General features: G+C 72.6%; 52 protein-coding genes and 1 other RNA gene (1 of these 53 only partly in view). 22 read left to right on the plus strand and 31 right to left on the minus strand.

Annotation, left to right across the window (positions count from 1 at the left end; genetic code table 11):
* Window positions 1–161: 161 nt before the first annotated feature.
* Window positions 162–650, plus strand: a complete 489-nt coding sequence (gene smpB / locus FJ658_RS10755) for an SsrA-binding protein SmpB (RefSeq protein WP_141145396.1) — start codon at window positions 162–164, stop codon at window positions 648–650.
* Window positions 651–709: 59 nt separating this feature from the next.
* On the opposite strand, the gene FJ658_RS10760 is transcribed toward smpB, so the two are convergent.
* Window positions 710–1,762: an LLM class F420-dependent oxidoreductase gene (locus FJ658_RS10760; RefSeq protein WP_141145397.1), complete on the minus strand. Its 1,053-nt coding sequence runs from the start codon at window positions 1,760–1,762 to the stop codon at window positions 710–712.
* Between the two features lie 88 nt (window positions 1,763–1,850).
* On the opposite strand from FJ658_RS10760, the gene FJ658_RS10765 reads away from it, so the two are divergent.
* Together FJ658_RS10765 and FJ658_RS10770 are read left to right on the plus strand one after the other, a co-directional pair.
* Complete coding sequence (locus FJ658_RS10765) at window positions 1,851–3,398, plus strand: MFS transporter (protein ID WP_141145398.1); 1,548 nt, start codon at window positions 1,851–1,853, stop codon at window positions 3,396–3,398.
* A 2-nt stretch (window positions 3,399–3,400) separates the two neighbouring features.
* Window positions 3,401–4,237: a sulfurtransferase gene (locus tag FJ658_RS10770; RefSeq protein ID WP_141145399.1), complete on the plus strand. Its 837-nt coding sequence runs from the start codon at window positions 3,401–3,403 to the stop codon at window positions 4,235–4,237.
* A 41-nt stretch (window positions 4,238–4,278) separates the two neighbouring features.
* Here the strand turns inward: FJ658_RS10770 and FJ658_RS10775 are convergent, their stop codons facing one another.
* Window positions 4,279–4,968, minus strand: a complete 690-nt coding sequence (locus tag FJ658_RS10775) for an SIMPL domain-containing protein (protein ID WP_141145400.1) — start codon at window positions 4,966–4,968, stop codon at window positions 4,279–4,281.
* 142 nt (window positions 4,969–5,110) lie between these two features.
* On the opposite strand from FJ658_RS10775, the gene ssrA reads away from it, so the two are divergent.
* Window positions 5,111–5,480, plus strand: a transfer-messenger RNA (tmRNA) gene (ssrA, locus tag FJ658_RS10780).
* 68 nt (window positions 5,481–5,548) lie between these two features.
* Window positions 5,549–6,550: an aldo/keto reductase gene (locus FJ658_RS10785; protein WP_141145401.1), complete on the plus strand. Its 1,002-nt coding sequence runs from the start codon at window positions 5,549–5,551 to the stop codon at window positions 6,548–6,550.
* Between the two features lie 26 nt (window positions 6,551–6,576).
* Here FJ658_RS10785 and FJ658_RS10790 read toward each other — a convergent pair whose 3' ends face one another.
* The 4 genes from FJ658_RS10790 to aroA form a co-directional block, all read right to left on the minus strand.
* Window positions 6,577–7,602, minus strand: coding sequence for an isopenicillin N synthase family oxygenase (locus FJ658_RS10790; protein WP_141145402.1), 1,026 nt, complete (start codon window positions 7,600–7,602; stop codon window positions 6,577–6,579).
* A 112-nt stretch (window positions 7,603–7,714) separates the two neighbouring features.
* A complete protein-coding gene (locus FJ658_RS10795; RefSeq protein ID WP_141145403.1) occupies window positions 7,715–8,503 on the minus strand; it encodes an inositol monophosphatase family protein in 789 nt (262 codons plus the stop codon).
* Window positions 8,504–8,555: 52 nt separating this feature from the next.
* Window positions 8,556–9,623 (minus strand): ribosome small subunit-dependent GTPase A, encoded by a 1,068-nt coding sequence (gene rsgA, locus FJ658_RS10800; protein ID WP_141145404.1) that lies wholly within the window; start codon window positions 9,621–9,623, stop codon window positions 8,556–8,558.
* 43 nt (window positions 9,624–9,666) lie between these two features.
* Window positions 9,667–11,100, minus strand: a complete 1,434-nt coding sequence (gene aroA, locus FJ658_RS10805) for a 3-phosphoshikimate 1-carboxyvinyltransferase (protein ID WP_141145405.1) — start codon at window positions 11,098–11,100, stop codon at window positions 9,667–9,669.
* 113 nt (window positions 11,101–11,213) lie between these two features.
* Here aroA and FJ658_RS10810 point away from each other — a divergent pair, with 113 nt between their 5' ends.
* Together FJ658_RS10810 and FJ658_RS10815 are read left to right on the plus strand one after the other, a co-directional pair.
* Window positions 11,214–11,966, plus strand: a complete 753-nt coding sequence (locus FJ658_RS10810; RefSeq protein ID WP_141145406.1) for a sigma-70 family RNA polymerase sigma factor — start codon at window positions 11,214–11,216, stop codon at window positions 11,964–11,966.
* Window positions 11,963–12,196, plus strand: coding sequence for an alpha-ketoglutarate decarboxylase (locus tag FJ658_RS10815; protein ID WP_141145407.1), 234 nt, complete (start codon window positions 11,963–11,965; stop codon window positions 12,194–12,196). Before FJ658_RS10810 ends, FJ658_RS10815 begins: the two co-directional genes overlap by 4 nt.
* Window positions 12,197–12,345: 149 nt before the next feature.
* Here FJ658_RS10815 and FJ658_RS10820 read toward each other — a convergent pair whose 3' ends face one another.
* From FJ658_RS10820 to FJ658_RS10830, 3 genes are read right to left on the minus strand one after another with little or no spacing between them, the layout of a single operon-like run.
* The gene (locus tag FJ658_RS10820) at window positions 12,346–13,398 is read right to left on the minus strand and encodes a lipopolysaccharide assembly protein LapB (RefSeq protein ID WP_141145408.1); all 1,053 of its coding nucleotides are present in this window, start codon (window positions 13,396–13,398) and stop codon (window positions 12,346–12,348) included.
* Window positions 13,395–14,747, minus strand: coding sequence for an AAA family ATPase (locus FJ658_RS10825; RefSeq protein ID WP_141145409.1), 1,353 nt, complete (start codon window positions 14,745–14,747; stop codon window positions 13,395–13,397). Before FJ658_RS10825 ends, FJ658_RS10820 begins: the two co-directional genes overlap by 4 nt.
* 43 nt (window positions 14,748–14,790) lie before the next feature.
* Window positions 14,791–18,570, minus strand: coding sequence for a multifunctional oxoglutarate decarboxylase/oxoglutarate dehydrogenase thiamine pyrophosphate-binding subunit/dihydrolipoyllysine-residue succinyltransferase subunit (locus FJ658_RS10830; RefSeq protein ID WP_141145410.1), 3,780 nt, complete (start codon window positions 18,568–18,570; stop codon window positions 14,791–14,793).
* A 177-nt stretch (window positions 18,571–18,747) separates the two neighbouring features.
* Between FJ658_RS10830 and FJ658_RS10835 the strand changes: the two genes are divergently transcribed.
* A complete protein-coding gene (locus tag FJ658_RS10835) occupies window positions 18,748–20,187 on the plus strand; it encodes a GuaB1 family IMP dehydrogenase-related protein (RefSeq protein WP_141145411.1) in 1,440 nt (479 codons plus the stop codon).
* 119 nt (window positions 20,188–20,306) lie between these two features.
* Here FJ658_RS10835 and FJ658_RS16180 read toward each other — a convergent pair whose 3' ends face one another.
* Window positions 20,307–20,444, minus strand: a complete 138-nt coding sequence (locus FJ658_RS16180) for a hypothetical protein (RefSeq protein WP_181408425.1) — start codon at window positions 20,442–20,444, stop codon at window positions 20,307–20,309.
* 48 nt (window positions 20,445–20,492) lie between these two features.
* Here FJ658_RS16180 and FJ658_RS10845 point away from each other — a divergent pair, with 48 nt between their 5' ends.
* Complete coding sequence (locus tag FJ658_RS10845) at window positions 20,493–21,869, plus strand: hemolysin family protein (protein WP_141145412.1); 1,377 nt, start codon at window positions 20,493–20,495, stop codon at window positions 21,867–21,869.
* A complete protein-coding gene (locus tag FJ658_RS10850) occupies window positions 21,866–22,903 on the plus strand; it encodes a hemolysin family protein (protein ID WP_141145413.1) in 1,038 nt (345 codons plus the stop codon). The genes FJ658_RS10845 and FJ658_RS10850 overlap by 4 nt, the downstream gene beginning before the upstream one ends.
* Before the next feature lie 67 nt (window positions 22,904–22,970).
* Here the strand turns inward: FJ658_RS10850 and FJ658_RS10855 are convergent, their stop codons facing one another.
* Together FJ658_RS10855 and FJ658_RS10860 are read right to left on the minus strand one after the other, a co-directional pair.
* Window positions 22,971–24,056 carry an NADH:flavin oxidoreductase/NADH oxidase gene (locus tag FJ658_RS10855; protein ID WP_141145414.1) on the minus strand — a complete coding sequence of 362 codons (1,086 nt, stop codon included), beginning with the start codon at window positions 24,054–24,056 and terminating at the stop codon, window positions 22,971–22,973.
* 93 nt (window positions 24,057–24,149) lie between these two features.
* Complete coding sequence (locus tag FJ658_RS10860; protein WP_141145415.1) at window positions 24,150–24,761, minus strand: HAD-IA family hydrolase; 612 nt, start codon at window positions 24,759–24,761, stop codon at window positions 24,150–24,152.
* A 50-nt stretch (window positions 24,762–24,811) separates the two neighbouring features.
* Here FJ658_RS10860 and FJ658_RS10865 point away from each other — a divergent pair, with 50 nt between their 5' ends.
* The 3 genes from FJ658_RS10865 to FJ658_RS10875 all read left to right on the plus strand — a co-directional run bounded on the left by FJ658_RS10865 (window position 24,812) and on the right by FJ658_RS10875 (window position 28,281).
* Complete coding sequence (locus tag FJ658_RS10865; RefSeq protein WP_181408426.1) at window positions 24,812–25,630, plus strand: ADP/ATP-dependent (S)-NAD(P)H-hydrate dehydratase; 819 nt, start codon at window positions 24,812–24,814, stop codon at window positions 25,628–25,630.
* 88 nt (window positions 25,631–25,718) lie between these two features.
* Window positions 25,719–26,975: a glycosyltransferase 87 family protein gene (locus FJ658_RS10870; RefSeq protein WP_141145854.1), complete on the plus strand. Its 1,257-nt coding sequence runs from the start codon at window positions 25,719–25,721 to the stop codon at window positions 26,973–26,975.
* Window positions 26,976–27,036: 61 nt separating this feature from the next.
* Window positions 27,037–28,281: an MFS transporter gene (locus FJ658_RS10875; protein ID WP_219995767.1), complete on the plus strand. Its 1,245-nt coding sequence runs from the start codon at window positions 27,037–27,039 to the stop codon at window positions 28,279–28,281.
* Here FJ658_RS10875 and FJ658_RS10880 read toward each other — a convergent pair whose 3' ends face one another.
* The 6 genes from FJ658_RS10880 to FJ658_RS10905 all read right to left on the minus strand — a co-directional run bounded on the left by FJ658_RS10880 (window position 28,282) and on the right by FJ658_RS10905 (window position 35,827).
* Window positions 28,282–28,953, minus strand: a complete 672-nt coding sequence (locus FJ658_RS10880; protein WP_141145418.1) for a response regulator transcription factor — start codon at window positions 28,951–28,953, stop codon at window positions 28,282–28,284.
* A 41-nt stretch (window positions 28,954–28,994) separates the two neighbouring features.
* Window positions 28,995–30,281 carry a hypothetical protein gene (locus FJ658_RS10885; protein WP_141145419.1) on the minus strand — a complete coding sequence of 429 codons (1,287 nt, stop codon included), beginning with the start codon at window positions 30,279–30,281 and terminating at the stop codon, window positions 28,995–28,997.
* An 8-nt stretch (window positions 30,282–30,289) separates the two neighbouring features.
* On the minus strand, window positions 30,290–31,450 hold the full coding sequence (locus FJ658_RS10890; RefSeq protein WP_255447725.1) for a sensor histidine kinase: 1,161 nt from the start codon (window positions 31,448–31,450) through the stop codon (window positions 30,290–30,292).
* 382 nt (window positions 31,451–31,832) lie between these two features.
* Entirely contained in the window at window positions 31,833–33,038 is a 1,206-nt protein-coding gene (locus FJ658_RS10895; RefSeq protein WP_141145421.1) for a homoserine O-acetyltransferase, read from the minus strand.
* A gap of 164 nt (window positions 33,039–33,202) precedes the next feature.
* The gene (locus FJ658_RS10900) at window positions 33,203–34,522 is read right to left on the minus strand and encodes a bifunctional o-acetylhomoserine/o-acetylserine sulfhydrylase (RefSeq protein ID WP_141145422.1); all 1,320 of its coding nucleotides are present in this window, start codon (window positions 34,520–34,522) and stop codon (window positions 33,203–33,205) included.
* A gap of 183 nt (window positions 34,523–34,705) precedes the next feature.
* On the minus strand, window positions 34,706–35,827 hold the full coding sequence (locus FJ658_RS10905) for an acyltransferase family protein (protein WP_141145423.1): 1,122 nt from the start codon (window positions 35,825–35,827) through the stop codon (window positions 34,706–34,708).
* 66 nt (window positions 35,828–35,893) lie between these two features.
* Between FJ658_RS10905 and FJ658_RS10910 the strand changes: the two genes are divergently transcribed.
* Window positions 35,894–36,664: an SDR family oxidoreductase gene (locus FJ658_RS10910; RefSeq protein ID WP_181408427.1), complete on the plus strand. Its 771-nt coding sequence runs from the start codon at window positions 35,894–35,896 to the stop codon at window positions 36,662–36,664.
* A 49-nt stretch (window positions 36,665–36,713) separates the two neighbouring features.
* Here the strand turns inward: FJ658_RS10910 and FJ658_RS10915 are convergent, their stop codons facing one another.
* Window positions 36,714–38,294 carry an AMP-binding protein gene (locus tag FJ658_RS10915; RefSeq protein ID WP_141145424.1) on the minus strand — a complete coding sequence of 527 codons (1,581 nt, stop codon included), beginning with the start codon at window positions 38,292–38,294 and terminating at the stop codon, window positions 36,714–36,716.
* A 71-nt stretch (window positions 38,295–38,365) separates the two neighbouring features.
* Window positions 38,366–39,847, minus strand: a complete 1,482-nt coding sequence (locus FJ658_RS10920; protein ID WP_141145425.1) for an MFS transporter — start codon at window positions 39,845–39,847, stop codon at window positions 38,366–38,368.
* A 76-nt stretch (window positions 39,848–39,923) separates the two neighbouring features.
* Here FJ658_RS10920 and FJ658_RS10925 point away from each other — a divergent pair, with 76 nt between their 5' ends.
* The 5 genes from FJ658_RS10925 to FJ658_RS10945 all read left to right on the plus strand — a co-directional run bounded on the left by FJ658_RS10925 (window position 39,924) and on the right by FJ658_RS10945 (window position 43,798).
* Window positions 39,924–40,652, plus strand: a complete 729-nt coding sequence (locus FJ658_RS10925; RefSeq protein WP_255447684.1) for a Type 1 glutamine amidotransferase-like domain-containing protein — start codon at window positions 39,924–39,926, stop codon at window positions 40,650–40,652.
* Entirely contained in the window at window positions 40,649–41,329 is a 681-nt protein-coding gene (locus tag FJ658_RS10930; protein ID WP_141145426.1) for a uracil-DNA glycosylase, read from the plus strand. Before FJ658_RS10925 ends, FJ658_RS10930 begins: the two co-directional genes overlap by 4 nt.
* Window positions 41,330–41,399: 70 nt before the next feature.
* On the plus strand, window positions 41,400–42,359 hold the full coding sequence (locus FJ658_RS10935) for an ATP-binding cassette domain-containing protein (RefSeq protein WP_141145427.1): 960 nt from the start codon (window positions 41,400–41,402) through the stop codon (window positions 42,357–42,359).
* Window positions 42,356–43,165, plus strand: coding sequence for an ABC transporter permease (locus FJ658_RS10940; protein WP_141145428.1), 810 nt, complete (start codon window positions 42,356–42,358; stop codon window positions 43,163–43,165). Before FJ658_RS10935 ends, FJ658_RS10940 begins: the two co-directional genes overlap by 4 nt.
* A 54-nt stretch (window positions 43,166–43,219) precedes the next feature.
* A complete protein-coding gene (locus FJ658_RS10945) occupies window positions 43,220–43,798 on the plus strand; it encodes a GNAT family N-acetyltransferase (RefSeq protein WP_141145429.1) in 579 nt (192 codons plus the stop codon).
* Between the two features lie 65 nt (window positions 43,799–43,863).
* On the opposite strand, the gene FJ658_RS10950 is transcribed toward FJ658_RS10945, so the two are convergent.
* The 3 genes from FJ658_RS10950 to FJ658_RS10960 are packed head-to-tail and all read right to left on the minus strand — an operon-like array spanning window position 43,864 to window position 45,922.
* Window positions 43,864–44,628 (minus strand): ABC transporter permease, encoded by a 765-nt coding sequence (locus FJ658_RS10950; RefSeq protein WP_141145430.1) that lies wholly within the window; start codon window positions 44,626–44,628, stop codon window positions 43,864–43,866.
* Window positions 44,625–45,515, minus strand: coding sequence for an ABC transporter ATP-binding protein (locus FJ658_RS10955; protein WP_141145431.1), 891 nt, complete (start codon window positions 45,513–45,515; stop codon window positions 44,625–44,627). Before FJ658_RS10955 ends, FJ658_RS10950 begins: the two co-directional genes overlap by 4 nt.
* Window positions 45,512–45,922, minus strand: coding sequence for a GntR family transcriptional regulator (locus FJ658_RS10960; RefSeq protein WP_141145432.1), 411 nt, complete (start codon window positions 45,920–45,922; stop codon window positions 45,512–45,514). The genes FJ658_RS10955 and FJ658_RS10960 overlap by 4 nt, the downstream gene beginning before the upstream one ends.
* A gap of 64 nt (window positions 45,923–45,986) precedes the next feature.
* On the opposite strand from FJ658_RS10960, the gene FJ658_RS10965 reads away from it, so the two are divergent.
* Together FJ658_RS10965 and FJ658_RS10970 are read left to right on the plus strand one after the other, a co-directional pair.
* Window positions 45,987–47,402, plus strand: a complete 1,416-nt coding sequence (locus tag FJ658_RS10965; RefSeq protein ID WP_141145433.1) for an amidase — start codon at window positions 45,987–45,989, stop codon at window positions 47,400–47,402.
* Between the two features lie 104 nt (window positions 47,403–47,506).
* Entirely contained in the window at window positions 47,507–47,863 is a 357-nt protein-coding gene (locus FJ658_RS10970; RefSeq protein ID WP_141145434.1) for an SIP domain-containing protein, read from the plus strand.
* 46 nt (window positions 47,864–47,909) lie between these two features.
* Here FJ658_RS10970 and FJ658_RS10975 read toward each other — a convergent pair whose 3' ends face one another.
* From FJ658_RS10975 to FJ658_RS11010, 8 genes are all read right to left on the minus strand, one after another.
* Window positions 47,910–48,668, minus strand: coding sequence for an alpha/beta fold hydrolase (locus FJ658_RS10975; protein WP_141145857.1), 759 nt, complete (start codon window positions 48,666–48,668; stop codon window positions 47,910–47,912).
* Between the two features lie 146 nt (window positions 48,669–48,814).
* On the minus strand, window positions 48,815–49,624 hold the full coding sequence (locus FJ658_RS10980) for an SDR family NAD(P)-dependent oxidoreductase (RefSeq protein WP_141145435.1): 810 nt from the start codon (window positions 49,622–49,624) through the stop codon (window positions 48,815–48,817).
* On the minus strand, window positions 49,621–50,103 hold the full coding sequence (locus FJ658_RS10985; protein WP_255447685.1) for a hypothetical protein: 483 nt from the start codon (window positions 50,101–50,103) through the stop codon (window positions 49,621–49,623). Before FJ658_RS10985 ends, FJ658_RS10980 begins: the two co-directional genes overlap by 4 nt.
* Window positions 50,070–51,494: an NAD(P)/FAD-dependent oxidoreductase gene (locus FJ658_RS10990; RefSeq protein WP_141145436.1), complete on the minus strand. Its 1,425-nt coding sequence runs from the start codon at window positions 51,492–51,494 to the stop codon at window positions 50,070–50,072. Before FJ658_RS10990 ends, FJ658_RS10985 begins: the two co-directional genes overlap by 34 nt.
* A 54-nt stretch (window positions 51,495–51,548) precedes the next feature.
* A complete protein-coding gene (locus tag FJ658_RS10995; protein ID WP_141145437.1) occupies window positions 51,549–52,385 on the minus strand; it encodes an arginase family protein in 837 nt (278 codons plus the stop codon).
* A 48-nt stretch (window positions 52,386–52,433) separates the two neighbouring features.
* Window positions 52,434–53,192 carry a hypothetical protein gene (locus FJ658_RS11000; protein ID WP_141145438.1) on the minus strand — a complete coding sequence of 253 codons (759 nt, stop codon included), beginning with the start codon at window positions 53,190–53,192 and terminating at the stop codon, window positions 52,434–52,436.
* Window positions 53,179–53,757: a sigma-70 family RNA polymerase sigma factor gene (locus FJ658_RS11005; protein WP_141145439.1), complete on the minus strand. Its 579-nt coding sequence runs from the start codon at window positions 53,755–53,757 to the stop codon at window positions 53,179–53,181. Before FJ658_RS11005 ends, FJ658_RS11000 begins: the two co-directional genes overlap by 14 nt.
* A 187-nt stretch (window positions 53,758–53,944) precedes the next feature.
* A complete protein-coding gene (locus FJ658_RS11010; protein ID WP_141145859.1) occupies window positions 53,945–55,798 on the minus strand; it encodes a phosphoenolpyruvate carboxykinase (GTP) in 1,854 nt (617 codons plus the stop codon).
* A 215-nt stretch (window positions 55,799–56,013) separates the two neighbouring features.
* Here FJ658_RS11010 and FJ658_RS11015 point away from each other — a divergent pair, with 215 nt between their 5' ends.
* A protein-coding gene (locus FJ658_RS11015; RefSeq protein WP_141145440.1) for a helix-turn-helix transcriptional regulator crosses the window boundary here: on the plus strand, window positions 56,014–56,181 show its 5' end (the start). Its footprint extends 1,266 nt past the window's final position; only the first 168 of its 1,434 coding nucleotides appear in the window; the start codon lies at window positions 56,014–56,016; its stop codon lies off the right edge, out of view.

The following is a 56,181-nucleotide window of genomic DNA, read 5'->3' on the forward strand; positions in this document are numbered from 1 at the left end:
CCTACCGCACCGTCACCAACCTGCTGACCGAGTACATCTAGCCGCCGGCGGGTGGACCGGGCCGAGCTCGAGCTAGACTGACGGGCTGCGCGCTCGCCCGACGCTCCGACGTCGACCGGCGAGGCGCGCGTCCGCAGTCGGCACGAGCTCAGGAGGCGATCATGGCCAAGAAGGACGAGGGCACCCGCAACAAGGTGGTCGCCTCGAACCGCCGTGCGCGCCACGACTACCTCATCGAGGACACCTACGAGGCGGGTCTCGTGCTCACGGGCACCGAGGTGAAGTCGCTGCGCGAGGGCCGCGCCTCCCTCGTCGACGGCTACGCCTTCGTCGACGACCGCGGCGAGGCCTGGCTCGACGCCGTGCACATCCCCGAGTACCTCGAGGGGACCTGGAACAATCACGCCCCGCGCCGCAAGCGCAAGCTGCTTCTGCACCGGGCGCAGATCATCAAGATCACGCACAAGACGAAGGAGGGCGGCTACACGCTGGTGCCGCTCTCGATCTACTTCACCGAGGGGCGCGCGAAGGTCGAGCTCGCGGTCGCGAAGGGCAAGCGGGAGTACGACAAGCGCCAGACCCTGCGCGAGCGGCAGGACCGCCGCGAGGCGGAGCGGGCGATCTCGAGCCGCCGGCACCTGGGCGAGTAGTCGCGGGCCGCGTCGCGATCCGCGTCCGGGTCGCGGCTCGCGACCTCGCGGGACCCGGGTCAGAGCGCGTCGATGAGCCCGCGCAGCCCCTCGAGCTGCTGGATGCGCGCTCCCCGCGTCGGCGCGAGCGGCTGCGCCGTCAGCGTCGTCACGCCCGAGTCGACGAGCGCCTGCAGCCGCTCGCGCACGTGCGTCTCGCTGCCGATCAGCGAGGTGCCGACGAGCAGCTCCTCGGGCACGGCCTCGGCGGCGGCCTTCTTCTCGCCGGCCAGGTAGAGCTCCTGGATGCGCGCCGCCGCATCCTCGAAGCCATAGCGCACCGCGAGGTCGTTGTAGAAGTTCGCGCCCTTGGCGCCCATGCCGCCGACGTAGAGCGCGACGCGGTCGCGATAGACCTCGAGCGCCTGGTCGGTGTCGTCGGCGATGAGCAGCGGCGCCTGCGCCTGCACGTCGAGCTCGCTGAGCGACGGGTCGCGGCGCTCGAATCCCGCGTCGAGCGCGTCGCCCCAGGCGAGGTGCGCGCGACCAGGGAAGTAGAACAGCGGGATCCAGCTCTCCGCGATCTCGGCCGCCTGCGCGACGGCCTTGGGCGTCAGCGCGGCGATCGCGATCGGGATGCGCTCGCGGCGCGGGTGGTTGATGAGCTTGAGAGGCTTGCCGAGCCCGGTGCCGCGGTCGGCGGGCAGCGGGATCGGGTGGTCGCGGCTCTCGGAGACGACCGGCTCACGGCGCCACAGCATCCGGCACACGTCGACGGTCTCGCGCAGGCGCGCGAGCGGGCGGTGGAATGGCACGCCGTGGAAGCCCTCGATGACCTGCGGACCCGAGGAGCCGAGCCCGAGCTCGAACCGGCCGCCGCTGACGTCGTCGAGGCCGGCCGCGGTCATGGCGATCATCGTGGGTGTGCGCGAGAACAGGGGCATGATGCCGCTCGCGAGGGTGATCCGCTCCGTCACCGCGGCGAGGTAGCCGAGCCGGCTGACGGCGTCGAAGCTGTAGGCCTCGGCGGCGGCGACCACGTCGACGCCGACGCGCTCCGCCTCCACCACCTCCTCAGCGATCTCGCGGAAGTCGTCGGAGTAGTCGGCCACGATGCCGAGACGAAGGGTCATGGGGCCACGCTACGACAGCTTCGGGCCAGCTGAGCGTGAGCCCGGCGCGCTCGGCGCGGTGTCGCCGCCCGGTTCTAGGCTGGATCCGATGAGCGAACCCGACGCCGCGCCGCCCGCCCCGCCGAGCGAGGAGCCCGCATCGCCCTGGCGCGCGTTCGCCGTCTGCGTGTCGGTCGCCGCCCTCACGATCCTCGATCTCTCCAAGGTCAACGTCGGCCTGCCGTCAATCGAGAGCGCGCTCGATGCCGGCCCGACGTCGCTGCAGCTGATCGTCGCCGGCTACGCCCTCGCCTTCGGCCTGGTGCTCGTGCCGTCGGGCCGGCTCGGCGACCTGAAGTCGCGGCGCACCATGTTCCTGGTCGGGCTGACCGTGTTCGCGCTCGCGAGCCTCGCCTGCGCGCTCGTGCCGACGGTCGAGCTGCTCGTGGTCGCGCGCATCGTGCAGGGTGTGGCGGCGGGCATCCAGATGCCGCAGGTGCTGGGCATGGTGCAGCAGCTCTTCGTCGGCCCCGAGCGCGGCCGCGCCTTCGGGCTGTTCGGCGCGATCATCGGTCTCTCGACCGCCCTGGGGCCGACGCTCGGCGGCCTGCTCATCCTGCTCGGCGGCGAGCAGAGCGGCTGGCGACTGCTGTTCTGGATGAACGTGCCGCTCGCCGCGATCCTCTTCGTACTGGCGTGGCGGCTCCTGCCGCGACGTCAGCGCACGGCCGCGGCCGACGCCTCGCTCGATCCCGTCGGCATCGTGCTGCTCGGGGTCAGCGTGCTCGCGCTCATGCTCCCCTTCGTGCTGACGACCGGGAAGGACGACCCGCCGGCGCGCTGGCTCATCCTCCTCATGTTCGGGGCCGCATTCGCGGGCTTCGTGCTCTGGGAGCGCCGCTACCGGGCCCGCGGACGCACGCCGATCGTCGACTTCACGCTGTTCCGGCGGGCGAGCTTCCGCAACGGCACGCTGATCGCGGCGGCGTACTTCGCGGCCATGCCGGCCACCTTCCTCACGGTCACGCTCTTCCTGCAGCAGGGCCTCGAGCTCGCCCCCGTCTTCGCGGGCATGATCACGATCCCCTTCGCCGTGGCGTCGGCGATCAGCGCCTGGATCTCGGGGCGTCTGGTCGGCCGGATCGGCCGGCCGCTCGTGCTGGGCGGGCTCGCGATCGTCGTGATCGGGTTCACGGCGCAGATCGCGCTGGCGGTCATCCTGCCTCCCGAGGTCGCGCCGTACGGCATGGCGGCGGCCATGCTGGTGGCGGGCATCGGCGGCGGCGCCGTCATCTCGCCCAACCAGACGCTCACGCTCGCCGAGGTGCCGGTCGAGGAGGGCGGCGTCGCGGGGTCGATCGGGCAGCTGGGGCAGCGCATCGGCACGGCGATCGGCCTCGCCGCCGGAACCGCCCTCTTCTATGCGGTGATCGCCGGGGAGAGCGGTGGCAGGATCGAGGTGTACCACGACGCCTACCGCTCGGTGGGCTTCGTGACCATCGGATTCGTGGTGCTGGCGCTCGTGTTCGCGATCGCCGATCAGTGGAGCCGGGCGCGCGGGCGCGTCGGCGTCACCGGCACCGGGACCGCACCGGGCGACGCCGCCCGGAACGGGGCCCGCGGGGATGCGATCCCGGCGGGGGAGGGGAAGGAGTGACGATGACGTCACCGCTGATCGAGGTCGACGAGCTGGCCGAGCGGCTGCAGGCGGGCCGGGTGACGGTCGTGCTGGATGCGCGCTGGCAGCTGGGCGCGAGCGACGGACACGAGCGCTACGTCAGCGGGCACATCCCGGGCGCGCTGTTCGTCGACCTGGAGACCGATCTGGCCGACCCGCCCTCGCCCGAGCGCGGCCGGCATCCGCTGCCCTCACGCGAGCGCTTCCAGGCTCTGCTGCGTCGCCTCGGCATCGACGCCGGCGATCACGTCGTGGTCTACGACCAGGCGCACGGCGTCTCGGCGGCACGGTTCTGGTGGATGCTGCGCAACGCCGGCATCACGACTGTGCGCGTGCTCAACGGCGGCCTGCGGGCCTGGGGCGAGGCCGGCGGACGGCTCGAAGGCGGCGAGGGCGTGCTGCCCGACGACGGCACGATCGAGATCGGCTGGGATCGGATGCCGCAGCTCGACATCGACGAGGCCGCGGCGTTCCCGGATCGCGGCGTGCTGCTCGACGCGCGGGCCCCGGAGCGCTTCCGCGGCGAGGTCGAGCCGGTCGACCCGCGCGCCGGGCATATCCCCGGGGCGACCTCGGCTCCGACGGCGGGCAATCTCGACGAGAACGCCCGCTTCCTCGCCCCCGAGGTGCTCGCGGCCCGGTTCGACGCCCTCGGTGCGGCCGAGGACGCGCAGATCGGCGCCTACTGCGGCTCCGGCGTGACGGCGGCCCACGTCGTGCTGGCGCTCGAGCTGGCCGGGCGCCGCGCCGCGCTGTTCCCCGGTTCGTGGTCGCAGTGGTCGAACGACCCGGAGCGGCCCGTGGCGACCGGCGCCTGAGGCCCCGCCGCGCCGCGTTGCACCGCGCTGCGCTGTACCGCTCAGCTCGCGTGCAGCCGCACGTCCACCTGCGCCGCCACCCGGATGCGCTCGGGCGTGAGGTCGAGCTGCGGCGGCTCGCCGCCGCCGGCCGCGCCGCGCGAGCGCGCCATCAGGGGCGCCGCGGCGCCGGCGAAGACCCCGCCGCCACCCGACGACGGGCTGGCGTCGCCGAGCATCCCGGGGTCGGCGATCGCGAGCGGGGCGACGTTCTCGAGGCCGACGGCGCGGGCGTAGACCTTGCCCTTCTCGAGCGCGGCCCGCACGGCCGCACCGCGCACGGTCGCGAGGGCGGCGCGGCGGGTCTCCTCCGAGAGGTCCCAGCGGATGCCGGCGATCGTGACGCCGTCGGCGTCGGAGAGCCGGGCGATGACGTCGGCGAGCGCATCCCGGTCGCGGAACCGCGCGCGCACGCCGACTGAGGTCGAGTGCACGAGGGGGAGTCGCTTGCCCTGGTTGTTCCAGGGGCGCTGCGCCGTGACGCGCACCCGGTCGGCCGACCACCGGGTCACGGCGCCGCTCGCGTGCAGCGGCTCGATCAGCGCCGTGAGGGCCGCGGCCGTCTCGGTCGCGCGGCGGAACACCGGCTCGCGCTCGGGCCCGTCGACCGCGACGACGAGCTCGAGCGTCGCGCGCTCCGCCTCGTGCCAGCTCTCGTGCTCGCCCTGCACCGTGATCGTGATCGCATCCATGGGCTCATCCTGCCCCACCGGTGCGCAGGTCGGCGGTTGTCGCTTAGTATGGAAGGCCGCCCGGATCCCGGGCGGACTTGGCAACTCCACAGCGCGCGACACGGCCCGCACCTGGCTCTCCTCGAGAGCGGATGCGCAGCACGGGGATGATCGGTTTCGACATTGCCTGTGACCCTGCGAGAAGCGGGCCGAGGATGCAGGGTTATCTCGTTAACGCTCTCTGCAACCTATAGGTGCCAATTCCAAGCGCACCGACTTCGCCCTCGCTGCCTAAGCAGGGTTGAAAGTCCGTCAGACCGGGTTCGCCTTCGCCCCGGACCCTGGCGTCAGCTAGAAGGCTCGCTGCGGTGTCGTGTCTCAGGGCACCGCGGGACTTGCACTGAGACTGGGCCCGTCGATCTAGGCGTTCGTGACAAAGATCGGGGCCGAGCAGAACGTCTCCACGGACTACGCCCGTAGAAGGCGCAGCCTTGCAGCAGTGGACGGGGGTTCGATTCCCCCCATCTCCACCACAGGATGCTCCGGCATCGGTCGTGTCGCGCGCTGGGAGTCGCCGCACCCGTCTCACGTCTGGATGCGCATGCCCGAGGCCGATTCCGACCGGTCGATCGCGGCCGCGCCCGGCGGCGCCCCGGGCGTCACCGGCGGTGATGCCGTCGCGCGCCTCGGCCTCGGTCTGGCCGCGCTCGGCCGCCCGGCCTACATCACGACGCACCGCGACGCCGACCTCGGCGATCCCGCGCACCGCACGGTCGAGTGGATGCGCGCCCACGCGCACGAGCTGCTCGATGCGGCGTGGGCCGCGGGGATCCGCTACCTCGACGCGGCCCGGTCGTACGGGCTCGCGGAGGAGTTCCTCGGATCGTGGCTGGCCGCGCATCCGGAGCGCCGCGCCGAGCTGACGGTCGGCTCGAAGTGGGGCTACGCCTACGTGGGCGACTGGCAGATGGATGCGGCGGTGCACGAGCGCAAGGAGCACAGTCGCGCGCAGCTCGACCGGCAGTGGCCCGAGACCCTCGACGCCCTGGGCGGAGCACCCGACGTCTATCTCGTGCACTCGGTCACGCCCGACAGCCCGGCGCTCGACGACGCGGCCCTGCTCGACGGACTGCGCGCGATCGCGGCCGACGGAGTGCGCGTGGGCTTCTCGACCAGCGGGCCGGAGCAGGCCGCCGTGATCGATCGCGCGCTGACGCTCGCCGACTCGCCGTTCTCGGTCGTGCAGTCGACCTGGAACCTGCTCGAGCCGAGCGCCGGCGGCGCCCTCGCCGCGGCTCACGACGCCGGCTGGCTCGTGGTCGTCAAGGAGTCGCTCGCCAACGGACGCCTGGCGCCCGGGTCGGCGCCCGCTCCGCTCGATCGCGCGGCCGGCGAGCTCGGGATGAGCGCTGACGCGCTGGCGATCGGCGCCGTGCTGGCGCAGCCCTGGGCCGACGTCGTGCTGCTCGGCGCCGTCACCGCAGAGCAGCTCGCCGCCAACACCGCGGCGCGGGCCGTGCCGGAAGCCCCGGCCGACCTGGCCGCTCTCGCGCAGCCGGCCGCCGAGTACTGGGCCGACCGCTCCGCCCTCGCCTGGCGTTAGGTACACCGGGCGAGGGCGTCCGCGCGTCAGGCCCGGCGGGCCGCCAGCAGGTCCTGGTGGTGCGCCTCGGCCACGTTCGGGTGCGCACGCAGGCGGTAGCGCAGCGCGTTCTCGCCGTAGACCTCGAGGATCTTCGAGTTCTCGGGGTCGACGGTCAGCCCGCGCACCTCGGCGGCGAGCTCGGGAGGCAGCGTGAGCTGCGGCATCCGCGCATCCAGGGCCGGGTTGTAGAAGAACGGCACCGAGATGCGGTCGGTGCCCTCGGCGGGCGAGAACACGCGGTGCAGGGTCGCCTGCAGGTAGCCCTCGCTCGCAAGCTCGAACATCTCGCCGATGTTCACGACGAAGGCGCCGGACAGGGCCGGGGCGTCGATCCACTCGCCCTGGTGCTCGACCTGCAGGCCCTCCTTGCCGGGCTCGACCAGCAGCAGGGTCAGCACGCCGCCGTCACGGTGCTCGCCGACGCCCTGACCCTCGCGGCCCTCGGGGCTGCCGGGGTAGCGCACGATCTTGAGCATGGGGAACGCGGCGTCGCCGAAGGCGGCGTCGAAGCTGTCCTCGGGGGCGCCGAGCGAGACGGCCCAGGTGCGCAGCAGGCGCAGCGAGAGGTCGCTCAGCTCGCTCACCCAGCGCTCGACGACCGGCTGCAGCTCGGGCAGCGCCTCGGGCCACAGGTTCGGGCCCTCGAGGCGCCAGTAGTCGGCGGCGTCCTCGCCGTCGGCGGCCTCGTGCACCGGGCGCTCGGCGCCGATGTCGATCTGCTCGCGCCAGTCGACGCGGCCGACCGTGAGCTCCTTGCCGACGCGGGTGTAGCCGCGGAACTGCGGGCTGCGCGTGTTCTCGATCGCGAGCTTCGCCTCTTCGGGCAGCTCGAAGAACCGGCGCGAGAGGGCCAGGATGTCGTCGATCAGCTCCTGCTCGATGCCGTGGCCGACGAGGTAGAAGAACCCGACATCGCGGGTGACGCGGCGCAGGTCGGCGCGGAAGGCATCCGCCTCCTCGGGGGAGGCGTCGAGGCGGGAGAGGTCGAGCACGGGCAGCGATTCGAGCATGGTCATATCGTGCCCTGTCCGGACAGCACCGGATGACCACGTTACGTCGGGCCGGATCCGGCGGCGCGGCGCGGCCCCGGACGTCACATCCGCGCCGGGGTCTTGCGCTTGGTCAGCGCGCTGTGATCGCCAGGACCTCGTCGTGGATGTGGCCGTTGGTCGCGAGCGCGCTGCCCGTCTCGAGCGAGTCGTCGCCGTCGAGCGAGCTGAAGCGGCCGCCGGCCTCGCGCACGATCGGCGCGATCGGGGCGAGGTCCCAGGGCTTGAGGTCGTATTCGCCGGCCATGTCGAGGGCGCCCTCGGCGACGAGCATGTACGACCAGATGTCGCCGATGGCCCGGGTGCGCCAGGCGGCGCGGTTCAGCGCGGTGAGCTGCTCGAGGCGGCCTTCGTCATCCCAGCCGACGAAGGAGTTGTAGCTGATGTTCGCCTCGCCGAGCGTCGCGACGTCGCTGACGTGCAGCGCACGCGGCTCCTCGCCGTGCTGCTGCACGAAGGCGCCGTGCCCGGTCGCACCCCACCAGCGGCGGCCGAGGGCGGGGGAGCTGACGACGCCCAGCTGCGGCTCGCCGTCGACGACGAGCGCGATCAGGGTGCCCCAGATCGGCACGCCGCGCAGGAAGTTGGCGGTGCCGTCGATGGGGTCGATGACCCAGACGCGGCCGGCGCCGAGGGTGCCGCCGTACTCCTCGCCGAACACCGTGTCGCCCGGGCGCGCGGCGTCGAGCTGCTCGCGGATGACCTTCTCGACGCGGGTGTCGGCGTCGGTGACGTGCGTGCGGTCGGCCTTGAGCGACACGTCGAGGTCGGCGGCGCGGTAGCGGTCGAGCGAGACGAGATCCGCCTCGGCGGCGAGCGAGAGGGCGACGGCGAGGTCGTCGGCGAGGCTGTACGCGGTCATGGGTCGAGCCTATTCCGCGCCGGTGAGTGTCCGGCGGCCGTGGACGCCGGCGTCAGTCCGCCCTGCTGATACCGGGGCGCAGGGTCGCGAGCAGCCGTCGCATCGAGTCGACCCGCTCTGCCGTGAGGCGCCCGTCGGCGACGGCCTCGTCGAGGGCGCAGTCCGGGGCGTCGGCTAGATGCGTGCATCCTCGGGGGCAGTCTTCGGCGACCGCCGCGAGGTCGGTGAAGCCGCGGATGACGTTGTCGGGATCGACGTGGCCCAGGCCGAAGGAGCGCACGCCGGGGGTGTCGATGATCCAGCCGCCGCCCGGCAGCTTCAGCGACACGGTCGACGACGAGGTGTGGCGGCCGCGGCCCGTGACGGCGTTGACGACGCCCGTGGCGCGGGCGGCGCCGGGCACGAGGGCGTTCACGAGCGTCGACTTGCCGACGCCCGAGTGGCCCACGGCGACCGTGCTGCGGTCACGCAGCACCGGCTCGAGCTCGGCGAGCGGCGCGGCGCCCTTCGCGCTCGTGAAGACGGGGATGTCGAGTCCCTCGAAGTTCGCCAGGAACGGCGCCGGGTCGGCCAGGTCGGTCTTGGTGACGACCAGCAACGGGTGGATGCCGGCGTCGTAGGCGGCGACGAGGTAGCGGTCGACGAGGCGGGCGCGCGGCTCGGGATTCGCGGCCGCGACGACGATGAGCAGCTGCTCGGCGTTCGCCACGACGACGCGCTCGACGGCATCGCTGTCGTCGGCGCTGCGGCGCAGCAGCGTGCGGCGCGGGCGGATGCGCACGATGCGCGCGAGGGAGCCCTCGTCGCCGGAGGTGTCTCCCACCACATCCACCTCGTCGCCGTTGACGATCGCCTCCTTGCGCAGCTCGCGCGCCCGGGTGCAGGTGATCTCGCGCTGCTCGCCGTCGCCGGGACCGGAGTCGCCCGTCGCCCCCGCGCCGACCAGCACGCCATAGCGCCCGCGATCGACCGTGACGACGCGGCCGACGACCGAGTCGGCGTGCTCGGGGCGGCGCTTCGTGCGCGGTCGGTTCGCCTTCGGGTTCGGGCGCGCGCGGTACGACGAGTCGTCCCAGGCGTCGAGCGCGTCGTCCTCGTCGTCGGGCGGCAGCCAGCTCATGCGACCGCGTCCTCGCGCAGAGCGCGACGCGCGCGCCGGGAGCTCAGAGCAGCCCCGCCGGGTCGAGGCTCACGCCGCCGGCGCCCGCAGCGCCCGCGACCGGGCCGTGGCCGAGCATCCGCTGCCACAGCTCCGGGAACTGGGGGAGCGTCTTCGCCGTCGCGCCGATGTCGTCGACCGTGACGCCCGGCACGGCGAGTCCGACGATCGCACCCGCCGTGGCGATGCGGTGGTCGTCGAAGGCGCGCCAGGGGCCGGCGTGCAGCGGATGCGGCTGGAAGGCGAGTCCGTCATCCACCTCGGTCACCTGGCCGCCGAGGTCGGCGAAGAGCGCCGCGAGCGCGGCGAGGCGGTCGGTCTCGTGTCCGCGCAGGTGCGCGATGCCGGTGATCGACGACGCGCCCTCGGCGAAGGCGACCAGCGCCGCGATCGAGGGGGCGAGCTCGCCGCCCTCGCTGAGGTCGAGATCGAGTGCCGGGATGCGCGTCCCGCCGATCACGCCCGCGCCGCCGTCGATCGTGAGAGCGCCGCCCTCGCGCCGCACGGCGGCGCCGTAGCGCGGCAGGATCTCGCCGAGCGAGTCGCCCACCTGGGTCGTGGCGGCGGGCCAGCCGTCGATCGTGACGGTGCCGCCCGCGATCAGCGCCGCGACCAGGAACGGCGCCGCGTTCGACAGGTCGGGCTCGATGTCGACGTCGAGCGCGCGGATCGGCGCGTTCGGCACGACCCAGACGCCCGGCTCGGGCGAGGTCACCTCGACGCCGCGGGCCGCGAGGGTCGCGATCGTCATCTCGATGTGCGGCATGCTCGGCAGTCGCTCACCCGTGTGACGCAGCGTGAGGCCGTTCTCGAAGCGCGGGGCCGCGAGCAGCAGACCCGAGACGAACTGGCTGGAGGCCGAGGCGTCGATCTCGAGCTCGCCGCCGGCGATGCGGCCCGTGCCGTGAACGGTGAAGGGGAGCGCGCCACGCCCCTCGTCGGCGACGTCGACGCCGAGCGCGCGCAGCGACTCGATCGTCGTGCGCATGGGGCGCTTGCGGGCGTGCGGGTCGCCGTCGAACACGACAGGACCGAGCGCGAGTGCCGCGAGCGGCGGCACGAAGCGCATGACCGTGCCGGCGAGACCGCAGTCGATCGAGCTCGAGCCGCTCAGCTCCTCGGGCGGGGTGATGCGCAGGTCGGGGCCGAAGTCGCCGTCACCCGGCACCTCCTCGATCTCGACGCCGAGCTCGCGCAGCGCCTCGATCATGAGCGCCGAGTCACGCGAGTGCAGGGGACGCCGCAGCAGCGACGGGCCGTCGGCGAGAGCGGCGAGCACGAGCTCGCGGTTCGTGAGGCTCTTCGATCCGGGGAGCGTGAGGCGCGCATCCAGCGGACCGGTCGCGGTCGGCGCCGACCACGGACCCGGTTCGGGCGTCTCGGGGGCGCGATCGCCGTAGGGATCGAAGTCGGGCGCGGAATACGTGGAGAGCTGCATCGGTTCACCAGGATATCGCCCGTCATCCCGGGCGAGGAGGAGCGCTGGTGGCTGTACTCGAAGCACCCGTCGTCCGCCGTCGATCCGACCGGGCGCAACTAGACTCGTCGCCGATGAACAGGGAAGACGAGGAGACCGTCGACCTCGACGGCGATCGCGAGCTCGACAGCCACGACGACGCGTCCGGTCAGGATGCCGCCGTCGACGCCGAGCGCGATGACGACGCCGATCTGGCCGGCGCCGACGAGGACCTCAACGGCCGCCTGCGCAGCGCGCTGCCGCCGGAGGAGCTGCGCCGCCTCTTCGAGGAGCAGGCGCTGCCGTACATGGACCAGCTCTACGCGGCCGCCCTGCGCATGACGCGCAACGCCGCCGATGCCGGCGACCTGGTGCAGGAGACCTTCGTGAAGGCCTTCAGCGCCTTCGCGCAGTTCCGCCAGGGCACCAACCTGAAGGCCTGGCTCTACCGCATCCTGACCAACACCTTCATCAACAGCTACCGCAAGAGCCAGCGGCAGCCGTACCAGAACGCGATCGACGAGCTCGAGGACTGGCAGCTCGGGTCGGCCGAATCGCTCACGCAGGGTCGCACCACCCGCTCCGCCGAGGCGGAGGCGATCGACCACCTGCCCGACAGCGACGTCAAAGAGGCGCTGCAGTCGATCCCGGAGGACTTCCGGATGGCCGTCTACCTCGCCGATGTCGAGGGATTCGCCTACCAGGAGATCGCCGACATCATGAAGACCCCCGTCGGCACCGTGATGAGCCGACTCCACCGAGGGCGCCGCCTGCTGCGCGAGCGCCTCGCCGACTACGCACGCGACCGCGGATACGTCGTCGCGGACACCCCGAGGAGAGGACGATGACCGACTGCGGTTGCGACAAAGCGAAGGCGGAGCTCGAGGAGTTCCTGCACCGTGAGCTGAGCGACGACGACTTCCGGGATGTGTCCGAGCACCTGGAGAGCTGCGTCGACTGCGAGACCGAGGCCACGGTCGGCCTCACGCTCATGCAGAAGGTGCGCAGCGCCTGCCAGGAGAAGGCTCCCGAGGAGCTGCGCGAGGCGATCCTCGCGCGACTCAGCGCCCACGCCTGAGCGCCGCCCCCCGGAGGCCCCGATCCCGAGCGCGCACGATCGGATCGGCGCGGACCGTCAGAGTCGACGGCTCCGCGCCCGTCCGACCCGTCTCGTGCTGAATGGATGCGCGGCGAGCGTCGTGCCGGGGGGATCCGCGCGGCCGGCGCTCACGCGCCGAGCGCCTCGCGCTGCCGGCGCAGGCGACGACGCCGCACGAGCACCAGGATGACGCCCGTGATCACGAGCGCACCGCCGGCGCCGATGAGCACCGGCCAGGCCGCCACGGGCGTCGCCCCGACGACGAGCAGCAGCACCAGAGCGAGACCCATCACGGCGACCCAGGCCACGAGCAGCCGGTCGCTGTGCAGCGCGAGCTGGGCGAGCGGACGCAGACGCGCTCCGAGGCGCCGACGCGCCCGCACGTAGAGCACGGCCACGCCACCGAGAGCGAGCAGGCCGAGGGCGATCAGCACACCGCGCTCCACCTCGACCGTCACGCCGTCGAAGCGCAGCACCTGGTAGGCGATGAAGAAGGCGACGAACACGACCGAGTGCGCCTGGGTGACGACATTGCCGATCGCGACCAGCAGGTTGTGCCGGGCGAGGCCGCCCGCCGCATCCACGGCGCTCAGCCGCGAGAGCTCCAGCGCCGCGCCGTGCGGGTCGCGCTGCAGCTGCACCACCGCGAGGTTGTGCTGGGCGCCCTCGTCGTGCGGGTCGAGGGCGAGCACGGCGCGGTACTCGTGCTCCGCCGCCTTCCAGTTCTGCTTCTCGAGGTAGGCGTTGCCGAGCACGAAGTGCGCCTGCGGCTCCCCGGGGGCGAGTCGGCAGGCGGTGATGCCCGCCTGGATCGCCACGTCGCGGTGCCGCGGGATCTCGGCCGCCACGATCGACACCGTGGCGTGACTGGCCCACTCGTTCGGGGCGAGGTCGGCGCAGCGGATCGCCGCGTTCAGGCCCTCGTCGCGCCGCCCCACGGCGGCCAGCGCGTGCGCGAGCACCCGCCACGCGTCGGGATCGTCGGGCAGGCGCGCGGCCGCGCTCGAGGCCAGGCGCAGCGCATCCTGGGCATGACCGGCCTGGCGGTGCGCGTCGGAGCCGATCAGCATCGCCCACGGATCGTCGGGGTATTCGGCCAGGTGCGCGCCGACCTCGGCGATCGCGTCATCGGGCCGGCCGGCGGCGAGCAGCGCCTGCGCCCGGCCGAGCCGGTCGCTCACAGGCGCTTCGCCTTCTTGAGGTAGCCCTTGAGCTCGTCGAAGGTGCCGTCGTCGTCGCCGAACAGCACGACGTTGCGGGCGGCGTCGAGCCAGGCGCCCGTCGACGGCGTGACCTCGCGCAGCGCACCGAGCAGGTCGGGCATGCCGATCATGCGGGCGGTGCCGGTGCGTACGCTGTCCATGAGCGCGCGCTCCGAGGCCAGCTCGGCGACGTAGGCGATGTCGGCGCCCGTGAGTCCGTCGGAGCGGCGTGCGAGCTCGGCCAGATCGATCGACTCGACCGGGCGGTCGCGCAGGTGCACGCGGAAGATCGCCTCGCGCGCGGGGGCGTCGGGCGGCAGCACGAGCAGCGTGCGGTCGAGGCGACCCGGGCGGCGCAGCGCGGGGTCGATGTCCCACGGCTGGTTCGTCGCCGCGAGCACGAACACGCCCTCGTTGTCGGCGCCGATGCTGTCGAGCTCCTGCAGCAGCTGCACGACGATGTTGCGCATGCCGCTGTGCCGGGTCTGCGTGCGGCGCACGCCCAGCGCATCCAGCTCGTCGAGGAAGACGACGCAGGGCGCGTTGCGGCGCGCCAGCTGGAACAGCTCGTGCAGATTCCGCTCGCTCGAGCCCATGTAGGGGTCGAGGATGTCGGAGACGCCCGCCGAGATGAAGGCGGCGCCCAGCTCTCCCGCGACCGCCCGGGCGAGGAAGGTCTTGCCGCAGCCGGGAGGTCCGTAGAGCAGGAGCCCACCGCGGAGGCTCTTGCCGTAGAGCCGGCGCAGCTCCTCATTGCGCATCGGCGCGAGGAACGCGGCCTGCAGGCGCTCCTTCACGTGCTGCATGCCGCCGACGTCGGCCAGGCTCGCACCGGCGCGTTCGACGTCGAAGGCGCCGCTCTCGGGCTCGTCGCCGTCGCCGCCGACGAACATCGGATCGACGAGACCGTCGACCTGCGCCTCGGCGGCGGCCCAGTCGAAGGACGCCGCACCCGCGTCCGGGGGAGTCGTCGGCGGATCCGTGGGGGCGCCGCTCGGCGGCGCGTTCGATGGTGCGGTCGAGGGTGCGCTGGGGGCGCCGCTCGGCGCCGCGGGAGGCGCGTCGGCGCCGTCGGAGCCCGCGGGCGGCGTCACGGCCGGCGACGGCTCGTCGGCGTCGTCCCGCGCGCCGGCGACCGCCGCAGCGAGCAGCTCCGACGCCGCCGCGTCGCCGGGTTCGCCGGCGAGCAGCGTGCTCAGGTGGGCGATCGCCTCGGAGCCGAGGCCCGCATCCACGAGGGTGCGGGCCAGGTGCAGCCGCAGAGCGCGGTCGTCGGGGGATGCGGCGACGGCGCGGCGCAGGGACGTCAGGATCAGCTCGTGGTCCATCCCGCCCCCGCGTCCGCGCCGTCGTGCGCTCGTCGTGCCCGGCTCAGCCGAGCTGGAACGCGCGCTCGGTGAACTCGGCCTGCTCGGCCGCGCTGCGCTTCGTCGACCCCGCGGCCGGCGACGCCGACGCGGGGCGCGAGATCACCGTGATCGGGCGGTCGAGGTGGCGGGCCAGCTCCTGGTTGATGAACGGCCAGGCGCCCTGGTTCTCGGGCTCGTCCTGCACCCACACCAGGTCGGCGTTCGGGTAGCGGCCGAACACCGACTGCAGCTGCGCGGTCGGCAGCGGGTAGTACTGCTCCAGCCGCACCAGGGCGACCTGGTCGCCGGTCTGGCGCTTCTCCACCTCGCCCAGCAGGTCGTAGTGCAGCTTGCCGGCGTGCAGCAGCACGCGCTTGACGGCGTTCGGGTCCTGGATGCGCGCGTCGTCGATCACCGGCTCGAAGCGACCCGACGTGAACGCCGCGACGTCGCTCGTGGCGCCGCGCAGACGCAGCATCGACTTCGGAGTGAAGACGACCAGCGGGCGGCGCGGACGGGCGTAGGCCTGGCGGCGCAGCAGGTGGAAGTACGACGCCGGCGTCGACGGACGCGCGATCGTCATGTTCTCCTCGGCGGCGAGCTGCAGGAATCGCTCGATGCGCGCCGACGAGTGGTCGGGTCCCTGGCCCTCGTAGCCGTGGGGGAGCAGCATGACCACGCTCGAGCGCTGGTTCCATTTCTGCTCGGCGGCCGAGATGAACTCGTCGATCACGGTCTGGGCGCCGTTGACGAAGTCGCCGAACTGCGCCTCCCACAGCACGAGCGCGTCCGGGCGCTCGACCGAGTAGCCGTACTCGAAGGCGAGAGCCGCGAACTCGCTCAGCAGCGAGTCGTAGATCCAGAACTTGGCCTGGTTGTCGGCGAGGTTGCCCAGCGGCAGCCACTCCTGGCCGTTCTCGCGGTCGTGGAAGACCGACTGGCGCGACGAGAAGGTGCCGCGGCGCGCATCCTGACCCACCAGGCGCACCGGGGTGCCCTCGGTCAGCAGCGAGCCGAACGCGAGCAGCTCGGCGAAGCCCCAGTCGATGCCGCCCTCGCGGGTCATCGTCTGGCGCTTCTTCAGCAGCTGCTGCAGCTTCGGGTGCACGGTGAAGCCGCTCGGCGGGCTGACGTGCGCGTCGCCGATCAGCTGCACGACCGACTCGGCCACGGCGGTCGACTCGGGCTCGCCGACGCGCTCGTCCTGCTGCGAGTCGGGGCGCTCGAGGTCGCGCTCGGTGGCGCCCTCGGGGATCACCGGCAGGGTGCCGGTCTGCGCCGCGTGCGTCTCGGCGAAGGCGCGCTCGAGGCGGTCCTGGAAGTCCTGGTGCGTCGCCTCGTACTCCTCCTGGGTGATGTCGCCGCGACCCACGAGCGCCTCCATGTAGAGGGTTCGGGTCGAGCGCTTCGCCGAGATGAGGTTGTACATGAGCGGCTGCGTCATCGAGGGGTCGTCGCCCTCGTTGTGGCCGCGGCGGCGGTAGCAGACGAGGTCGATCACGACGTCGCGCTTGAACTTCTGGCGGTAGTCGAAGGCGATCTCGGCCACGCGGATGACGGCCTCGGGGTCGTCGCCGTTCACGTGGAAGATCGGCGCCTGGATCGTCTTGGCGACATCGGTCGAGTAGACCGAGCTGCGCGCATCCACCGGGGAGGTGGTGAAGCCGATCTGGTTGTTCACGACGACGTGGATGGTGCCGCCGGTCTTGTAGCCGCGCAGCTGGGAGAGCTGCAGCGTCTCGACCACGACGCCCTGGCCTGCCATCGAGGCGTCGCCGTGCACGAGCACCGGCAGGGTCGCGAACTGGCCGTCGGCCTTGCGGTCCTGCTTGGCGCGCACGACGCCCTCGAGCACGCCGTTGACGACCTCGAGGTGCGAGGGGTTCGCGGCCAGGTAGACGGCGATCTGCGATCCGTCGCCGCCCGTGAAGGTGCCCTCGGTGCCGAGGTGGTACTTCACGTCGCCCGAGCCGTGCTGCGTGCGCGGGTCCTGGGTGCCCTCGAACTCGCGGAAGATCTGACCGTAGGTCTTGCCCGCGATGTTGGTGAGCACGTTGAGGCGACCGCGGTGCGCCATGCCGATCGCGACCTCGTCGAGGCCCTCCTCGGCGGCGCCCTGCAGGATCTCGTCGAGCAGCGGGATGAGCGACTCGCCGCCCTCGAGGCTGAAGCGCTTCTGGCCGACGTACTTGGTCTGCAGGAAGGTCTCGAAGGCCTCGGCCTCGTTGAGCTTCGCGAGCACGCGCAGCTGCTCGTCGTGGCCCGGCTTCTCGTAGGGGCGCTCGAGGCGCTCCTGGAACCAGCGCCGCTGCTCCGGGTCCTGGATGTGCATGTACTCCACGCCCACCGTGCGGCAGTAGGAGTCGCGCAGCACGCCGAGGATGTCGCGCAGCAGCGCGGCGCGCTTGCCGCCGAAGCCGCCCGTGACGAACTCGCGGTCGAGATCCCAGAAGGTCAGCCCGTGGGTCGCGATGTCGAGGTCGGGGTGCGAGCGCTGCCGGTACTCGAGCGGGTCGATGTCGGCCATGAGGTGGCCGCGCACGCGGAAGGAGTTGATGAGCTCCTGCACGCGGCTGGTCTTGCCGACGCGCTCCGAGAGGTCGACGTTGATGTCGGGGGCCCAGTGGATCGGGTCGTACGGGATGCGCAGCGCCGCGAAGATGCCCTCGTAGAAGCCGTGCTGCCCGATCAGGCGCTCGTGCACCTTTTTGAGGAACTCGCCCGAGCCGGCGCCCTGGATGACGCGGTGGTCGTAGGTCGAGGTGAGCGTGATGGTCTTGCCGATGCCCAGCTCGGCGAGCGTCTTCGGCGCGGAGCCCTGGAACGCGGCCGGGTACTCGAGGGCGCCGGCGCCGATGATGCAGCCCTGGCCCTTCATGAGGCGGGGCACCGAGTGCTCGGTGCCGATGCCGCCCGGGTTGGTGAGCGAGACGGTCACGCCCTGGAAGTCGCCGGGGGTGAGCTTGTTGGTGCGGGCGCGAGCGACCACATCCTCGTAGGCGGCGAGGAACTCGCCGAAGCCCATCGTGTCGGCGCGCTTGATGCCGGGCACCAGCAGCGAGCGGGTGCCGTCGGGCTTGGGCAGGTCGATCGCGATGCCGAGCGTGATGTGCGCCGGGGCGACGACCGAGGGCTTGCCGTCGACCTCGCCGTAGAAGACGTTCTGGCTGGGGAACTCCTTGAGCGCCTCGACCATGGCCCACGCGATCAGGTGGGTGAAGGAGACCTTGCCGCCGCGGGCGCGACGCAGGTGGTTGTTGATGACGATGCGGTTGTCGATCATCAGCTTGGCCGGGATGGTGCGCACGCTCGTCGCGGTCGGGACCGTGAGGCTCGCATCCATGTTGGTCGCGATGGTCTTCGCGAGACCGCGCAGCGGCGTCACCACGTCGGCGGTCTCGGGCTGCTCGGCGACGGGGGCCGTCGCGGGCGCGTCGGCCGGGATCGGCTGCGGCTTGGCCGGCGTCGCGGTGGTGCGGGCGACCGGGGTCGTGCCGGTCGTGGTGGCGGGCTCGGCCGGCGCCGGCGCCGGCGCGGCGGGCTGCTCGGCCGCGGGGGCCGGGGCGGGAGCCGCACTCGCCTCGCTCACGACCGGGATGGCCGTGGTCGGCGTCGGATCGGCGGCTCCGGTGTCGGAACCGGAGGCCTGCGCGTGGCGGGCCTCGAGGATCGGCCACCAGCTCCGATCCACCGATTCCTTGTCGACGAGGTATCGCTCATACAGCTCATCGACGAGCCATTCGTTGGCTCCGAACGCCCCGGAGTCGCCCTCCGGAGTAACACCGGTCACGTGGCTCGACACAGCCGACCGCCCACTCTCACTTGCTCGCTGCGAATTGGTTCAGGACTCGGCGCGACGCGGTGACAGTCGACAGCGCTCGCACCGCCATCAAGCCTATCGCCCGCCGACGGGGCGCTCGTGCCGTCGGGCGGGTGTCGGCCCGATACTTTCGGGGGTTTCTACGGTTACCGTGAGGTCATGCGGTTCGTCAGAGATCTGCCCTCCCACGATCTGACCTACTCGGACGTGTTCCTCGTGCCGAGCCGGTCGGCGGTCACGAGTCGACTCGACGTCGATCTCGCCCCCGACGACGGCACCGGGGCCACGATCCCGATCGTCGCCGCGAACATGAACTCCGTCACCGGGCCGCGGCTCGCCGCCTCGCTCGCCCGGCGCGGCGGGCTCGGCGTGCTGCCCCAGGACATGCCGCTGCAGGACCTGGATGCGGCGATCCGCTGGGTCAAGGACCAGCCGGTGCGCTGGGACACGCCGATCCGCCTCCACGAGGACGCGACGGCCGCCGACGCGCGGGCGCGCATCCCGGCTGTGCCCGGCTACGGCGTGGTGGTGCGGAATGCCGCCGGCGACGACCTGGGCGGCATCCCCGCCGAGCGTCTGGCGCACACGCTCGCCGACGCGCGGCTGGGCGATCTCGTGCAGGCCGACGTCGCCTCGCTCGACGAGGAGGACATCGACACCCCGCGGCGGGCCTTCGACCTGATGGTGGATGCGCAGACCGAGTTCGCGCTGGTGCGGCGCCACGGCGGCGTGATCGGCACCCTCGGCCGGCGCAGCGCCCTGCGCAGCGCGCTCTATGCGCCGGCGGTGGATGCGGGCGGCCGGCTGCGCGTCGCCGCCGCGGTCGGCGTGAACGGCGACGTCGCCGCGAAGGCGCAGGCGCTCGTCGCGGCCGGCGTCGACGTGCTCGTGGTCGACACGGCGCACGGACACCAGGAGCAGATGCTGCGCGCGCTGCAGGCCGTCGCCGGTCTCGGGCTCGACATCCCGATCGCCGCCGGCAACATCGTGACCGCCGACGGGGTGAAGGACCTCGTCGACGCCGGGGCCGACATCCTCAAGGTCGGCGTCGGCCCGGGCGCGATGTGCACGACGCGTATGATGACCGCCGTCGGCCGTCCGCAGTTCTCGGCCGTGCTCGAGACCGCCGAGGCGGCCCGCGAGCTCGGCGCCGCCGTCTGGGCCGACGGGGGAGTGCGCTACCCGCGCGACGTCGCCCTCGCCCTCGCGGCCGGCGCCGCCTCGGTCATGGTCGGCTCGTGGTTCGCCGGAACCGTCGAGGCGCCCGGCGAGCTCGAGACCGACGCCGACGGCCGCGCCTTCAAGCAGAGCTGGGGCATGGCCTCGACGAAGGCGGTGCACGCGCGCTTCGGCCGGCTCGACCCCTGGGAGCTCGCCCGCAAGGAGCTCTTCGCCGAGGGCATCTCGAGCTCGAAGATCTATCTCGACCCGCTGCGCCCCTCGCTCGAGGACCTGCTCGACATGATCACCTCGGGCGTGCGCAGCTCCTTCACCTATGCGGGAGCGACGAGCCTCGCGGAGTTCCGCGAGCGGGCCGTGGTCGGCGTGCAGAGCGCGGCCGGCTATGAGGAGGGCAAGGCGCTGCCGGTCTCCTGGTGACGATCCGCGGCGCGACGTCGCTGCCGCGGCTCGAGATGTTCTCCCCAGGCGGATCCGCGCACCGGCCGCTCGCGGCCACCCGTCGCTATAGTTGCCGCAATCATGGATGACCCTCCGTCTCAGACGCCCGTGCCCTCCGCCTCCGCGCCCGCCGCCTCCGCGCCCGCCGCCTCCGCGCCCGCCGCCTCCGCGACCTCCGCCTCCGCGACCGCCGCCTCCGCGACCTCCGCCTCCGCGACCTCCGGCGCCTCCGACACATCGGAGCCCTCCCATAGTCCTTCGCCGGTGAACGGCGGTGACGCCCGATGAGCTACGAGTGGATCCTGCTCGTCGTCGGGCTCCTGCTCACGGTCGGCACCGGCTTCTTCGTCGCGAGCGAGTTCTCGCTCGTCAACCTCGATCGCGCCGATCTCGAGCAGCGGCGCGACAAGGGCGAGGGGATGCTCGGACCGGTCATCGGGGCCCTCAAAGTCACCTCGACCCACCTCTCCAGCGCGCAGCTCGGCATCACCCTGACGACGCTGCTGACCGGCTTCACGCTCGAGCCGGCGTTCAGCCACTACCTCGAGCCGGTCATCACCGCGATCGGCATCCCCGAGGCGGCGGTCGCCCCGATCGCCACGGTCGTCGCGGTCGCCGTCGCGACGCTCCTCTCGATGATCCTGGGTGAGCTCGTGCCGAAGAACTTCGCGTTGGCCGTGCCGCGCGCGACGGCGAAGATCGTGATCCCGTTCCAGGTCGGCTTCACGCTCGTGTTCAAACCCTTCGTGGCGCTGCTCAACAATACGGCCAACGGCATCCTGCGCGGCATCGGCATCGAGCCGAAGGAGGAGCTGAGCTCCGCCCGCACGGCCGAGGAGCTGCGCAGCCTCGTGCGGCGCAGCGCGACGGAGGGCTCGCTCGACCGCGACACCGCGACGCTGCTCTCGCGCACCCTCGCCTTCTCGCAGCACTCGGCGACGGATGCGATGACCCCGCGCCCGCGGGTCGCGAGCGTCGACCGCACCCAGACCGCGCAGGACGTGATCGACCTCGCGCGGCGCACCGGCTACTCCCGCTTCCCGGTCGTCGACGACGACATCGACGACGTGGTCGGGCTCGTGCACCTCAAGCAGGCGGTGGGCGTGCCGCGCGACCGGCGCGCGCAGGTGCCCGTGTCGGCGCTGCAGACCGAGGCGCTGCGCATCCCCGAGACCATGGGGCTCGACTCGCTGCTCGGCGAGCTGCGCGGTCGCGGCTACCAGATGGCCGTCGTGGTGGACGAGTACGGCGGCACGGCGGGCGTCGTGACGCTCGAGGACCTGGTCGAGGAGATCGTCGGCGAGGTGTCGGACGAGCACGACCGCTCGCGCGCCGACGTCGTGCGCAGTCGCGGCTGGCTGACCTTCCCAGGAGCACTGCGACCCGACGAGCTGCAGGAGCGGGCGGCGGTCGTGGTGCCCGAGGAGGGCCCGTACGAGACCGTCGCCGGCTGGCTCATGAGCGAGCTCGGCCGGCTCGCGGTCGTCGGCGACGAGGTCGAGGTCGAGGCGGGCGTGTTCCGCGTCGAGCGCCTGGACGGCCGCCGGATCGACCGCGTGCGCTTCACCCCGCGCCCGGAGTCCGATCCCGACGCTGAGACGACGACGGCCGCCGGCGACGCCGACGGATCGTCGGCCCCGGCGAAGGGAGGCCGGCGATGAGCGACGTGTGGGGAATCGTCTGGCTGGTCGTGCTGCTGGTCGTCAACGCCTTCTTCGTCGGCGCCGAGTTCGCCGTCATCTCGGCCCGCCGGTCGCAGATCGAGCCCCGTGCCGAGGCCGGATCGCGGTCCGCGCGCACCGCGCTGTGGGCCATGGAGCACGCGACGCAGATGCTGGCCACGAGCCAGCTCGGCATCACCGTCTGCTCGCTGCTGATCCTCAACGTGTCCGAGCCGGCCATCCATCACCTGCTCGAGGTGCCGCTGGGGCTGACGCCCCTGCCCGAGGGCGTGATCGGCACCGTGGCGTTCGTGATCACGCTGATCGTGGTCTCGTTCCTGCACGTCGTGTTCGGCGAGATGGTGCCGAAGAACCTCTCGTTCTCGGTGCCCGACCGCGCGGTGCTGCTGCTGGCCCCGCCGCTGGTGTTCATCTCGACCGTGTTCCGGCCGATCATCTGGCTGCTCAACGAGACGGCCAACGCGGTGCTGCGGCTGTTCCGCATCGAGCCGAAGAACGAGGCCGCGAGCGCCTTCACCGTGGATGAGGTGGCCACGATCGTCGCCACGTCGACCCGCGAGGGCCTGCTGACCGACACGACGGGCACGCTCAGCAATGCCTTCGAGTTCACCGAGAAGCGGGTGCGCGACATCGCCGTGCAGATGCCGCAGCTCGTCACGCTGTCGGAGGCCGCGTCGCCCGCCGAGGTCGAGCGCGCCGTGGCGCAGCACGGCTTCAGCCGCTACGTGCTCGTCGACGACGAGGGCGAGCCCACCGGATATGTGCACCTCAAGGACGTCATCGACGTCGACGACGACGAGTCCGACGACCCGGTGCCGCCGAAGCGCATCCGCCAGCTCATCTCGATCTACCGCGACTCGGAGCTCGAAGACGCACTGGCGCTCATGCGCCGCTCGGGCCTGCATGTGGCGCGCGCCTTCGACGAGCACGGGGCGACGCGCGGCGTGGTTTTCCTCGAGGACATCATCGAGGAGCTCGTCGGCGAGGTGCAGGACGCGACCCGACGCCGCTGAGTGATCGGACGCCGAAGGGCCCCGCTCGCATCGGCGAGCGGGGCCCTTCGCGGTGGTCAGTAGGCGCTCACCACGCGTGCGAGGTCTTCGCGCGCACGTACTGCGGCGGCCAGGGCGCGAGGCCGGCGCCGAGCTCGTGGGCGGCGCGCAGGGCCCAGTGCGGGTCGCGCAGGGTCGCGCGACCCAGCAGCACCGCGTCGGCACGGCCCGACTCGACGACGTCGGCGGCCTCGCGCGGCGTGACGATCAGGCCGACCGCGGCCGTCGGGGCGCCGGCCTCGGCGACCTCCTCGGCCAGGCCGACCTGGTAGAGCGGGCCGACCGGGATTCTGACGCCGCCGACGAGGCCGCCGCTCGAGACGTCGAACAGGTCGGCGCCGTCGTCGTGCAGCCAGCGCGCGACCTCGACGGTCTGCTGCGCATCCCAGCCGCCCTCGGCCCAGTCGGTGGCCGAGAAGCGCACCAGCACGGGCAGGTCGTCGCCGACCTCGGCGCGAACGGCGCGCACGATCTCGCGCAGCAGGCGGGCCCGGTTCTCGAGCGAGCCGCCGTAGGCGTCGTCGCGGAGGTTCGCCAGCGGCGAGAGGAACTGGTGCACGAGGTAGCCGTGCGCCGCGTGGATCTCGACCAGGTCGAAGCCGGCGTCGATCGCGCGCCGAGCCGCAGCCCGGAACGCCTCGACGACGCCGGCGATCTCGTCGAGCTCGAGCGCGCGCGGTGCCGCGTAGCCGTCGAAGGCGACGGCCGACGGCGCGACGGTCGTCCATCCGCCCTGCTCCGCGGGCACGGTGCCGCGGCCCTCGACGCCCCACTCGGGGAACACCGAGGCTTTGCGGCCGGCGTGGGCGAGCTGGATGCCGCTGGCGGATCCCTGCGAGCGGATGAAGTCGGTCACGCGGCGCCAGGCCGGGACCTGCTCGTCATTCCAGATGCCGGTGTCGCGGGCCGAGATGCGGCCCTCGGGCACGACGGCTGACGCCTCGGCGATCACGAGACCGGCGCCGCCGCGGGCGAGGGAGCCGAGGTGCACCAGATGCCAGTCGGTCGGCACGCCGTCCTCGGCGACGACGCTGTACTGGCACATCGGCGGCACCCAGACGCGGTTGCGGATGTCGAGCGAGCGCAGGCGGATCGGGTCGAAGAGCGTGGGCACGGAGCGGGCCTCTCGGGTCGGGGATGGGTCGTGGATCAATGGAGGGACGGTCGGACGGCCGCGCCGGACCGGCGGCACGCCGGCGGGGTCGGGTCAGCGGAGCGCGATGAGGAAGGCGCGCAGCGCCGCCGCGTCGGTGTGCACGTGGCCGCGGCCGCCGAGCGCCTCGACACCGCGCACGTTCTCGGCCCGGTCATCGATCATGACGAGGCGCTCGGTCGGCACCCCGACGGTCTCGGCGACGTGACGGTAGAGGCGCGCATCGGGCTTCAGCAGGTCGTGCTCGGCGCTGACGAAGACGTGCTCGAGCCGCGCGCCGAGCGGGGAGTGCCGGTAGGGCGAGGCGAAGTCGAAGCCGGCGTTCGAGAGCAGCACGACGCGCGTGCCGCCGGCGAGCAGCTCGTCGACGATCTGCACGGTGGTGGCGTCGACCGTCAGCCAGCTGCGCAGGTCGGCCGACCAGAGCGCGTGCCGCGTCGCGAGATCCCAGTCCCGGCCGACGCTCGCGCCGATGCGCCGCCAGAACTCGTCGGCGCTCAGCGTGCCCTGGTCGAGCGGATGCCGCAGCTCGCGGTAGGCGGTCCAGATCGCGTCGCCGACTCCGGCGATCTCCTCGATCCGCGCGCGGTCGGCGGGGGACTGCTCGAGCGATACCACGCGCCCGTAGTCGAGCACGATGACGTGGTCGGGGATCGAGATCGTCACGCCTCCACGCTAGAGGGCCGATCGTCACGCGTGCTGGCTAGGGTGTGCGCGTGGATGCCCTTCTCGAGCCCGACCAGGCCGCCGAGTGGATCGCCGTCCCCGGCGAGCACGACGACAAGTACTCCCGCGGGGTGCTCGGGGTGATCACCGGCTCGGTGCGCTATCCGGGCGCCGCGGTGCTGAGCGTCGAGGCCGCCGCGCGCACCGGCGTCGGCATGATCCGCTACCTGGGACCGGGCCGCGCGACGCGGCTCGTGCTGCAGCGGCGCCCGGAGGTCGTGACGGCCGAGGGGCGCGTGCAGGCATGGCTGGTCGGCTCGGGCCAGGACGCCGCCGACGACGACCCGATGCGCGACGAGCGGATCGCCCAGGCGATCGAGCGTGCGGCTCCGACCGTGCTCGACGGCGGCGGGCTCGGTCTGCGGGCGCGCATCCCGGCACCCGTCGTTCTCACGCCGCACGCGGGCGAGCTGGCGCGGCTTCTCGGGGTCGAGCGCGACGAGGTGAACACCGACCCGCGCGCCGCCGCCCTCGAGGCGGCCCGTCGGCTCGACGCCGTCGTGCTGCTCAAGGGGCATACGACCCACGTCGCCGACGCCGCCGGTCGGGTGCTGCTGGCGCGGTCGGCGCCGACCTGGCTCGCCACCGCGGGCGCCGGAGACGCGTTGGCGGGCGTGCTCGGCGCCCTCGTCGCGACCCACGCCGACGCGGTGGCCGCCGACGCGGGCGTGCTCGTGGACCTCGCCGCGACCGCGGCCGTTCTGCACGGACTCGCGGCCGAGCGCGCCTCGCGGGGCGGACCGCTGACGATCCTCGACCTCGCGGCCGAGCTGCCGGCTGCCGTCGCGGCGCTGGTGCACAACCACTGAGCGCCGGGTCGCTTCGTCACCCTCGCTCGCGGCGGGGCCCGAGCGGCGCACGGGACGCACGGCATCCGCCGCCTAGGCTGAGCGGGTGATGGCGGAGGTCGGGCAGCGGGAGTCGACGCTGCGACGACTGGTCGCGCATCCGCTGCCGCTCTGGACCGTCTTCGTGCTCGTGCACCTCGTGCTCGGCGCCCTGGCGCTCGGCGGAGCGTCGACCGGGTACCCGCTCGGCGACGTCGAGTGGGTCTACACGCTCTGGACCCGCAACGGGGTGCTCGGCGGCGACTGGGTCGGCATCGATCAGCCCTTCGTCTACCCGCTGCTGGCGCTCGTGCCGATGCTGATCGCGCGCATCCCGGGGGAGTCGAACTACGCCGCCGGCTGGCTGAGCCTGATCATGATCCTCAACGCCGGCGCTTTCGCGATGCTGCTCGGAACCGCGCGCGAACGCGGGCGCGCGATCGCGGCGTGGTGGTGGCTCGGCTTCCTGCTGCTGCTCGGGCCGATCGCGCTCGGCCGCATCGACTCGGTCACCGTGCCGCTCGCGCTCGTCGGCCTGCTCCTGCTGGCCGCGCATCCGCGGGCCGCGATCGTCGTGCTGACACTGGCGGCCTGGATGAAGGTGTGGCCCGCCGCGCTCGTCGGCGCCATCCTGGTCGCGCTGCCGCGCCGGCTGCGCACGTTCGGCTACGCGGTCGGCACCTCGGTCGTGATCGTCGTCATCGCGCTCATCCTGGGCTCGGGCGCGAACGTGTTCAGCTTCGTGACCGAGCAGGGCAGCCGCGGTCTGCAGATCGAGGCGCCCGTCAGCACCTTCTGGATGTGGGATGCGGCCGCCCACCGCGCCGGGGGCTCCACGGTGTACTACGACAACGACCTGCTCACGTACCAGCTGCGCGGCCCCGGAGCCGAGGTCGCGAGCGCGGTCATGACCCCGCTGCTCGTGCTCGTGGTCGCGGTGGTTCTGTTCGTCGCGGTGCTCGCGCTGCGGCGCGGGGCCGCCGGCGCGGCCGTGCTGCCGCCGCTCGCGCTCGCGGTCGTGATGGCGCTCATCTGCTTCCAGAAGGTGGGTTCGCCGCAGTTCGTCAGCTGGATCGCGGTGCCCGTCGCGTTCGGACTCGTCGCGCGGGCGCAGGGCGGGCCGTCGTTCCGCATCCCGGCGCTGCTCGCGCTCGTGATCGCCGGGCTCACGCAGAGCTTCTACCCCTATTTGTACGGCTGGTTCCTCGCTCTCGACCCGGCCCTGCTCGTGCTGTTCACGCTGCGCAACCTGCTCGACGTCGTGCTGCTCGTGTGGGCGATCGTCGCCCTCGTGCGGGTCCCTCGAGCGCCGGAGCATCTCCTCTAGACTCGTCCCGCTCGACGGCGAGCGGTCTCCGTCGTCCTCCCATCTGAATCGCAGGTCCTCCGTGCCCGGTCTGTCTCCCGCTCGCGTCCGACTCGCGCTGCTCGCCCTGGCGCTGGGCGGCTTCGGCATCGGCGCGACCGAGTTCGTCGCGATGGGCGTGCTGCCCGAGATCGGCGCCGAGCTGCTGCCCGAGCTGACCCGCAGCGCTCCCGAGGAGGCCATCGCCCGCGCCGGCATCATGATCTCGGCCTACGCGCTGGGCGTCGTGGTCGGCGCCCCGACGATCGCCGCGCTCTCGGCCAAGCTGCCGCGCCGCGGACTGCTGCTCGGGCTCGCGATCGCGTTCACGATCGGCACCGTGCTGTCGGCCGTCGCCCCGACGTTCGAGACGGTGGTCGCGGCGCGATTCATCGCCGGACTCCCGCACGGCGCGTATTTCGGCGTCGCGTCGCTCGTCGCGGGCGAGCTGATGGGCCCCGGCAAGCGCGGTCGCGGCGTCGCCTTCGTGCTGAGCGGGCTCACGATCGCGAACGTGATCGGCGTCCCGTCGATCACGTTCCTCGGCCAGCAGTACGGCTGGCGCGTGGCTTACCTGGTGGTCGCCGGCATCTTCGCGCTCACCGCGCTCGCGATCGGACTGCTCGTGCCCGCGCATCCCGGTGACCCGACGGCCACGTTGCGACGTGAGCTCGGCGTCTTCGGCCGTGGTCAGATCTGGCTGACCCTCGCCGCCGGAGCCATCGGCTTCGCCGGCTTCTTCGCCGTCTACAGCTACGTGGCCAAGCTGACGACCGAGGTCGCCGGTCTCGGCACGGGCATCGTGCCTTTCGCCCTCGCGACCCTCGGCATCGGCATGACCGCGGGCAACGTCGTCGGCGGTCGCCTCGCCGATCGCGGCGCGATGCGCGCGGTGCTGATCCTGCTGCCGACCATGGCCGTCGCCTGCGCGGCGGTCGCCCTGCTGTCGGTCTGGCCGGTCGGGATGTTCATCGGCCTGTTCCTGGTCGGCGCGGTCTGCGGCGGCGTCGGACCGGCCGTGCAGACCCGGCTCATGGACGTCGCGGGCGAGGCGCAGACGCTCGCCGCCGCGCTCAACCACTCGGCGCTCAACATCGGCAACAGCATGGGCGCGGCGGTCGGCGGTGCGACCATCGCGGCCGGGCTCGGCTACACCTCGCCGGCCTGGGTCGGAGCGATCGTCGCTGCCGCGGGCATGATCTTCGCCGTCGTCAGCTTCCTTCTCGAGCGCGCGCGGCCCGAGAGCATGTCGCCGACGCAGAACCTCGACCTGACCTCGGCGAGCTGATCAGAAGGTGCCAGTCGGCGAATCCTGGATCAGGATGCCGTCCTGGATGGCGCGGCGACGCAGGGCGACCTTCGTGCCCACGTCGATGCCGGCCACGCGGTACTTCTCGCGGATGCGCTTGAGGTAGCTCTTCGCCGTCTCCTCCGAGATGCCGAGCTTGTAGGCCACGGCCTTGACCGGCTCGCCGCCGCCGTAGAGCGCCATGACGCGGCGCTCCTGCGCGCTGAGCTTGGGGGCGCCGCCGATGTCGGCCGCGTTGATCGCGAGGTCGAGCTCGGCCGAGATGAAGCTCTCGCCCTGCGCGGCCGCGCGGATCGCCTCGACGATCATCGACGCGTCCTCGCTCTTGACCAGGTAGCCGAGCGCGCCGGCCGCGAGGGCCTCGCGCACGACGTTCGGCTCGGAGTAGGTGCTCATGAGCACGACCCGCACGCCGGTGGTCTTGAGCGTCGAGATCTTGAGCGCGACCGGGATGTTGTCCTTGAGGTCGAGATCGAGCAGCACGACGTCGACCGGGAACTCCGGGTGCGTCAGCAGCTCGGGCCAGGTGGTGACGGCGGCGACCATCTGGATGTCGTCGGCGGCACCTCGGATCCACTCCGTCAGCGCTCCGAGGAGCATCTTGTGGTCGTCGACCAGTGCGAGACGGATGCGCTCCGGGTAGTTGCTCACGATGTGCTGTCCTTCCGTTCTCCGGCCCCTCCGACCGGACCTCAGTGCTCCGCCGGGTTGTCGACCAGGCAGTCGATGTCGACCCGCAGGCTCGAATCCTGAGTGCTGTCAGAGTATCGCCCCACTCGGCCGAGGGCGTCCCAGATCGACGGATCCACACGATTGCGCGGAACACCCGACGAGGTGAGCACGATCGGCACCGAGATCTTGCCCTCGATCGTCGACGCGCCGCCGACGACGGGGCCGATCTCGATCGTGAGCGAGCGGGCGGTCGCCTTGGTCGTGTCGTTGACGAGCAGCCAGGTCGCGGCGAGCAGTCCGTCGCGCTGCGCGGCGTCGAGAAGACCCGCCAGACCGGACTTGTCGATCAGGGTCACGGCGCGGCCGAGCAGCTCGGACTCGCTGACCGCGTGGTAGAGCCAGGTCTCGCGGCGGCCCTCGATCAGGTGCAGGCGCAGCTCGGTCGCGAGCGAGGCGGCGACCGAGGCGGAGCGCGGGCTGAGCGGCAGGTTCGTGCGCCCTTCGGCGACGCCGTCGAGCAGCTCCTCGGCGGCGAGGTCGAGGCGGGCGAGCTCCTCGGAGGCGAGCATGCCGACCGCGAAGCGGGGCGCGGACACGGTGCTCTGCACGAGCGAGCGGTCGAGCTCGGTCTGCACCATCTCGCGGAACCCCTCGACGATCGCGATGCCGATCACCGCCGGCAGAACGGTTCCCGCGATGAGGTACACCTGATCGGGCCAGTTCGCGGCCGTCACGGGCGTGCCGAGGAAGACGGCGGCGATCAGCACGATCGCGAGCACGGCGGTGGCCGTGATGACCTCGGCGCGGCCGCGCAGGGTGACGATCAGCAGCATCCCCATGCCGGCGACGGCCGCGGCGGTCGCGTGACCGCCGAGGTCGCCGAAGCCCCAGGTCGCGGTGACGTCGAGCGCGACGGCCGCGCCGAGACCCGCCAGGAAGATGCCGAAGCCCCAGGCCGGCAGCCGGTCGCCGACGACCCGCTCGATCACGATGACCGCGGCGAAGGAGGTGAGCAGCACGATCCACGCCAGCAGGGCGATGACCGGCTGCGGGTAGTCGCCCCACGAGCCGAGGAACTCGGTGAGGCCGTAGACCGAGCGCAGCCCCACGACGACCGCGGCGCCGAAGCCGAGGAAGGTCGTGCCGAGACTCGCGCGGTGCGGCGACCCGGGGCGGGTGAGCCGGCGGGCGGTGCCGACGACGGCTCGGCCGGCGCGGCCGACCACGATGCCGAGGGTGTTCTCCTCGGGGACGATGCTCTCGATGCCGTTCGCCCCGGCCGCGGTGCCGCCGCCGGTGCGCTTCATGCGCGGGCTCATCGCGGCACCTCCAGCACGACCGTGGTGCCCGCTCCCGGGGCCGAGAACAGGCGGGCGTTGCCGCCGACGTCGCGCAGACGGGCGACGACCGACTCGGCGAACCCGAGCTTCGCCTCGCCGACGTCGGCGATGTCGAAGCCGACGCCCTGATCGGTGACCATCGCGCGCACCGACGTCGCATCCTCGGTGATCGTGACGTGCGCCTGGGTCACGCCGGAGTGACGGCGCACGTTCTCGAGGCACTCGGCGAGGGCCAGCAGGAAGGCGTCGAGGATATGGCTGGGCAGCAGCAGCTGGCCGGTGCCGTGCCAGGTGACCTCGAGCCCCATCCGGCCGAAGCGCGACTTGACCGACTCGAGCGTCGTGCCGAGCTCGGTCTGCTCGACGGGCGTGAGGTTGTAGACGCCGGCGCTGGCGGGCGCGGGCGTCTGCCCGAGCCGCAGCTGGCGCAGCAGCTTGGCGTCGCCGGCGGCCTGCTCGCGCAGGGCGTCCTCCGAGACGCCGACGCCGGAGTGGGCGAGCAGCGTCAGCGTGGCGAGCACGGTGTCGTGCAGCAGACGGGCGCCCTGGCGGCGCTGGGCCTCGGTCTCGCTCGCCTGCCGCTCGGCGCGGTGCGCGCGGCCGATGCTGGCGATGCGGCGCGAGACGCGGGGGAGCCCGGCGCTCAGCCACACCGCGACGAAGGAGGTGACGGCCCAGCCGAGCAGCACGGGCCCGATCAGACGGAACAGGAAGACCTCGGTCGTGCCGAGCGAGCCCGCGAAGACGGCGATCGTGCCGGCGATCGCGGCGAAGCTCAGCACGAGGAGCACGATGCGACCGGGGGAGGACGTCAGAGTGAGCGCGACGCTCGCGGTCGCGCCGGCGGCGATCGAGGTCGCGGCGGCGATGGCGCCGGGCACGGTCTCGACATCGCCCGCGGCCACCAGGGCGACGATCACGCCGGCGCCGCCGAGCACCGCCAGGATGACCCAGAGGGGCGAGCGGCTCGCTCCCACGCGCCAGAGCGCGACCACCAGGACGAGGAACGGCACGGCGGCGACGGCCAGCGACGTCAGCGGGACGCCGCCCGCCAGGCACAGGAGCGCGACGACGGCGAAGCCGAGCCCGTAGATCCGCGCGATCCGCTGCAGCAGACCGTCGCGTTCCCGCGTCATCAGTTCCACGCCGGTGAATCCTCCTCAATGTGCGCGCCTGATCCTCCCAGACTGTCCCCGTTTATGGGGGTGCCACGCGGGTGCGGCGTGCCGTTAGCGTTGCTCTCGGTAAGAGGGGGCCGATCTTCTTCAGATCGGAAGCCACGCTTGACCGGACCGAGGTCGACATCCCGCATCGGGGGATGCGCGTCGACCCGCATCGGGGGATGCGGAATCGGTTCGGACGCCGCACATCGGGGGATGAGCGGCACCGGGGGAATCACGGAGGGCCGCGTCGGGGGACGCGGCCCTCGATTCCGTTAACGGCCGGATGCGCCGGTCGACCTGAGTGCGCCGGATGCGCCGGTCGATCTGGATGCGCCGAATGCCCCGGATGCGCCGCTCAGGCCGCGAGCAGCCGCGCGATCTCGGCTCCCACGCGCTCGAACTCGATGAGGAACGCGTCGTGTCCGTAGGGCGACACGAGCTCCACCGCCGCATCGCCGTCGATGTTGCCCGGCACGTGGCGCGCGATCACGCGCTGCCCGCTCAGCGGGAACAGCCGATCCGTGTCGACGCCGAGCACGAGCGTGCGCGCCGTGACCCGGCCGAGCGCCGCGGCGACCCCGCCGCGGTCGCGGCCGACGTCGTGCGAGTTCATCGCATCCACCAGCACCAGGTAGCTGTTCGCGTCGAAGCGGCGCGTGAACTTGTTGCCGTGGAAGCCGAGGTAGCTCTCGACCGCGAACACGCCGCCGCCGCCCAGGGGGCTGATGCCCGACTGCCAGCTGCGCTCGAAGCGGTCGTCGAGCTCGGTCGGCGAGCGGTAGTTGAGCAGCGCCATGCGTCGGGCGAGCGCGAGGCCGTGATGCGGGCCGGCGCCGTCGGCGCGGTCGTAGTAGTCGCCGTCGGCGAAGGCCGGGTCCATGCGGATCGCCTCGGACTGCACCGAGTTGAGCGCGATCTGGTCGGCGCCCGACAGCGGCGGCGCGGCCAGCACCGCCAGGCGCTCGACGCGCTCGGGATGCTCGATCGCCCACTCGAGGGCGTGCATCCCGCCCATCGAACCGCCCACGACGAGCGCCCAGCGGTCGATGCCGAGCTCGTCGGCGAGGCGGCGCTGCACCTCGACCTGATCGCGGATCGTGACGTAGGGGAAGCGCGGACCCCATTCGCGCCCGTCCGGCCCGAACGACGCGGGGCCGGTCGTGCCCTGGCAGCCGCCGAGCATGTTCGGCGCGACGATGAACCACTCGGCCGGGTCGAGCGCGAGCCCCGCGCCGACGACGCCCGACCACCAGCCGCCCGTGGCGTGACCCGCGCCGGCCGATCCGATGACGTGGCTGTCGCCGGTCAGCGCGTGCAGCACGAGCACGGCGTTGCTGCCGTCGGCGTTCAGCTCGCCCCAGCTCTCCCAGGCGACCGTCACGTGCGGCAGGTGGCCGCCGCGCTCGAGATCGAGCGGGCCGATGCCGGTGAATCGGCGGTCGCCGGGGTCGTCCCCGTCGCGCCAGGCGCCCGAGGCGGGCGGGGCTCCGATCAGGGCCCGCCGGTTCGCGTCGGTGACGAAGGCGGAGGGGACGGCGTCTTCGGGGGTCTGCCAGTCCACGTCGTCATTCTCCCGGATGCGGTGGGGTCACCCGCGCTCTGTTACGTCGCCGGGCGTCGGCGGGGGTCGGGCTCCGCCGACGGGCGCCCTGCGACCCGCGAGGACGACGAAGGGGGAGGCCGATCGGCCTCCCCCTTCTCGGGCGCGTGATCGACGCGGCCGGCTCAGGCTCCCGCGGTCGCCTGCGCCGAGACGGCGCGCGCGGCGGCGAAGCCGGCCTCGAGGTCGGCCTTGAGGTCCTCGACGTTCTCGATGCCCACCGAGAGGCGCACGAGGCCCGGCGTGACGCCGGTCGTGAGCTGCTGCTCGGGCGTGAGCTGCGAGTGCGTCGTCGACGCGGGGTGGATGATCAGGCTGCGCACGTCGCCGATGTTGGCGAGGTGGCTGAACAGCTTGACGCTCTCGACGAGCGCGCGGCCCGCATCCACACCGCCCTTCAGCTCGAAGCTGACGACCGCGCCGACGCCGAGCGGGGCGTACTTCTGGGCCGCGGCGTGCCAGGGGCTCGACGGCAGACCCGAGTAGTTGACGCTCGCGATGTCGGGGTGCTGCTCGAGCCACTCGGCGATCGCCAGGGCGTTCGCGGTGTGGCGCTCGATGCGCAGGCTGAGCGTCTCGACGCCCTGCAGCACCGTGAAGGCGCTGTCGGGCGACAGCGACGAGCCGGTGTCGCGCAGCAGCTGCACGCGCGCCTTGATGACGAAGGCGATGCCGTCGCCGAGCACCGAGGTGTAGCTGGCGCCGTGGTACGAGGGGTCGGGCTCGGTCAGTCCGGGGAACTTGTCGACGTGCTGGCTCCAGGCGAAGCTGCCGCCGTCGACGATGACACCCGCGATGACCGTGCCGTGGCCGCCGAGGAACTTGGTGGCCGAGTGCACGACGATGTCGGCGCCGTGCTCGAAGGGGCGGATCAGGTAGGGCGTCGCGATGGTGTTGTCGACGATGAGCGGCACCTCGGCGGCGTGGGCGACCCCGGCGACGGCCTCGATGTCGAGCACGTTGATGCGCGGGTTGCCGATCGTCTCGGCGAAGAACGCCTTCGTGTTGGGCCGCACGGCGGCCTTCCACTCCTCGAGGTCGTCCTGGTTCTCGACGAAGGTCACGTCGATGCCGAGCTTGGCGAAGGTGTACTTGAAGAGGTTGTAGGTGCCGCCGTAGATCGACGACGACGAGACGATGTGGTCGCCGGCGCCCGCGATGTTCAGGATCGCGTAGTTGATCGCCGCCGAGCCGGACGCGACGGCGAGCGCGGCGGTGCCGCCCTCGAGCGCGGCGATGCGCTGCTCGAGCACGTCCTGCGTCGGGTTGTTGATGCGGGTGTAGATGTTGCCGAACTCGGCCAGCGCGAACAGGTTCTTCGCGTGGTCGGCGCTGTTGAAGACGTAGGAGGTCGTCTTGTAGATCGGGGTGGCCCGGGCGTTGGTGACCGGGTCGGGCGCCGCCCCGGAGTGCACCTGTCGGGTCTCGAATCGCCAGTCGGTCATGATGCTCCCTGTCTCGGCGCGGTGGGTCCCGGCGCGGTGTGCGCGCCGGCCGGGCTCGGGCGCCCGGTTGGGGATGAGGCTACGAACGTCGTCGGCACGGGTCAACGCGCCCCGACACGCGGCGTAACCGTGCCGACTCGGCGGGGCACATGCCAGCGCCGCGGCGTGGCGCGGCGTCGCGCGTCAGCGGCGCCGGGAGCCGGTCGGGTCGGTGCGCGGACGCCCCGGAGGACGGGTGTCGCGCTCGCGGAACAGCCAGTCGATCCGCGGCTCGATGATCGGTCGGAAGACCCGTCGGATGAACGGGCTCGCGAGCAGCATCGAGATCGCGATCGACGCGAGCACCATGCTGACGAGCCAGGTCGCCGAGGCGTGCTCGTCCTTCAGGATGCCGGTCTCGCGGATCGGATACAGGATGAACGAGTGCAGCAGGTAGATGTACATCGTCGCCTGCCCGAAGCCGGTGAACCAGGTCTCGCGCCGCGGCATCCACGCGAAGAAGCACGCCGACAGCAGCACGGCGAAGAGCATGAGGCCGAAACGCAGCAGGCCCGACCACCACTCCTCCTCGCCGAGGCCCGAGAACGAGTCGTCGTAGAAGAACCAGAACCGCAGGTCGAAGTCGCGGAACGGCGCGATGTTGACGACGACCACGGCGAACCACGCGGCGAAGACCCCGGCCGCGAGAGCCCGGATGCCCCAGACCACGGTGCTGGATGCGCGGCGCCACCAGTCGACGAGCGGCCACTTGCGCAGGTACCAGCCGAGCAGGAAGAACGGGGCGATGCCGATGGCCCGCGAGAGCGAGAACGTGGAGTCGACGTTGTCGAAGTAGCCGACGAAGACGGCGAAGGCGGTCGCCCAGAGCATCGGCCAGCGCAGCTGCACGAGATACGGCAGCACGACGCGGAAGATCGCGAGCGCCAGCAGGAACCAGAGCGTCCACAGCGGCTGCGTGGGGTTGATGCTCTCCTTGCCCTCGACGAGCCACTGCACGAGGGTCCAGATCGCCTGCATGACGACGTACGGCACGAGCAGATCGCCGATCAGCCGGCGCATCTGCCGCCCGCTCGGCGGCTCGGCCTTGGCGAAGTAGCCGCTGATGATCGCGAACGCCGGCATGTGGAACGCGTAGATGAACAGGTAGAGCATCAGCGCGTGGTCGGAGTCGGCCGTCTGGCGCTGGATCGCGTGGCCGATGACGACGAGCGTGACGGAGGCCCATCGGGCGTTGTCCCAGAGCGGGATGCGCACCTTGGGCTTCGGGGCGGCGGCGGGCGCGGATGCGTCGGCGGTGGTCGTCATCGAGGGTCAGCGTAGCGGCGCGGCCTCCGGGCATCCTCACCGCCCGCGTCCGACTAGCGTTGAGGCATGACGAAGCGCGTGGTCGTGACGGGAGCCAGTTCGGGTATCGGGGAGGCGACCGCACGCCGCTTCGCCGCGAGCGGCTGGGAGGTCGTGGGCGTCGCCCGCCGCGCCGATCGCCTCGAGGCGCTCCGCGCCGAGATCGGGCTCATCCCGATCGTCGCCGACCTCACGTCCGACGCCGACCTCGCGCGCGCCGCCGACGAGATCGCGGCGCTCGGGCCCCTCGACGCGCTCGTGAACAACGCGGGCGGCGCCTTCGGCCTCGACCCGGTCGAGACGGGCGACGCGGCCGACTGGCGCGCGATGTTCGAGATCAACGTCATCGCGGTGAAGCAGCTGATCGGCGCCCTGCTGCCGTCGCTGCGAGCCGGCGCCGCCGAGCACGGCAACGCCGACATCCTGACCATCACCTCGATCGCCGCGCAGGTTCCCTACGAGGGCGGCGGCGGGTACAACGCGGCCAAGTTCGCGGCGCACGCGCTCATGGGCGCCCTGCGCCTGGAGCTCTCGGGCGAGCCGCTGCGCGTGATCGAGATCGCCCCCGGCATGGTCAAGACCGACTTCTCGCTCGTGCGCTTCGCCGGCGACCAGGAGCGCGCCGACGCGGTCTACCAGGGCGTCGAGAACCCGCTGAGCGCCGACGACATCGCCGAGGCGATCGTGCACGCGATCGAGCTGCCCGGGCACGTCAACCTCGACGTCGTCACGATCAAGCCGGTCGCGCAGGCGGCGCCGCACAAGGTCGCGCGCGGGCCGCTGACGCCAAAGGCCTGAGCCGGGCGGCACCGGCGGGAGCCGCCCGGCCGCACCGACCGCTCGTGCCTCAGCGCCCGCGCAGCTCCTTGCGCAGGATCTTGCCCGCCGTCGACTTCGGCACGGCGTCGATGAAGGCGACCTGTCGCACCCGCTTGTAGGGCGCGACATGCTCGGCGGTGAAGTCCATGACGGCCTGCTCGTCGAGCGTCGAGCCCTCGATCCTGACCACGAAGGCCTTCGGCACCTCGCCGGCCTCCTCGTCGGCGGCGCCGACCACGGCCGCGTCGCTGATCTCGGGATGCGTGAGCAGCAGCGCCTCGAGCTCGGCCGGCGGCACCTGGTAGCCCTTGTACTTGATGAGCTCTTTGAGCCGGTCGACGATGTAGAACTCGCCGAGCGGTCCGACCTGCGCGATGTCGCCGGTGTGCAGGTAGCCCTCGGCGTCGACGGTCGCGGCGGTCGCCTCCGGATCGCCGAGGTAGCCGAGCATGATGTTGGGGCCGCGCATCCATAGCTCGCCTGACCGCGACCGGCCGTCGTCGCCGTCGAGCTCGGTGATCTCGTCGCCGGTCTCGACGTCGATGAGCTTGCACTGCACGTTGGCGATGGGCACGCCGATCGAGCCGATCGGGATGTCGTGCCGGTCGGGCGGGATGACGTGCGACACCGGGCTCGACTCGCTCATGCCGTAGCCCTGCTGCACGCGGGCGCCGGTGCGCGCCTGCACGGCCTCGCCGAGCGCGGTGTCGAAGGGCGCGGCGCCGGACATGAGCCCGCGCACGCTGCTCAGGACGTACTGGTCGACGAGCGGGTGCTTGGCGAGCGCGACGCCGATCGGCGGGGCGATGAACAGGAACGTGAGCCGCTGGCTCTGGATCAGCTCGAGGAACTGGACGAAGTCGAAGCGCGGCATCGTGACGAGCGCCGCGCGCCGGCTCAGGGCGAGGTCGAGCAGCACCGTCATGCCGTAGATGTGGAAGAAGGGCAGCACGGCCAGGAGGCGGTCGTCGCGGCGGATGTCGAGCACGGGCGCGCACTGCTGCACGTTCGCCACCAGGTTCGTGTGGCTGAGCATGACGCCCTTGGGGTTGCCGGTCGTGCCCGAGGAGTAGGGCATGACCGCGACGTGCGTCGCGGGGTCGAACGAGACCTCGGGCGCCGGCGCGCCGAGGGCGAGCAGGTCGCGCAGCGAGCGGAACCCCTCGGCCCCGTCGAGCACGACGATCGCCGCGTCCTCGAGTCCGGCCTCGTGCGCGGCTGCGCGCGCCGCCTCGAGCAGTGGCGACACGGTCAGCAGCAGTCGCGCCCCCGAGCCGCGCAGCTGCTTCACGATCTCCTCGGCGGTGAACAGCGCGTTCACGGTCGTGGCCGTCGCGCCCGAGCGCAGGATGCCGTGGAACGCCGTCGCGAAGGCGGGACTGTTCGGGCAGTGCAGAGCGACGACGTCGCCGACGCCGATGCCGTCCTGCGCCAGGGCGCCGGCCAGCGCGAGCACCTGGCCGATCAGCTGACGGTAGGTCGTCTCGGCGCCGCTCGGGCCGTCGATCAGCGCGACCCGGTCGAGGTCGTCGTCGGCCACGTCGGCGAACAGGTAGTCGAAGACGCTGACGGCGGGGATGCGCTCGTCGGCGAAGGGACTCGGGAACATGCGCTCTCCTTTGAACACGCGTGGGCCGATCCTCGATCAGAACCGGCGTCGCGGCAAGGGATTCGGAGCGATCACACCGCGGGGCTGTGCGGTTCCGCCGGCGTCGCCACGGGCGGCTGCTCCGCGTCGGAGAAGGCCGAGCGGGGCACGAGCAGCAGCGCGCCGAACGCAGCGAGGGCGCCGATCCCGCAGACGATCCAGACGGTCAGATAGCCCGCGAGCGAGGCCACCGTGACCCCGGCGCCCGTCGCGAGCACGACGCCGAAGATGCTGGAGGCGAAGCTGCCGCCGATCGTCTTGGTCGTGTTCGTCAGGCCGGTCGCGACCCCGGTCTGCCCGCGCGGCGCCGCGGCAGCCGCCGCCGAGGGCAGGGCCGCCACGAGCGCGCCGCCGCCGAGGCCCACGATCACCATGTTCGTCAGCACCTGCCAGAGCTGCAGGTGGAAGGGCACGAAGAGCAGGTAGCCCGCCGCGACGAGCAGCGCGGCGACGAGCAGCATCGAGCGCGGCCGCACCCGGCGCGAGAGGGCGGCGAAGACCGCGGCGCCGACGATGAGCGCCACGAGGTAGATGCCGATCACGATCGAGCGATCACCCGCATCCAGCCCGAGCCCGTAGCCGTTCGCCGGATCGGTGCCGGCGTAGGTCGAGAGCGGCACCTGCGCGCCGAGCACGCTGATGCCGAACAGGCCGGCCGTCAGCTGCACCGGCCACATCGCGCGGCGACCGAGCGTGCGCAGGTCGATGCCGGGGTCGGGATGCCGCAGCTCGTGCCGCGCCCACGGCACCAGCACGAGCAGGCCGGCCAGCATGCACGCCCAGACCCACCAGGCGCCGGGCCCGTTGAGCCGCAGGAACGTCAGCCCGCCCGTGATGAGGATCAGGCTCAGCGCGAGCAGGGCGAACCCGCCGCCGTCGAGCCGGCGCCCCGGCAGCGGCTCCGACTCGGGCACGCCGAACAGCACCGCGAAGAACACCAGCGAGACGACGACGGCCGGCGCGACGAGCGTCGGCGCGACCTGCTCGCCGAGCGCCGAGAACAGACGCCCGCCGCCGAGCGCGCCGGCGATCGCGCCGACCTCGAGGGCGACCACCAGCAGGCCGGCCGAGCGCCGGGTGGCCGACGCCGCCGTGCCCGTGCGCCGGCCGCGATCGAAGATCAGCGCGACCTCCAGCGGCAGCCAGACGGCCGCCACGCCCTGCAGCGACCAGGCGATGAGGAAGGTCGTGAAGTCCTGCGCGAGCACGAGCGCCCACGCGGCGAGCGCGGTGACGGCGATCGAGCCGAGCAGCAGCTTGCGGTGCCCGAACATGTCGCCCAGCTTCGCCAGCAGCGGCACCGTCGCGGCCGCGAGCAGCAGCTGGCCGGCCTCGAACCAGTTGAAGTCGGCGTCGTGGATGCCGAGATGCCGCACGATGTCGCTGATCAACGGCACGTAGTAGCCCTGCAGGATGCCGCTCGCCAGCTCGACCAGGAACAGGAACCCGACGAGCGAGAAGGTGACCGCGCCCAGCCCGCGCGAGGGAGCGACGGGTGGCGGGGTCGTGACCATGAACGGATGCTAGGGCCGAGCAGACCTCAGCCGCACCCTCCGCGCCGATAGCCTGGCTCGGACGGAAGGAGCCCGGGTGAGCATCCATCTGGTGGGCGGAGGCTGGCGCGAGTCCGGCGACCCCGAGGTGTACGGGCGGTTCATCGCCGAGGCGTCGGCGCGCGCGGCGGGCAGCTCGCGCATGGTGCCGCGGCTCGGCGTGATCGTCGTGGCCGAGGAGGACGCCGATGATGGCGAGGTGCGCCGTTCCTATCGCGCCGCGCTCGAGGCGGTCGGCCCGTGCGATCCGATCGTCACGGTCGTCGCCGAGGGGGAGCAGCTGCCGAGCTCGGTGCTCTCGGATATCGACGGCCTCCTGGTCGGCGGCGGTCTCACTCCGGCCTACCACCACGCCCTCGAACCGCTCTACGACGAGGTGCGGCTGCTCGTGGCCGACGGCCTGCCGTACCTCGGCTTCTCGGCCGGCGCGATGATCGCCGCCGAGCACGCGCTCATCGGCGGCTGGCGCATCGACGGCATCCCGGTCTGCCCCTCCGAGTCCGCGGAGGACCTCGAGGAGGTCACGATCGTCTCTGGGCTCGGCCTCGTCGACCTGGCGATCGACGTGCACGCCGCCCAGTGGGGCACGCTCTCGCGGCTCGTCGCGGCGACCCAGGCCGGCCTGGTTCCCGGCGGCGTCGCGATCGACGAGGGCACGGTGCTGATCGTCGGCGACGAGCTCGCCGTGGCGGGGGCGGGCAACGTCTGGCAGATCGTCGAGACCGACGACGGCGTCGCCGTGGCGACGCTCGGGGGAGGCGAGTGACCGCCGCGCCGCTCGCCGAGCTCGTCGACCCGGGCTGGGCGCGCGCGCTCGCCCCGGTCGAGTCGCGGGTGCACGAGATGGGGGAGTTCCTGCGCGCCGAGACGGCGGCCGGGCGGCGCTACCTGCCGGCCGGCGACGCCGTGCTGAAGGCATTCACCCGCCCCTTCGACGCCGTGCGCGTGCTCATCGTCGGGCAGGACCCGTATCCGACGCCCGGTCATCCCATCGGCCTGTCGTTCGCGGTCGACCGCGACGTGCGGCCGATCCCGCGCAGCCTCGGCAACATCTACCGCGAGCTGCGCGACGATCTCGGCGTGACCACGCCCGAGCACGGCGACCTCACCGCCTGGGCCGACCAGGGCGTGCTGCTGCTCAACCGCGTGCTGACGGTGCGGGCCGGCTCGGCCGCCTCGCACCGCGGCAAGGGCTGGGAGGCGGTCACCGAGCGGGCGATCCAGACGCTCGTCGCCCGACCGCAGCCGCTCGTGGCGATCCTCTGGGGCCGGGATGCGGGCACGCTGCGGCCGATGCTCGGCGACACCCCGATCATCGCGTCCGCGCACCCCAGCCCGCTGTCGGCATCGTCGGGGTTCTTCGGGTCGAAGCCGTTCAGCCGAGCGAACGCGGCCCTCGAGGCGCAGGGCGCCGCGCCCGTGGACTGGCGCATCCCCGGCTGACCGCGTCACCCCGTCCTCATCCCCACGGGATTCCCAGGGCCGCGACCCTGAGCGATGCTTGACTCGGAGCATGGTCTCTGGCGCCGTCATCGAGTTCTCGCATCTGACCAAGCGCTTCGGCGGCGTCGCGGCCGTCGACGATCTGAGCTTCCGCGTCGAGCCCGGTGTGGTGACGGGCTTCCTCGGCCCGAACGGCGCGGGCAAGACGACGACGCTGCGGTCGCTGCTCGGCCTCGTGCGTCCGACGAGCGGCAGCGCCACCTTCGACGGGCGTCCCTACGCTCAGCTCGCCGACCCGCTGCGCGTCGTCGGCACCGCGCTCGAGGCCTCGAGCTTCCACGCCGGGCGCAGCGCGCGCGACCACCTGCGCGTGGCGGCCGCGGCCGCCGGACTGCCTCTCGCCTCCGCCGACGCCGCGCTCGTCAAGGTCGGCCTCGACTCGGTGGCGCGGCGCCGCGTCGGCGGCTTCTCGCTCGGCATGCGCCAGCGCCTCGGCCTCGCCTTCGCGCTGCTCGGCGACCCGGGCGTGCTCGTGCTCGACGAGCCCATCAACGGCCTCGACCCCGAGGGCATCCGCTGGATCCGCGAGCTGCTGCGCGCTTACGCCGCCGAGGGCCGCACGGTGCTCGTGTCGTCGCACCTGCTGAGCGAGGTGCAGCAGACGGTCGACCGCGCGGTCGTCATCGCGCGCGGCCGCATCGTCTACCAGGGCGACCTCGCCGCCATGTCGGCCGGGGGCGGTGCGCGGGTGCGCGTGGATGCGGCGGACCGCCCGGCGCTCGGCGCGGCACTCGCCGGCGCCGTCGTCGCAGCCGGGGCCGACGGCTTCGTCGTCACCGGGCTCGAGCCGGGCGAGATCGGCCTGCGCGCTCACCGCGCCGGCGTGCCGCTCACCCTGCTCGCCCCCGAACGCGACGGTCTCGAAGATGTCTTCCTTCACCTGGTCGGCGCCGATCCGGCGGCGGCGCATGCGGCCGGGGGCGATGCGGTCGGACCCTCCGCTCACGGCCCGGGGGAGGTGCGCCGATGAGCGCGCTCCGCTCCTTCCGCTCCGAGCTGATCAAGCTGCGCACCGTGCGCTCGACCTGGCTGCTCGCCCTCGTGATGCTGCTCTATGTCGGCGTCAGTGCCGGCGGCTTCGCCGCGATCGCGGGCGCCGCGAGCGACCAGCAGAACAGCCCCTTCGCGGCCGGCGGCATCGACGTCGCCCCGCTCGTGTACAGCCTGGCGACCTCGGTCGGCTACGTCTTCCTGGTTCTCGTCGGAGCGCTGGCCGTCACGACCGAGTTCCGGTTCCAGACCCTCACCCCGACGCTGCTCGCGACACCGCGCCGCGCCTCGGTGCTCGTCGGCAAACTCGCGGCGGGAGTCGTCGTCGGCATCGTCTTCGCGCTGGTCGGCCTCGTCGCGACCGTCGGAATCGGGGGCGGACTGCTCGCGGTGTTCGGCATCGACACCGAACTCGGCGACGGCGACACCTGGGCGCTGCTCGGCCGCATCGTGCTCGCGATGGTGCTCTGGAGCCTGATCGGCGTCGGACTCGGCACCCTGCTGCCGAATCAGGTGGTCGTGATCGTGGTCGTGCTCGCCTTCACGCAGTTCATCGAGCCGATCCTGCGTGTCGCGTCGGCCTTCGCCGACTGGACGGCCGAGATCGGCCGCTTCCTGCCCGGCGCCGCCGGCGACGCGCTGGTCGGGTCGAGTCTCTTCACCTCGATCAGCGGGGGAGCCGCGGATCCGCTCGAGCAGTGGCAAGGTGGTCTCGTGCTCCTCGGCATCGCCGCGGTGCTCACGATCGCGGGGTCGCTCACCACCTGGCGCCGCGACGTCACCTGATCACGCCGGCCGCGCGGACATCCCGGCGCTCGGCCGACCGGCGAGGGGATGCGGATGCTCGAAGAGGAATACAACCCGCGCCGTCAGCTGCCCCGGCACCTGCGCCCGGCCGCTCCGGCCGAGCCGGAGTTCTCCTACGAGCTGCGCGCCGCCGAGGCGAGCGACGTTCCCGACATGCTCGAGATCTACAACCACTACGTCGCCAACACGACGGTCACCTTCGACGAGGACCCGCAGACCCTGAAGGAGATGCGGGCGAAACTGGCCGCGGTGCGCAAGCTGGGCTACCCGTGGATCGTCGCCGTGACCCCGTCGAAGCAGCTCATCGGCTACGCCTACGTCTTCCCGTGGAAGCCGAAGGCGGCCTACCGCTTCACGGTCGAGAACTCGATCTACCTGCGGCCCGCATCCACGGGCAAGGGCCTCGGCAAGGTGCTGCTGGCCGAGCTCATCACCCAGTCGAAGGCGGCCGGGATCAAGGAGATCATCGCGGTCATCGCCGACCGTGGCGCCGACGCCTCGATCGCGATGCACGAGCGCTTCGGCTTCAAGCAGATCGGCCACATGGGCAAGGTCGGCTTCAAGTTCGGGCGCTGGCTCGGCACGGTGCTGCTGCAGAAGTCGCTCAAGTAGCCGGATCTCACGACGAGAGGCCCGCATCCGAGGAATGGATGCGGGCCTCTCGTGTGCGGCTCTGCTCAGCCGCGGGGCGTCGCCCTCCGCAGCAGCGCCCAGCCGGCGACCGCGAGCAGCGCGGTGAGCACGAGGCTCCACAGCGCGACCCCGAGCGGACCCGACGCCACAAACCACGCGCCGACGGCCGGCCAGTTCGCGGTGAGGGTCACGATGAAGCCCAGGCCGACGAGCACGAACGCGAGCCCGACGAGCATGACCGTGACGCCGAGCGCCTTCCAGCGCACGAACACGGCGGCGGCCGCAGTTCCGGCGAAGAAGAAGAACAGGAACGCGCAGAACACGATCACCGCGCGGCCCACCGGCTCCTCGCCGTAGTAGATCGCCGTGAACATGCGCACGTTCATGCCCCAGCCGCGCGTCGCCTGCTCGATCGCGCCGAGCACGAGGAACAGGATCGACCAGGCCACCGAGAACAGCACCCAGGTCACGGCCGAGCCGAGGTAGTAGTCGCGGCGCGTCACGCCGAGCCCGAGGGCGTAGGCGAAGGTCGCGTTCATGGCCTGCACGGCCACGACCATCATGTAGACGAAGATGTAGAACGAGGTGCCGCTGTACTGGAACCCCTTCGAGAAGCTCGCGGCCGCCGAGCTGTCGCCGGTGCCGATCACGATCATCAGGGCGATCGCGATCATGACGGCGAACATCGCGGTGAGCACGAGCAGGGGCACCACGATGACGGTCATCGGGTTGGCCAGGTGCAGTCGCACGATGTCGCCGAGGCGACGCGACAGCCGGGGCGTGGACGGGGTGAGGGTCGCGGTGGTCATGCGCTCTTCTCGAATTCCTTCTCGCTGGTTCCGGTGAGTCGCACGACGAGCTGCTGCAGCGACACGGGGGCGAGCTCGAGGCCCGCGGCCGCGGCGTCGCGCCGCTCGTCGGCGTCGAGGCCGGCGACGGTCACCGAGGCGAGACCCCCGATGCCCTCGCGGCCGAGCACCTCGCGGGTGCCCACGAAGGCGTCGACCGCGGTGCGCGGCCCGACGACGGTGGTGGCCGAGCCGCGCAGGGTCTCGGCGTCCTCGTCGACGATGATGCGGCCGTCGTCGATCACGACGACGTGCTCGAGCAGGTTCGCGACCTCGTCGATCAGGTGCGTCGAGAGCACGATCGTGCGCGGGTGCTCGCTGTAGTCCTCGAGCAGGCGGTCGTAGAACAGCTGGCGGGCCACCGCATCCAGGCCCAGGTAGGGCTCGTCGAAGAAGGTCAGCGGGGCGCGACCGGCGAGGCCGACGATCACGCCGACGGCGCTGAGCTGGCCGCGCGAGAGCTTCTTGATGCGGCGCTTCACCGGCAGTCGGAACTCCTCGACGAGGCGGTCGGCGAACTCCTGATCCCAGTGCGGCAGGAACCGCGGCGCGGTGGCGAGCACGTGGCGCACCTGGAAGTCCTCGGGGTAGCGCTGGCTCTCGCGGATGAACGAGACGTGCGAGAGCACGTCGGCGTTCTCGACGGGGGACTGGCCGAATACCTCGATCGTGCCGGCCGAGGCGAACTCCTGGCCGGTCAGCAGCGACATGAGTGTCGTCTTGCCCGCGCCGTTGCGGCCCAGAAGGCCGTGGATGCGGTTCTGCTCGAACTCGATCGAGACGTCGTCGACCGCGGTGACGTCGCCGTAGTGACGGCTGAGTCCGCGGGTTCTCACGACGGCGGTCATGAGGTGCTCCTCTCGGTGATCATGGTGCTCAGCTGCTCGGGGGTGATGCCGAGCTTGGCGGCCTCGGCGAGCAGCGGCGTGACGTACTGGTCGGCGAAGCGCGTGCGGCGATCGTCGATGAGGCGGGCGCGAGCGCCCTCGGCGACGAACATCCCGATTCCTCTCCTCTTGTAGAGCACGCCGGCTTCGACGAGCAGATTGACGCCCTTGCCGGCGGTGGCGGGGTTGATGCGGTGGAAGGCGGCGAACTCGTTGGTCGAGGGGACCTGGGTCTCCTCGGGCAGCTGCCCGGAGATGATGTCGTTCTCGATCTGCTCGGCGATCTGCAGGAAGATCGGGCGACCCTCATCCACGGATCTGCTCGATCCGCGCGCGAACCGTGCAGCAGCCTTGGCTGGTTGGTTCATTAGTCATGTAACGAACCAATCAGGCGATCGAGGGTCTGTCAACCCCCGGCCCTAGGCTCGACGCGTGTTCGAGCTGCATCACCTCAGCGCCGTCGACCAGCTCGACTGGCTCCGCCGTGGCGAGATCGCGCCGCGCGAGCTGGTCGATCACTACCTCGCCCGCATCGAGCGCCTGGATGCGGGCCTCGGCGCCTTCGTGACCGTCACGCCCGAGACCGCGCGAGCCCGCGCCGAGCAGCTGGCGGCGCAGCCCGGCCGCGCCGCCGCCCTGTGGGGCCTCCCGCTCGCCGACAAGGACCTCACCGCCCGCGCCGGCGTGCCGACCGGCTACGGCTCCCGCGCCTTCGCCGGCTACGTGCCCGAGAAGAGCGACGAGCTCGCCGATGCCCTCGACGCGACGGGCGGCATCAGCCTCGGCAAGACCAACGCCCCCGAATTCGGCATGCCCAGCTACACCGAGTCGCTCGCCGCTCCGCCGGCCCGCACGCCGTGGGACACCACGCGCGGCGCCGGCGGCTCGAGCGGCGGCGCGGCCGTCGCCGTGTCGGCCGGGCTGCTGCCGGTCGCCCCCGGAACCGACGGGGGCGGCAGCGTGCGCATCCCGGCCGCCGCCACCGGGCTCGTCGGTCTCAAGCCCTCGCGCGGGCGCATCCCGGCCGGTAGCGGCCTCGACAGCCTCGGGGGACTCGTCGTGCCCGGCCCGCTCGCGCGCACCGTCGCCGACGCGGCCCTCCTGCTGGATGCGCTGATCGGCGCGAGCGAGCCCGATCACGCGACCGTCGCCCCCAGCTGGGACGGCGGCGCCTACCTCAACGCCGCCGTGCGCGGCGAGGGGCGGTTCCAGATCGGCGTCACGCGCTGGTCGCCATGGTCGGCGTCGTACGAGATCGCGCCCGAGCCCGAGAGCGACGACGCCCTCGCGGTCGCGCTGCGCGAGCTGGATGCGCTGGGTCACGGCCTCGAGGAGTTCGACCCCGATCCCGAGCCCGACTACGCCGCCGCGTTCCGCGCCGTGTGGCAGGGCGGCGCGGCCGGCATCCCGGTCGAGGGGGAGCGGATGGAGCTTCTGGAGCCGCTCACTCGCTGGCTGATCGGCGTCGGCCGCGAGCTGCCCGCCCGCGACCTCGCGCGGGCGCTGTCGTGGCTCAGCGCCTTCGAGCGGCGGGTCATCCGCCGCTTCGCGAGCTACGACGCCGTGCTCACGCCGACCCTGGCGATGACGCCGCGGCCGCTCGGCTGGTACGACGCGGAGGATCCGGAGCGCAACTTCGCCCAGCAGTGCGCCTACACGCCGTGGACGAGCTTCGTGAACGTCGTCGGCCTTCCCGCGATCACCCTGCCCGTGCACGAGACCGCCGACGGGCTGCCGATGGGCGTGCAGCTGATCGGGCGACCCGGGCGGGAGGACGTGCTGCTCGCGATCGGCGCGCAGCTGGAGCGGCGCCTGCACTGGGAGCGACGGCACCCGCCGCAGTGGTGAGCCGGCGCGGACGACGCGGTCGCCGACGTCGCTCCCGGATGCGGCGATCTCCCAGCCGCGACAGGGATGCGGAACAGTTTAGGTAAGCCTATACTTGCCCCATCATGCTCCTCTCCGACGTCCTGGCCGCTGCCGTCAGCTGGCAGCCCGCCGACGGCGACACGATCCTGCTCGCCGCCGACGAGACGGATCTGCCCGTGATCGAGACCCTCGTGGCGACGCTGCCGGCTCGGGCCCGCGGCCGTGTCTTCGTCGAGGTCGAGTCGGAGAGCCGCATCGGGCACCTCGAGACGCCGGGACGCGTCTGCGTCAGCTGGCTCGTGCGCGAGCGCGGTCAGTCGCTGCGCACCGCGGTCGACGCCTACCTGGCCGAGATGCTGCCGCTGGAGCTCGAGCAGGAGCACCGCGTCTACGCCTGGATCGCGGGCGAGCGGTCGGCGCACGCCATCACCTCGGCCTGACCGGGTCGTCGCTCCCGCCGCGCTTGATGCTCCATCGCGCGGGCGCTCAGTCGCGCGTCACGAATTCCACGCCCGCCTGACGGAACTCCCGCGCGACCGGCGCGTTGAAGTGGTTGCGGCGCGGGATCTCGATGAACTCGCCCTGCGGTGTCGCGGCAGCGAGCGCGCGCGACTTCTCGATGATGGAGTCCTCGCTGCCGGTCGCGAACAGCACCGGCTGCTGCGGCGGGTCGGCCGGGTCGGGCTGCAGGCCGCCGCGCATCCCGCCGACCAGCGCGACGAGCGCGGCCAGGTCGTTGCCGGCGACGCCGCCGGCCATCGTCAGATAGGCCTGCGTGAGCCGATCCCCGACGGGCGTGCCGTGGTCGACGAAGGCGCGGGCCTCATCCACTCGGAACCGGGTGAGCGGGTCGCCGTCGGGGATGCCCCCGAGCACCAGGCGGGTCAGCCGCTCGGGGATCTCGAGCGCGGCGTGCCAGCCGACGCGGGCGCCGAGCGAGTAGCCGACGTAGGCGCACTCGTCGATCATGTAGGTGTCGAGCACGTCGACGACGTCATCGACGAGCGCCTGCATCGAGTACGCCTCCGACTCGTGCGGTCGCCCGCTCGCGCCGTGCCCGCGCTGGTCGAGGGCGATCACCCGCACCCCGGCTCGACCGAGCTCGCGCACCCAGCCCGTCGCGAGCCAGTTCGCGCGGGCGCTCGAGGCGAAGCCGTGCACGGCCAGCACGGTCGGCGCGCGCTCGTCGAGGCCCTCGGCCTCGCCGAAGTCGTAGGTCGCGATGGGCAGGCCGTCGCGGGACATCACGGAGCGGGGTGCAGGGCCGTCGGGTACGAGACTCACAGGCCACCACGCTAGCGGGACTCGTGCGCCGAGACGGGCCGGGCGCCCGGTGTCGCGACGCTCAGCAGGACCGAATCGTGACGTTCAGCGCGACCGAGCTGCGGCGGTCAGGCCGACGGGATGCGCGCCGCCAGCCGCTCGAGCGACTCCCACAGCCGCGCGCCCTCCGCCGGGTCCTCCGCCTGCGCCGACAGCCGGCCCTCGGGCTTCAGCCGGTCGAAGTAGGTGCCGTTCGGGATGCCGCCGAGCTCAGCGGTCGCGAGGAAGATCAGCGGCGACGCGCCCTCCTCGGGGCTGCCGGCGACGCGGGCGACGACCGGGGCGACGACGCTCTGGTCGAGGCCGGCGAAGCGGCTCGCGATGAAGCCGGGGTGGAACGAGTAGCTCTCGAGCCCCGTGCGCCGCGCGAGCTCCTTTGCGAGCATGATGTCGGCGCGCTTGGCGGCTCCGTAGGCGGGCCAGCCGCGCATCCACGGGCGCCCCGCCCGCCCCGGATTGACCGGATCGACCGCGCCGAAGCCCTGCGCGACGCTGCCCGTGAAGAGCACGCGCGTGCCGCTCGCGGTCAGGGTCGGCAGCAGCTCGGTCGTCAGCACGAAGGGCGCGAGCACGTTGCGTTGCCAGGTCACATCGACGCCGTCGGGCGTCTGCTCGCGCACCGGGTGCAGGCCGCCGGCGTTGTTGGCCAGCACGTCGATGCGCTCGTGGGCCTCGGCGAGCTCGCGGGCCAGACGCCGCACGTCGGCGAGCGAGTCGAAGTCGGCGAGGTGGTGCGTGCCGCCGATCGCCTCGGCGACCTGACGGGTGCGATCGGGGTCGCGTCCGACGACGACGACCTCGTGCCCCTCGGCGGCGAGCGCGAGCGCGGCGGCGCGCCCGATCCCCGAGCTGGCACCGGTGATGACGATCGTGCTCATGCGTAGCCTCCGTCGGCGAGTCCGGCTTCGACCTCGAAGCGATTGGTGCGGGCATCCTGCCCGGCGGCGAGATACAGCGGGATGAACGCCAGCCCGTAGTGCCGCCACTGCGCGCGGTGCACGGCCTCGTGCCGCAGCACCCGCTCGTCGACGTTATCCCGGGTGAGGTAGATCGCGCCGATCGTGGAGCCGCCGCGGCCGAACGCCCAGGCGGGCAGCCCGGCGCAGACGACCACGCCCCCGCGCGAGCGCGGCTCGACGGCGAGCAGTATCGCCGCGCCCCAGATCCACCCGCACGCCGTCGCGAACGCGTAGCCGGGCAGCGCCACGACGGGGGCGAGCAGCAGCGCGCGCAGCCAGCGCACGCGGGCGACGGCGACGCAGAGGCGCGCGAGCCGACTCGGGTCGCGCGAGCTCGGCTCGTCGCCCGTCAGGTCGTCGCCCGTCAGGTCGTCGGGCGGCCGAACGACTCGAGCCACCGCAGCCACACCTCGCTCACGGTGGGATACGGCGGCACGGCGTGCCAGAGCCGGTCGATCGGCACCTCGCCGACGATCGCGATCGTGGCGGCGTGCAGCAGCTCGCCGACCGCCGGACCGACGAGCGTCACGCCGACCAGCAGGCCGCGGTCCTCGTCGACGATCGCACGCGACGCCCCCTGGTAGTCGTCGGACTGAGTCGACGCGCCGGCGACCCACGCGAGGTCGTAGTCGATCACGCGCACCGCGAGTCCCGCATCCCGCGCGGTCTTCTCGGTGTGGCCGACGGCGGCGACCTCGGGATGCGCGAACACGACCTGCGGCACGGCGCTGTGGTCGGCCGTGGCGACGTGGACGCCCCACGGCGCGTCGTCGACCGGGCGGCCCTGCGCGCGCGCGGCGATCACATCGCCGGCGGCGCGCGCCTGGTACTTGCCCTGGTGCGTGAGCAGCGCGCGGTGGTTGACGTCGCCGACGCCGTAGAGCCAGTCGACGCCGCGCACCCGCAGCGTGTCGTCGACGTCGAGCCAGGCGCCCGGCTCGAGGCCGACCCTCTCGAGTCCGAGGTCCGCGGTGTGCGGCACGCGCCCGGTCGCGACCAGCACCTCGTCGGCGGCCACCGTGCTGCCGTCGCCGAGCTCGATGATCTTGTCGGCGCCGTCACGGCGCGCGGCGACGACGTCGACGCCGGTGCGCACGGTCGCGCCCAGCTCGCGCAGCCCCGCCTCGACCGCGTCGGCGGCGAAGGCCTCCAGCCCGCCGAGCAGCCCGCCGCGCGCGAGCACGGTCACCTCGCTGCCGAAGCCGGCGTAGGCGGTCGCCATCTCGACGCCGACCACGCCGCCGCCGATCACGATCAGCCGTCGCGGCACCTCGTGCGCGCTGGTCGCCTCACGGCTCGTCCACGGCTCGAGCTCGGCGAGGCCGGGCACGTGCGGCAGCAGCGCCGCCGACCCGGTGGCCACGACGACGGCGTGACGCGCCGTGATGACCGTCGTCGTGCCGTCCTCGGCCGTCACAGTCACCTCGCGCTCGCCGCTCAGCCGCGCGTGGCCGCGCACCAGGTCGATGCCCGCGCCCTGCAGCCACTCGACCTGGGAGGAGTCGTTCCAGTCGTGGGTCATCGCATCCCGGCGGCGCAGCACGCCCGCGACGTCGAGCTCGCCCGTCACGGCCTGCTTCGCGCCGTCGACCGCGCGCGCCTCGCGCAGCACCGCCGCGCTGCGCAGCAGCGCCTTCGAGGGCATGCACGCCCAGTAGGAGCACTCGCCGCCGACCAGCTCGGCCTCGACGATCACCGTCTCGAGGCCGCCCTGCACGGTGCGGTCGGCCACGTTCTCGCCCACGGCGCCGGCTCCGATGACGATGACGTCGGTCTCGCGTGTCTGCATGGTCGTCACGCTACGCGGGTCGGGCGACGCCGCGCCGGGCGTCGGGGGAGTCGTTCAGGAACCCGCCGGTCGCGCATCCGCCCCGCCGCGGGCCAGCGCGCCGATGATGCGCAGCAGCGTGCCTGCGTCATCGGAGACCGCCTCGGCGTCGGCGGGCGAGTACTGCGTCAGCCCGGCGCCGGCGAGCGTGAAGCGGTCGCGCAGCGCGCGGATCGCGCTCAGCAGGGTGTCGGTGGTGACGCCGAAGGGCTCGGGGCCGGCGATGCCCTGCAGCTCGGCCGGGTCGAGCACGTCGACGTCGACGTGCAGGTAGACGCTCGTCGCGCCCGTGGCCGCGACGGCGGCGACGAGCGCCGCCGGGTCGGCGAGGCGATCCGCCCGCACGACCGGCACGTGGTTCTGCGCGATCCACTCGTCCTCGGCGTCGTCGACGCTGCGGACGCCGGCGAGCACGACGCGCGCGGGGTCCACGACCCCGTCGTCGGCGAGCGCGCGCAGCACCATCCCGTTGAAGTCGCCGCTCGGCGAGCTCGCGGCGTCGTTGGCGTCGGGATGCGCATCCAGCCAGACGAGGGCGGGCGGGGCGTCTCCGGCGCGCCGTGCGGCGTGGGCGACCCCGGCGTAGTCGGCCGCGCAGTCGCCGCCGATCAGCACGACCGGATCTGTCAGGTGCGCCACGGCGTCGGCGAAGCGCTCGCGCACGATGCGCAGCGAGCTGAAGCGGTGAACGCCCGTGCCCTCGCGATCGCCCGCCTCGAGCGGCACCTCGAGGGTCGTGGTGGCGCCGGGCGGCAGATCGTCGCGGATCGCGAGCGCCCCGTCGATGAGGCGCATCGCGCGCGCGGAACCGGATCCCTGCCACTCGGGCACGACGACGAAGCTGACCGCCATCCGCCCACTGTAGGCCGCTCGGACCGCGCGCGGTCGGCGCGACCCTCGTCAGCCGATCGCGACGTCGACGGGCCGGCTCACGACCGCCCGCGTGACGCCGCTGTCGAGCACCACCCGCACGGCCGCGACGGCGGCGTAGTCGCCCGCGCCGATCGCGCCGGCGGGACAGCCGTCGAGCTCGAGCGAGACGGGGATGTCGAGGCCGGCCCCCGGCGCCAGATCGACGGCGAGGACCGACTGGATGTCCGGGCTCGTGTGCACCGTGGCGAACCGCCCGCCGGCGGCGAGCCCCGACTGCGCGACGGCGGGCGTGGAGCCGGTGATCGACGTCGACCCGGTGTTGGTCAGCGTCGCGACGCCGGTCAGCGGCTGGCCGGAAGCCCCGCCGGCAGGAGGATCGAGGCGCAGGACGAGGGTCAGACCGGTGCCGCCGGGGTCGGGCACCGCCGCGCCGCAGCGCAGCAGCAGGCCGCTTCCGCTCAGCGTGTCGCCGTCGCCATCGCGGTCTCCATCGCCGCTCAGCGGCTTCGCCGTCGACCGGTCGGGGGCGGCGCCCGCGCCCGAGTCCTCGGCGCGCTCGCTCGCGGAGGAGCCCGCGGATCCGGCGGTCATCGCCCCGCCACCGAGGCTGAGCGCGCTCACGGCCGGCACCGCGAGCGCCACGACCAGCAGCGCGGCCGCACCGCCCACCAGGGCCACGCGCGGGCGCCGGCGCGAGCGGGACCGGCGCAGCACCGCATCCAGATCGATCTCGCCGCCGCCGGCGTCGTCATCGCGCAGCCGGGATCTCAGCTCAGACTCGTCCACGACGGTCTCCTTCCCGGCGCCGGGCGCCGTTGCGCGCCGGTCGCGGCGCCGTCCCCGTGCGGTCTTCGGCGGTGCCGTCGTCGGCCAGCGCGATCGCCATCTTCGCCAGCCCGTCGCTGAGGTAGCGCTTGACGGTCCCCGCGCTGATGCCGAGCGTCGTCGCGATGTCGTCGACCTTGAGGTCGTCGTAGTACCGCAGCACGAGGCACGCCCGCTCGCGGGGCGAGAGACGCTCCAGCTCGCGGTGCAGGTCGAGGCGCGCATCCACGCCGCCCGCCGGCGAGGGCTGCTCGTCGGGCCGGTACTCGAGCGGCGCGATCGCCCTCCACCGAGTGGAGCGCCGCGCCCGGTCGAGCCAGAGCGTCATGATCGCCCGCCGCACATAGGGCTCGGCGTTCTCGACCGTGAAGCCGTTGCGCAGCCGGCCGAAGGTCTTGACCAGCGCATCCTGCACCAGGTCGGGGGCCTCGTCGCGGCGTCCGCTCACGAGCGTGGCGTAGCGCAGCAGAGACGCGCCGCGCACGCGCACGAGCTCGGCGACCACCGCCTCCCAGTCCCGCGCCATGCGCCGCACCTCCGTCGTCGAAGCGAGGATCGGACGACCCTCACTGTCTCAGACGGGTGGATGCGTCGGAACGTTGGGATGCGGCACCGAGACATGCCGAGCGCCCGGCGACCCGATCGACGCTGATCGGATCACCGGGCTCGCAGCGGCGGCTCGGCCGCGGCTCGTCCGTGCTCGTTCCCGTCGCTCAGGCGGCGCTGGCGTGCTCCGCCCGCGCGGCGGCCACGGCCTCGATGCGCTCGCGGACCACGGCCAGCTGACGCGACATCGACTCCGGCAGGCGATCGCCGAAGGTCCCGAAGAAGCGCTCGGTGTCGTCGAGCTCGTCGCTCCACGCCGCCGGGTCGACCTCGAACAGCTTCGCGAGCGCATCGTCGGCGAGATCGAGTCCCTGCACGTTCAGCGCGCCCGGCGTCGGCGTCCAGCCGAGCGGGCCCGGCACGGCCGGGGCGACGCCGTCGACCCGGTCGAGGATCCACGCCAGCACGCGGCTGTTCTCCGCGAAGCCCGGCCACAGGAAGGATCCGTCGTCGTCTTTGCGGAACCAGTTGACCTGGAAGATGCGCGGCACGCGACCGCTGCGCCGCAGCTGGCCCCCCACATCCAGCCAGTGCTGCCAGTGGTCGGCCATGTTGTAGCCGCAGAACGGCGCCATCGCGAAGGGATCGCGGCGCAGCTCTCCGATGGTGCCCTCGGCGGCCGCCGTGCGCTCAGACGAGATCGTGGCGCCCAGGAAGACACCGTGATCCCAATCGCGCGCCTCTACCACCAAGGGCACGTTGGTCGCCCGGCGGCCGCCGAAGATGATCGCGTCGATGGTGACGCCGGCGGGGTCCTCCCAGTCGTCCGACATCGTCGGGCACTGGGCGGCCGCCACCGTGAATCGAGAATTCGGATGCGCGGCAGGGCGGTCCGCGGAGGGCGTCCACGGCTCTCCCTGCCAGTCCGTGAGGTTCGACGGCGGAGTGTCCGTCAGCCCCTCCCACCACACGTCGCCGTCGTCCTGCAGGGCGACGTTAGTGAAGATCGTGTTGCCCCAGAGCGTGTCGACCGCGGTCTGGTTCGTCGAGACGCCCGTGCCGGGTGCGACGCCGAAGAATCCGGCCTCGGGGTTGATCGCCTTGAGCCGGCCCCAGGAGTCGGGGGCGAGCCAGGCGATGTCGTCGCCGACCGTCTCGACCTGCCAGCCGGGGATCGACGGCCGCAGCATCGCGAGGTTCGTCTTGCCGCAGGCGCTGGGGAAGGCGGCGGCGACGTGGAAGACGCGACCGCGCGGGTTCGTGACCTTGAGCAGCAGCATGTGCTCGGCCAGCCAGCCCTCGTCGCGGGCCATCGCGCTGGCGATGCGGAGCGCGAAGGCCTTCTTCGCGAGCAGCGCGTTGCCGCCGTAGGCCGAGCCGTACGACCAGATCTCGCGCGTCTCGGGGAAGTGCGAGATGTACTTCGTCTCGTTGCTCGGCCAGGCCACGTCGACCTCGCCGGGAGCGAGCGGCGCGCCGACCGTGTGCACGGCGCGCACCCACGAGGTGCCGGGCGTGATGCGCTCGAGCGCCGCGCTGCCCATCCGGGTCATGATGCCCGTGCTCACGGCGACGTAAGGGGAGTCGGTCACCTGCACGCCGAACCGCGAGAGCGGGCTGTCGAGCGGGCCCATCGAGAACGGGAGCACGTACATCGTGCGGCCGCGCATGGCGCCCTCGGCGAGACCGGCGAGGGTCGCGCGCATCTCGCCCGGCGCGATCCAGTTGTTGCTGGGGCCGGCATCCGCCTCATCGTCGCTGCAGATGAAGGTGCGCGACTCGACGCGGGCGACGTCGGCCGGGTGGCTGCGGGCCAGGAAGCTGTAGGGGCGGTGCTCGGGGTTCAGCTGGATCAGCGTGCCGTTCGCGACCATGAGCCGGTTGAGGCCGTCGCGCTCGCGCACCGAGCCGTCGCACCAGACGACGGTGTCGGGCGTGAGCAGATGGGCGAGCTGCTCGACCCACGCCACGATCTCGGGATTCGTGCCCTCTGGAGCGAGCGCCCAGCTCGCGTCGTGCACCGGCTCGGCGTCGTAGCCGGCGGCCTCCGGGGTGGTGTCGTCGTGCTGGTCGGTCGTCTCGGGGGAGTCGAGCAGGGTCACGCGGGTCACATCCTTCGGCGATGAGGGCGGAACGGCGGGAGGTTTCCCGCTTGTCTCCACTCTGACCGCTGATCGAGCGCGGTTCGGGCCGAATTGGTTCGAAAGAATCGTGATTCCTTCGCTATCGTGACCTCATGCAGGATCTCGTCACCCTGGGGCAGCGGATGCGGCACTTCCGCACCGAGGCCGGTCTCACCCTCGATGCGCTCGGCGCCGACGTCGGCATCGCCGGCAGTCAGCTCTCGCTCATGGAGAACGGGCGGCGCGAGCCGCGGCTCTCGCTGCTCACCGCGATCGCGCAG

Origin of the sequence: Schumannella sp. 10F1B-5-1 (assembly GCF_006517535.1) — a bacterium.
Classification (GTDB): Bacteria; Actinomycetota; Actinomycetes; order Actinomycetales; family Microbacteriaceae; genus Schumannella.

Coding starts and splice junctions, on each gene's coding strand:
- smpB (WP_141145396.1), top strand. CDS start 162: ATGGCCAAGAAGGACGAGGGCACCCGCAACAAGGTGGTCGCCTCGAAC.
- FJ658_RS10760 (WP_141145397.1), bottom strand. CDS start 1,762: ATGACCCTTCGTCTCGGCATCGTGGCCGACTACTCCGACGACTTCCGC.
- FJ658_RS10765 (WP_141145398.1), top strand. CDS start 1,851: ATGAGCGAACCCGACGCCGCGCCGCCCGCCCCGCCGAGCGAGGAGCCC.
- FJ658_RS10770 (WP_141145399.1), top strand. CDS start 3,401: ATGACGTCACCGCTGATCGAGGTCGACGAGCTGGCCGAGCGGCTGCAG.
- FJ658_RS10775 (WP_141145400.1), bottom strand. CDS start 4,968: ATGGATGCGATCACGATCACGGTGCAGGGCGAGCACGAGAGCTGGCAC.
- FJ658_RS10785 (WP_141145401.1), top strand. CDS start 5,549: ATGCCCGAGGCCGATTCCGACCGGTCGATCGCGGCCGCGCCCGGCGGC.
- FJ658_RS10790 (WP_141145402.1), bottom strand. CDS start 7,602: ATGCTCGAATCGCTGCCCGTGCTCGACCTCTCCCGCCTCGACGCCTCC.
- FJ658_RS10795 (WP_141145403.1), bottom strand. CDS start 8,503: ATGACCGCGTACAGCCTCGCCGACGACCTCGCCGTCGCCCTCTCGCTC.
- rsgA (WP_141145404.1), bottom strand. CDS start 9,623: ATGAGCTGGCTGCCGCCCGACGACGAGGACGACGCGCTCGACGCCTGG.
- aroA (WP_141145405.1), bottom strand. CDS start 11,100: ATGCAGCTCTCCACGTATTCCGCGCCCGACTTCGATCCCTACGGCGAT.
- FJ658_RS10810 (WP_141145406.1), top strand. CDS start 11,214: ATGAACAGGGAAGACGAGGAGACCGTCGACCTCGACGGCGATCGCGAG.
- FJ658_RS10815 (WP_141145407.1), top strand. CDS start 11,963: ATGACCGACTGCGGTTGCGACAAAGCGAAGGCGGAGCTCGAGGAGTTC.
- FJ658_RS10825 (WP_141145409.1), bottom strand. CDS start 14,747: ATGGACCACGAGCTGATCCTGACGTCCCTGCGCCGCGCCGTCGCCGCA.
- FJ658_RS10835 (WP_141145411.1), top strand. CDS start 18,748: ATGCGGTTCGTCAGAGATCTGCCCTCCCACGATCTGACCTACTCGGAC.
- FJ658_RS10845 (WP_141145412.1), top strand. CDS start 20,493: ATGAGCTACGAGTGGATCCTGCTCGTCGTCGGGCTCCTGCTCACGGTC.
- FJ658_RS10850 (WP_141145413.1), top strand. CDS start 21,866: ATGAGCGACGTGTGGGGAATCGTCTGGCTGGTCGTGCTGCTGGTCGTC.
- FJ658_RS10870 (WP_141145854.1), top strand. CDS start 25,719: ATGGCGGAGGTCGGGCAGCGGGAGTCGACGCTGCGACGACTGGTCGCG.
- FJ658_RS10885 (WP_141145419.1), bottom strand. CDS start 30,281: ATGAAGCGCACCGGCGGCGGCACCGCGGCCGGGGCGAACGGCATCGAG.
- FJ658_RS10890 (WP_255447725.1), bottom strand. CDS start 31,450: ATGACGCGGGAACGCGACGGTCTGCTGCAGCGGATCGCGCGGATCTAC.
- FJ658_RS10900 (WP_141145422.1), bottom strand. CDS start 34,522: ATGACCGACTGGCGATTCGAGACCCGACAGGTGCACTCCGGGGCGGCG.
- FJ658_RS10905 (WP_141145423.1), bottom strand. CDS start 35,827: ATGACGACCACCGCCGACGCATCCGCGCCCGCCGCCGCCCCGAAGCCC.
- FJ658_RS10910 (WP_181408427.1), top strand. CDS start 35,894: ATGACGAAGCGCGTGGTCGTGACGGGAGCCAGTTCGGGTATCGGGGAG.
- FJ658_RS10915 (WP_141145424.1), bottom strand. CDS start 38,294: ATGTTCCCGAGTCCCTTCGCCGACGAGCGCATCCCCGCCGTCAGCGTC.
- FJ658_RS10920 (WP_141145425.1), bottom strand. CDS start 39,847: ATGGTCACGACCCCGCCACCCGTCGCTCCCTCGCGCGGGCTGGGCGCG.
- FJ658_RS10935 (WP_141145427.1), top strand. CDS start 41,400: ATGGTCTCTGGCGCCGTCATCGAGTTCTCGCATCTGACCAAGCGCTTC.
- FJ658_RS10940 (WP_141145428.1), top strand. CDS start 42,356: ATGAGCGCGCTCCGCTCCTTCCGCTCCGAGCTGATCAAGCTGCGCACC.
- FJ658_RS10945 (WP_141145429.1), top strand. CDS start 43,220: ATGCTCGAAGAGGAATACAACCCGCGCCGTCAGCTGCCCCGGCACCTG.
- FJ658_RS10950 (WP_141145430.1), bottom strand. CDS start 44,628: ATGACCACCGCGACCCTCACCCCGTCCACGCCCCGGCTGTCGCGTCGC.
- FJ658_RS10955 (WP_141145431.1), bottom strand. CDS start 45,515: ATGACCGCCGTCGTGAGAACCCGCGGACTCAGCCGTCACTACGGCGAC.
- FJ658_RS10960 (WP_141145432.1), bottom strand. CDS start 45,922: ATGAACCAACCAGCCAAGGCTGCTGCACGGTTCGCGCGCGGATCGAGC.
- FJ658_RS10970 (WP_141145434.1), top strand. CDS start 47,507: ATGCTCCTCTCCGACGTCCTGGCCGCTGCCGTCAGCTGGCAGCCCGCC.
- FJ658_RS10975 (WP_141145857.1), bottom strand. CDS start 48,668: ATGTCCCGCGACGGCCTGCCCATCGCGACCTACGACTTCGGCGAGGCC.
- FJ658_RS10980 (WP_141145435.1), bottom strand. CDS start 49,624: ATGAGCACGATCGTCATCACCGGTGCCAGCTCGGGGATCGGGCGCGCC.
- FJ658_RS10990 (WP_141145436.1), bottom strand. CDS start 51,494: ATGCAGACACGCGAGACCGACGTCATCGTCATCGGAGCCGGCGCCGTG.
- FJ658_RS10995 (WP_141145437.1), bottom strand. CDS start 52,385: ATGGCGGTCAGCTTCGTCGTCGTGCCCGAGTGGCAGGGATCCGGTTCC.
- FJ658_RS11005 (WP_141145439.1), bottom strand. CDS start 53,757: ATGGCGCGGGACTGGGAGGCGGTGGTCGCCGAGCTCGTGCGCGTGCGC.